The sequence below is a fragment of the Seohaeicola saemankumensis genome (genome assembly GCF_021021435.1).
Classification (GTDB): Bacteria; Pseudomonadota; Alphaproteobacteria; order Rhodobacterales; family Rhodobacteraceae; genus Seohaeicola.
Window position 1 is genome coordinate 112,317 of the sequence record NZ_JAINWI010000009.1, and the last position, 57,671, is coordinate 169,987.

At 61.2% G+C, this 57,671-nt stretch carries 53 protein-coding genes and 1 other RNA gene (2 of these 54 cut by a window edge); 18 read left to right on the top strand and 36 right to left on the bottom strand.

The window, feature by feature from the left end:
* From rpmG to gatC, 7 genes are all read right to left on the bottom strand, one after another.
* Positions 1–2, bottom strand: partial view of a 50S ribosomal protein L33 gene (gene rpmG / locus K7H22_RS05860; protein WP_008233681.1) — a 2-nt sliver only. 166 nt of this gene lie to the left of the window's left edge; a 2-nt sliver of its 168-nt coding sequence is all that appears in the window; the start codon is cut by the window's left edge — 2 of its three bases fall inside, at positions 1–2; the stop codon falls past the left edge of the window.
* Between the two features lie 136 nt (positions 3–138).
* Entirely contained in the window at positions 139–849 is a 711-nt protein-coding gene (locus K7H22_RS05865; RefSeq protein WP_230799803.1) for a DUF533 domain-containing protein, read from the bottom strand.
* A gap of 124 nt (positions 850–973) precedes the next feature.
* Positions 974–1,371: RNase P RNA component class A (rnpB, locus tag K7H22_RS05870), an RNA gene on the bottom strand.
* 11 nt (positions 1,372–1,382) lie between these two features.
* Positions 1,383–2,078 (bottom strand): N-acetylmuramoyl-L-alanine amidase, encoded by a 696-nt coding sequence (locus K7H22_RS05875; RefSeq protein ID WP_419248157.1) that lies wholly within the window; start codon positions 2,076–2,078, stop codon positions 1,383–1,385.
* 21 nt (positions 2,079–2,099) lie between these two features.
* Positions 2,100–2,801 carry a hypothetical protein gene (locus K7H22_RS05880; protein WP_230799804.1) on the bottom strand — a complete coding sequence of 234 codons (702 nt, stop codon included), beginning with the start codon at positions 2,799–2,801 and terminating at the stop codon, positions 2,100–2,102.
* A gap of 58 nt (positions 2,802–2,859) precedes the next feature.
* Positions 2,860–4,347, bottom strand: coding sequence for an Asp-tRNA(Asn)/Glu-tRNA(Gln) amidotransferase subunit GatA (gene gatA / locus K7H22_RS05885; RefSeq protein WP_230799805.1), 1,488 nt, complete (start codon positions 4,345–4,347; stop codon positions 2,860–2,862).
* Complete coding sequence (gene gatC / locus K7H22_RS05890; RefSeq protein WP_230799806.1) at positions 4,347–4,634, bottom strand: Asp-tRNA(Asn)/Glu-tRNA(Gln) amidotransferase subunit GatC; 288 nt, start codon at positions 4,632–4,634, stop codon at positions 4,347–4,349. Before gatC ends, gatA begins: the two co-directional genes overlap by 1 nt.
* Positions 4,635–4,845: 211 nt before the next feature.
* On the opposite strand from gatC, the gene K7H22_RS05895 reads away from it, so the two are divergent.
* A complete protein-coding gene (locus K7H22_RS05895) occupies positions 4,846–5,538 on the top strand; it encodes a metal-dependent hydrolase (RefSeq protein ID WP_230799807.1) in 693 nt (230 codons plus the stop codon).
* 62 nt (positions 5,539–5,600) lie between these two features.
* Here the strand turns inward: K7H22_RS05895 and K7H22_RS05900 are convergent, their stop codons facing one another.
* Complete coding sequence (locus K7H22_RS05900) at positions 5,601–6,056, bottom strand: DsrE family protein (protein ID WP_230799808.1); 456 nt, start codon at positions 6,054–6,056, stop codon at positions 5,601–5,603.
* Between the two features lie 93 nt (positions 6,057–6,149).
* Positions 6,150–6,599 (bottom strand): nucleoside deaminase, encoded by a 450-nt coding sequence (locus K7H22_RS05905; protein WP_230799809.1) that lies wholly within the window; start codon positions 6,597–6,599, stop codon positions 6,150–6,152.
* Positions 6,600–6,660: 61 nt separating this feature from the next.
* On the opposite strand from K7H22_RS05905, the gene K7H22_RS05910 reads away from it, so the two are divergent.
* The 9 genes from K7H22_RS05910 (at position 6,661) to dtd (ending at position 15,103) form a co-directional block, all read left to right on the top strand.
* Positions 6,661–7,770, top strand: a complete 1,110-nt coding sequence (locus K7H22_RS05910; RefSeq protein WP_230799810.1) for a pseudouridine synthase — start codon at positions 6,661–6,663, stop codon at positions 7,768–7,770.
* A gap of 210 nt (positions 7,771–7,980) precedes the next feature.
* Positions 7,981–8,874 carry a 5-bromo-4-chloroindolyl phosphate hydrolysis family protein gene (locus K7H22_RS05915; RefSeq protein WP_230799811.1) on the top strand — a complete coding sequence of 298 codons (894 nt, stop codon included), beginning with the start codon at positions 7,981–7,983 and terminating at the stop codon, positions 8,872–8,874.
* Positions 8,875–8,961: 87 nt separating this feature from the next.
* The gene (locus tag K7H22_RS05920) at positions 8,962–10,161 is read left to right on the top strand and encodes a toxic anion resistance protein (RefSeq protein ID WP_230799812.1); all 1,200 of its coding nucleotides are present in this window, start codon (positions 8,962–8,964) and stop codon (positions 10,159–10,161) included.
* Positions 10,162–10,167: 6 nt separating this feature from the next.
* Complete coding sequence (locus tag K7H22_RS05925) at positions 10,168–11,127, top strand: DUF2927 domain-containing protein (RefSeq protein WP_230799813.1); 960 nt, start codon at positions 10,168–10,170, stop codon at positions 11,125–11,127.
* Positions 11,128–11,172: 45 nt separating this feature from the next.
* Positions 11,173–12,291 (top strand): SPFH domain-containing protein, encoded by a 1,119-nt coding sequence (locus tag K7H22_RS05930; RefSeq protein WP_230799814.1) that lies wholly within the window; start codon positions 11,173–11,175, stop codon positions 12,289–12,291.
* 4 nt (positions 12,292–12,295) lie between these two features.
* Positions 12,296–12,739, top strand: coding sequence for a hypothetical protein (locus K7H22_RS05935; RefSeq protein ID WP_230799815.1), 444 nt, complete (start codon positions 12,296–12,298; stop codon positions 12,737–12,739).
* A 3-nt stretch (positions 12,740–12,742) separates the two neighbouring features.
* Positions 12,743–13,858, top strand: a complete 1,116-nt coding sequence (locus K7H22_RS05940; protein ID WP_230799816.1) for a TFIIB-type zinc finger domain-containing protein — start codon at positions 12,743–12,745, stop codon at positions 13,856–13,858.
* The gene (locus K7H22_RS05945) at positions 13,858–14,535 is read left to right on the top strand and encodes a nitroreductase (RefSeq protein ID WP_230799817.1); all 678 of its coding nucleotides are present in this window, start codon (positions 13,858–13,860) and stop codon (positions 14,533–14,535) included. The genes K7H22_RS05940 and K7H22_RS05945 overlap by 1 nt, the downstream gene beginning before the upstream one ends.
* A 130-nt stretch (positions 14,536–14,665) precedes the next feature.
* Positions 14,666–15,103, top strand: coding sequence for a D-aminoacyl-tRNA deacylase (gene dtd, locus K7H22_RS05950; RefSeq protein ID WP_230799818.1), 438 nt, complete (start codon positions 14,666–14,668; stop codon positions 15,101–15,103).
* Between the two features lie 13 nt (positions 15,104–15,116).
* On the opposite strand, the gene K7H22_RS05955 is transcribed toward dtd, so the two are convergent.
* The 13 genes from K7H22_RS05955 to glpD all read right to left on the bottom strand — a co-directional run bounded on the left by K7H22_RS05955 (position 15,117) and on the right by glpD (position 34,133).
* Complete coding sequence (locus K7H22_RS05955; protein WP_419248153.1) at positions 15,117–15,656, bottom strand: alkylphosphonate utilization protein; 540 nt, start codon at positions 15,654–15,656, stop codon at positions 15,117–15,119.
* Positions 15,657–15,717: 61 nt separating this feature from the next.
* A complete protein-coding gene (locus K7H22_RS05960) occupies positions 15,718–16,905 on the bottom strand; it encodes an HlyD family efflux transporter periplasmic adaptor subunit (protein ID WP_230799819.1) in 1,188 nt (395 codons plus the stop codon).
* A gap of 2 nt (positions 16,906–16,907) precedes the next feature.
* A complete protein-coding gene (locus tag K7H22_RS05965; RefSeq protein ID WP_419248158.1) occupies positions 16,908–19,070 on the bottom strand; it encodes an ATP-binding cassette domain-containing protein in 2,163 nt (720 codons plus the stop codon).
* 113 nt (positions 19,071–19,183) lie between these two features.
* Positions 19,184–20,524: a TolC family protein gene (locus tag K7H22_RS05970; protein WP_230799820.1), complete on the bottom strand. Its 1,341-nt coding sequence runs from the start codon at positions 20,522–20,524 to the stop codon at positions 19,184–19,186.
* 84 nt (positions 20,525–20,608) lie between these two features.
* On the bottom strand, positions 20,609–23,851 hold the full coding sequence (locus tag K7H22_RS05975; protein WP_230799821.1) for a hypothetical protein: 3,243 nt from the start codon (positions 23,849–23,851) through the stop codon (positions 20,609–20,611).
* Between the two features lie 177 nt (positions 23,852–24,028).
* Complete coding sequence (locus tag K7H22_RS05980) at positions 24,029–24,868, bottom strand: alkaline phosphatase family protein (protein ID WP_230799822.1); 840 nt, start codon at positions 24,866–24,868, stop codon at positions 24,029–24,031.
* A 131-nt stretch (positions 24,869–24,999) separates the two neighbouring features.
* Positions 25,000–26,637: an ABC transporter ATP-binding protein gene (locus K7H22_RS05985; protein ID WP_230799823.1), complete on the bottom strand. Its 1,638-nt coding sequence runs from the start codon at positions 26,635–26,637 to the stop codon at positions 25,000–25,002.
* Positions 26,630–27,448, bottom strand: coding sequence for an ABC transporter permease (locus K7H22_RS05990; RefSeq protein WP_230799824.1), 819 nt, complete (start codon positions 27,446–27,448; stop codon positions 26,630–26,632). The genes K7H22_RS05985 and K7H22_RS05990 overlap by 8 nt, the downstream gene beginning before the upstream one ends.
* A complete protein-coding gene (locus K7H22_RS05995; RefSeq protein WP_230799825.1) occupies positions 27,445–28,401 on the bottom strand; it encodes an ABC transporter permease in 957 nt (318 codons plus the stop codon). The genes K7H22_RS05990 and K7H22_RS05995 overlap by 4 nt, the downstream gene beginning before the upstream one ends.
* Positions 28,402–28,415: 14 nt before the next feature.
* A complete protein-coding gene (locus K7H22_RS06000; RefSeq protein WP_230799826.1) occupies positions 28,416–30,020 on the bottom strand; it encodes an ABC transporter substrate-binding protein in 1,605 nt (534 codons plus the stop codon).
* Between the two features lie 414 nt (positions 30,021–30,434).
* Positions 30,435–30,749, bottom strand: coding sequence for a CocE/NonD family hydrolase (locus tag K7H22_RS20225; protein WP_419248154.1), 315 nt, complete (start codon positions 30,747–30,749; stop codon positions 30,435–30,437).
* 247 nt (positions 30,750–30,996) lie between these two features.
* Entirely contained in the window at positions 30,997–32,493 is a 1,497-nt protein-coding gene (gene glpK / locus K7H22_RS06010; protein ID WP_230799827.1) for a glycerol kinase GlpK, read from the bottom strand.
* 56 nt (positions 32,494–32,549) lie between these two features.
* Complete coding sequence (gene glpD / locus K7H22_RS06015; protein WP_230799828.1) at positions 32,550–34,133, bottom strand: glycerol-3-phosphate dehydrogenase; 1,584 nt, start codon at positions 34,131–34,133, stop codon at positions 32,550–32,552.
* A gap of 188 nt (positions 34,134–34,321) precedes the next feature.
* On the opposite strand from glpD, the gene K7H22_RS06020 reads away from it, so the two are divergent.
* From K7H22_RS06020 to K7H22_RS06040, 5 genes are all read left to right on the top strand, one after another.
* A complete protein-coding gene (locus K7H22_RS06020; RefSeq protein ID WP_230799829.1) occupies positions 34,322–35,095 on the top strand; it encodes a DeoR/GlpR family DNA-binding transcription regulator in 774 nt (257 codons plus the stop codon).
* Positions 35,096–35,226: 131 nt separating this feature from the next.
* Complete coding sequence (locus tag K7H22_RS06025) at positions 35,227–36,657, top strand: circularly permuted type 2 ATP-grasp protein (protein ID WP_230799830.1); 1,431 nt, start codon at positions 35,227–35,229, stop codon at positions 36,655–36,657.
* Between the two features lie 4 nt (positions 36,658–36,661).
* Positions 36,662–37,600: an alpha-E domain-containing protein gene (locus K7H22_RS06030; protein ID WP_230799831.1), complete on the top strand. Its 939-nt coding sequence runs from the start codon at positions 36,662–36,664 to the stop codon at positions 37,598–37,600.
* A gap of 6 nt (positions 37,601–37,606) precedes the next feature.
* Positions 37,607–38,467, top strand: a complete 861-nt coding sequence (locus K7H22_RS06035; protein WP_230799832.1) for a transglutaminase family protein — start codon at positions 37,607–37,609, stop codon at positions 38,465–38,467.
* A gap of 30 nt (positions 38,468–38,497) precedes the next feature.
* Entirely contained in the window at positions 38,498–39,238 is a 741-nt protein-coding gene (locus K7H22_RS06040) for a peptidase (protein WP_230799833.1), read from the top strand.
* A 119-nt stretch (positions 39,239–39,357) separates the two neighbouring features.
* Here the strand turns inward: K7H22_RS06040 and K7H22_RS06045 are convergent, their stop codons facing one another.
* From K7H22_RS06045 to K7H22_RS06110, 14 genes are all read right to left on the bottom strand, one after another.
* Positions 39,358–39,762 carry a RidA family protein gene (locus K7H22_RS06045; RefSeq protein WP_230799834.1) on the bottom strand — a complete coding sequence of 135 codons (405 nt, stop codon included), beginning with the start codon at positions 39,760–39,762 and terminating at the stop codon, positions 39,358–39,360.
* Entirely contained in the window at positions 39,762–40,169 is a 408-nt protein-coding gene (locus K7H22_RS06050) for an acyl-CoA thioesterase (protein WP_230799835.1), read from the bottom strand. Before K7H22_RS06050 ends, K7H22_RS06045 begins: the two co-directional genes overlap by 1 nt.
* Positions 40,170–40,172: 3 nt before the next feature.
* Positions 40,173–40,862, bottom strand: a complete 690-nt coding sequence (locus tag K7H22_RS06055; RefSeq protein WP_230799836.1) for an ABC transporter ATP-binding protein — start codon at positions 40,860–40,862, stop codon at positions 40,173–40,175.
* Complete coding sequence (locus tag K7H22_RS06060; RefSeq protein ID WP_230799837.1) at positions 40,859–41,614, bottom strand: ABC transporter ATP-binding protein; 756 nt, start codon at positions 41,612–41,614, stop codon at positions 40,859–40,861. The genes K7H22_RS06055 and K7H22_RS06060 overlap by 4 nt, the downstream gene beginning before the upstream one ends.
* Entirely contained in the window at positions 41,607–42,590 is a 984-nt protein-coding gene (locus tag K7H22_RS06065; RefSeq protein WP_230799838.1) for a branched-chain amino acid ABC transporter permease, read from the bottom strand. Before K7H22_RS06065 ends, K7H22_RS06060 begins: the two co-directional genes overlap by 8 nt.
* Before the next feature lies 1 nt (position 42,591).
* Positions 42,592–43,509 (bottom strand): branched-chain amino acid ABC transporter permease, encoded by a 918-nt coding sequence (locus tag K7H22_RS06070; protein ID WP_230799839.1) that lies wholly within the window; start codon positions 43,507–43,509, stop codon positions 42,592–42,594.
* Positions 43,510–43,615: 106 nt separating this feature from the next.
* Entirely contained in the window at positions 43,616–44,758 is a 1,143-nt protein-coding gene (locus K7H22_RS06075; protein WP_419248155.1) for an ABC transporter substrate-binding protein, read from the bottom strand.
* 60 nt (positions 44,759–44,818) lie between these two features.
* Positions 44,819–45,055, bottom strand: coding sequence for an Lrp/AsnC ligand binding domain-containing protein (locus K7H22_RS06080; RefSeq protein WP_230799840.1), 237 nt, complete (start codon positions 45,053–45,055; stop codon positions 44,819–44,821).
* Complete coding sequence (locus K7H22_RS06085) at positions 45,052–46,674, bottom strand: AMP-binding protein (protein ID WP_230799841.1); 1,623 nt, start codon at positions 46,672–46,674, stop codon at positions 45,052–45,054. Before K7H22_RS06085 ends, K7H22_RS06080 begins: the two co-directional genes overlap by 4 nt.
* Positions 46,675–46,679: 5 nt before the next feature.
* Positions 46,680–47,834, bottom strand: coding sequence for an acyl-CoA dehydrogenase family protein (locus K7H22_RS06090; protein WP_230799842.1), 1,155 nt, complete (start codon positions 47,832–47,834; stop codon positions 46,680–46,682).
* Between the two features lie 49 nt (positions 47,835–47,883).
* The gene (locus K7H22_RS06095) at positions 47,884–48,684 is read right to left on the bottom strand and encodes an enoyl-CoA hydratase family protein (RefSeq protein WP_230799973.1); all 801 of its coding nucleotides are present in this window, start codon (positions 48,682–48,684) and stop codon (positions 47,884–47,886) included.
* Between the two features lie 5 nt (positions 48,685–48,689).
* The gene (locus K7H22_RS06100; protein ID WP_230799843.1) at positions 48,690–49,172 is read right to left on the bottom strand and encodes a MarR family winged helix-turn-helix transcriptional regulator; all 483 of its coding nucleotides are present in this window, start codon (positions 49,170–49,172) and stop codon (positions 48,690–48,692) included.
* Complete coding sequence (locus K7H22_RS06105) at positions 49,169–49,891, bottom strand: SDR family NAD(P)-dependent oxidoreductase (protein WP_230799844.1); 723 nt, start codon at positions 49,889–49,891, stop codon at positions 49,169–49,171. Before K7H22_RS06105 ends, K7H22_RS06100 begins: the two co-directional genes overlap by 4 nt.
* Positions 49,888–52,185, bottom strand: a complete 2,298-nt coding sequence (locus tag K7H22_RS06110; RefSeq protein WP_230799845.1) for a bifunctional salicylyl-CoA 5-hydroxylase/oxidoreductase — start codon at positions 52,183–52,185, stop codon at positions 49,888–49,890. Before K7H22_RS06110 ends, K7H22_RS06105 begins: the two co-directional genes overlap by 4 nt.
* Before the next feature lie 203 nt (positions 52,186–52,388).
* Here K7H22_RS06110 and K7H22_RS06115 point away from each other — a divergent pair, with 203 nt between their 5' ends.
* From K7H22_RS06115 to K7H22_RS06125, 3 genes are all read left to right on the top strand, one after another.
* Positions 52,389–53,714 (top strand): aspartate aminotransferase family protein, encoded by a 1,326-nt coding sequence (locus K7H22_RS06115; RefSeq protein WP_230799846.1) that lies wholly within the window; start codon positions 52,389–52,391, stop codon positions 53,712–53,714.
* A 210-nt stretch (positions 53,715–53,924) separates the two neighbouring features.
* A complete protein-coding gene (locus K7H22_RS06120; protein ID WP_230799847.1) occupies positions 53,925–54,887 on the top strand; it encodes a TAXI family TRAP transporter solute-binding subunit in 963 nt (320 codons plus the stop codon).
* 106 nt (positions 54,888–54,993) lie between these two features.
* Positions 54,994–57,671: the 5' portion of a TRAP transporter permease gene (locus K7H22_RS06125; RefSeq protein WP_230799848.1), read on the top strand. It continues 70 nt past the right edge of the window; 2,678 of the gene's 2,748 nt are visible here — the first part of the coding sequence; the start codon lies at positions 54,994–54,996; the stop codon falls past the right edge of the window.

Below are 57,671 nucleotides of genomic sequence, written 5' to 3' on the forward strand. Positions count from 1 at the left end.
ATTGGTGTTCTCCTACGCCGGACGACAAGGTCGCCCGTAAATTCCTAGAACACGGCTTTTACCCGCGCACACACCAGAGTCAACAGACAAAGGCGGACAGCGGCGCTGTTTTTCGCGCGACCGCCCGTTGCAACCAGATCAGACCGTCGGACGCCCCATCGTTTCATGCAGCGCATCGCGTTCCGCGTCGCTCATGCCCAGCGCCTGCGCCAGATTGCGAAGATAGCTGCGCTCGGCCTCGGTATCGACCTGCACCGCCATCAGGGCCGCGGAATAGACCTGCCCGCGCATCTGTGTGCCGGTATCGCGCGCAAGACCCGCCACATCCACGGGTGCAGCCAATTCCGCCTCGACAAAGGCGATTTCCTCGTCAGTGGCGTCGCCCAGATGATCAAGGATTGCCGCCCGCTCCTCGGCATCAATCGCACCGTCCGCCTTGGCGGACTGGATCATGGCGCGGATCATCAGCTTTGCATTCTCCTCGGACACCTGCCCCATGGCGGTGCCTTCCGTCATGGACGACATCAGGCCACCAAGCCCTGCCGCGCCTGCGCCGGCCATGCCGGTCATCGCGCTCATCAGGCTGCCAAGACCCGTTTCCGTTGCGGTCGTCATCTCGGCCGCACCTTTGCCGAAACGGTCGAACATGCCGCGCAACTGTTCTTGCTGGACAGGCAGACCCATTTTTTGCGCCATCGCGCCGATATCATCGGCCATGCCGCCGGGCTGCCCGGCTTTGCGCAACGCATCCTTGACACCAGCTGTGCCCCCCATATCCCTGACCTTTTGCATCCCTTTGGCGGCTGCAAAGCCGACAGCCAACGTGGCCAATGTCTTGACGAAACTCATGTGCAATTCCTTTCCGCGACAGAATGGATGCACCATAACGCAGAGTTTGCGACAGGCGCGCAAAATTTTTGTGTCCAACGCCTTTGTGGCAACATCGCGCTACGGGTATTTCTGGCCAGATGAAACGCGCGGAAGGCCTGTAAGCCGGATTCTGTCCAAGGGGTTGCCCCCTCTGGATGACCATTCATCTTGAGACCGCGTTACCGCGACCCCTCTAGCTGCCAACCCGGACCTCTGGGTCAAAGCCTGCCCTGCGGTGATATCGGCGAACCGATCAACCCGCGCGAGGTCCCTATTCGGCATTGCTCCTGGTGGGGCTTGCCGTGCCGGTCCTGTTGCCAGTCCCGCGGTGGGCTCTTACCCCACCGTTTCACCCTGACCGCGCCGAAGCACGGCGGTTTGTTTTCTGTGGCGCTTTCCCTTGGGTTACCCCAGCCGGGCGTTACCCGGCACCATTGCCTTGTGGAGTCCGGACTTTCCTCGGGCCGATAGACCCCGACCCGCGATCATCCAGCCTTCCGCGCAAGCCCCACTTAGGCGCTGTGCCGCGCGCGGTCAACGGGGAAGCGATGCGCCAGATCGGCGACGATCTGGCGGTCGGTGTCGTCGGGGGCCATCGCGCCGCGCAGATGCGGGCGAAACCGCAGGCGCAAGGCAGTCAGCACAGCGCCTTGCGGGTCGGCACAACCGGCGGGCGGGTGCCAGCCAGCGCGTGCCGCATCCGCCATGAAATCCCCGGCCGGCCGGCTGCCAGCCAGATCAGGCCAGACCGACAGGCCCCGCCGCGCCAGACGACGCCAGTCAAAGCGCGGTCCGGGATCGGATTTTCGCAATGGCGCCATATCGGAATGGCCGATCACCCGTTCGGGCGGGATATCCCAGCGCGCCATAATCCCTGCCAGCAGCTCTTCCAGAGCCGCCATTTGCGGATCGGCAAAAGGGTGATCGCCCGTATTGGCCAGTTCAATCCCGATCGAGCGGGAATTGACGTCGCAAACATCGCCCCAGCGCCCTGCACCGGCATGCCATGCGCGCAGCACTTCTTCGACCATCTGCCAGATCTGGCCTTGTCCGCCGATCAGGTAATGCGCTGATACCTCGGCCAGCGGGTCGCACAAGCGCGCCAGCGCATCCTCGGCGGTCTGCATCGCTGTATAGTGTATCACGATCATATCAGGCCGCGCGCCCTCACGGCGGGCGCCGTGATTGGGCGAGGGGCAGGACAGCACCGTCACAACGCTGTATCCGGCTTAGTTGCGGACAGCAGCACGGAAAGGACGCGGATCCCAGTCGCAGGCAAAACCGTCCCCGTCCGGGTCCAGCCCGCGCCGGTCACGCTGCGGCCCGCCACGCGCCAGAAAGTCGATCTGCGCCTGATCCGCCGAGGCATATTCAGCGCAGTTGCGTTCATAGTTCTGGAAACCGATCGAACTGCGACGATAAAGCGAGGTGCCTTTGGGGTTTGTCGTCCTGAGGGCGTATTCCACGATATTGGGCCCGCCATCCCCCGACCGGCTAGGCAGCTCGGTGGGCTGAATCACCTGATATTGCGCGCGGTTGCGGGCAATCTGGGCGGCATCGGACTCAATCGAGCGCAGGTCGGCCACGCGGTCGAAATTGTTCTCCTGCGAAATCCCTGCCGCATTCACAGCCACAGGGGCCGGATTGGACGGGCTGGCTTCCAGCGGTGTACGACCCAACGCGGCGGCGGTCTCGGCTGCAAGACGTTCCGGCGAATCGGCATCACCCGTTGCATCAAGCGGTGCGCTGGACACCGACGAGGGCGGCGGCAGGGATGCACCGCCCTGCAACTGCTGCTCGCGCTGCGCCTGATAATCACTGTAATTCCCGAATCCGACACCGGCGGCACTGTCCGGCACTTGCGGCGCACAGGCCGCCAGCGTTCCCAATGCCAGCAAGGAAAGAACCGAAATGCGATAACTCACGTTCATCTACTCTGCCTCATACTCGATCAGGCCAGTTCTTATGTCCGGCAAGATGCGAAGGGGATTACCACCATTTTCCGGGCTTTGCCACAAAACCTGCAGCCTGTTCGAGCGCATAGGCGGTGTTCAGCAAATCGCCCTCTTCCCACGGACGCCCGATCAGTTGCAGCCCCAGAGGCAGCCCCTGCCCGTCCAGTCCGGTCGGGACCGCGACCCCAGGCAATCCAGCCAGATTGACCGTCACAGTGAACACATCGTTGAGATACATCTGCACCGGATCGGCATCTTTCATCTCGCCCAGACCAAAGGCCGCTGACGGGGTGGCCGGTGTCAGGATCGCGTCGATCCCTGCGGCGAAGACGTCATCGAAGTCGCGCTTGATTAGGGCGCGGACTTTGCGGGCGCGGTTGTAATAGGCGTCATAGAAACCCGCCGACAAGACATAGGTGCCAACCATGACACGGCGCTGCACCTCGTGGCCGAAGCCCTCGGCGCGCGTCTTTTCATACATTTCGGTGATACCATCGCCCTGCCCCAAAGCCGCGCGGTGGCCGTAGCGCACACCGTCATAGCGGGCGAGGTTCGATGACGCCTCGGCGGGGGCAATCACGTAATAAGCGGGCAGCGCGTATTTGGTATGCGGCAGGCTGATCTCGCGGACCTCGGCCCCTGCGGATTTCAGCATGTCAGTGCCGTCAGCCCAAAGCTTCTCGATCTCGGCGGGCATACCATCCATGCGGTATTCCTTGGGAATGCCGATAACTTTGCCTCTGATATCGCCAGTCAGCATCGCCTCGAAATCCGGCACGGCCAGATCGGCGCTGGTGCTGTCCTTTGGGTCATGCCCCGCCATGGCACCTAGCATGATCGCGGCATCGCGCACCGTCTTGGTCATCGGTCCAGCCTGATCCAGCGAAGAGGCAAAGGCCACAACGCCCCAGCGCGAGCAGCGCCCGTAGGTCGGCTTGATCCCCACGATACCTGTAAAGGCCGCAGGCTGGCGGATCGAGCCGCCGGTATCGGTGCCGGTCGCGGCCAGACACAGATCAGCGGCCACAGCGGCAGCAGAACCGCCAGACGAGCCGCCCGGCGTCAAGCCGGTATCATCATTGCCGCGCCGCCAGGGGTTGATCACATTGCCGTAGGTGCTGGTCTCGTTCGAACTGCCCATGGCGAACTCGTCCATGTTCAGCTTGCCCAGCATGACGCTGCCTGCATCGAAAAGCTGCTGCGTCACGGTAGATTCGTATTCGGGCAGAAAGCCTTGCAGGATGCGGCTGGCGGCCTGTGACGGCACACCCTTGGTGCAGAACAGATCCTTGACGCCGATCGGCAGGCCACACATCGCGGGTGCCTCGCCCTGTATCAGACGCGCATCAGCAGCGCGGGCCTGATCGCGCGCGATTTCCGGTGTGTGATGGACAAAGGCGTTCAGCGCCCCTGCGCCTTCGATCTCGGTCAGGCAAGCCTCGGTCAGCTCAAGGCTGCTGACCTCGCGCGCGCGCAGTTTGTCACGGGCTTCGGCCAGCGTCAGTTTGGTCAGATCACTCATTATTCCACCACCTTCGGAACCGCAAAAAAGCCCTCGCGCGCGTCGGGCGCATTCTTGAGGATCTGCGCCTGCCGGTCGCCATCGTTCACCAGATCCTCGCGCCGCTTCAGGCGCATGGGCGTCACGGATGTCATCGGCTCGATCCCGTCCACATTCACCTCGTTCAACTGTTCGATGAAACCGAGGATCGTGTTGAACTCGGCGGCCAGCGCCGGCAGCGCCTCGGGCTCGACCTTGATACGGGCCAGTTTCGCCACGCGGGCGGCGGTTTCGGGTTCGATCGACATGGCAGGTCTCCGGATGTCTGACAGCTTGCCCCTGCGTTTAGCGTCCACTGTCCGCGCCCGCAAGCATATGCCTGCCGGAAAGCGCGATCATCCGGCCTGCTCTGGCGTTGCTGGCTTCTTCTTGCCTCAAATATCCGTCTTCGCCTGCCTCTGGTCAAACCGGCCTGCCATGCTAGGCTTGCCCTGAAACAATGCCAAAGGGAGGTTTGACATGAAGATCATCTGGCTGGGCCACGGCTCTTTCCGGTTCGAGATTGCGGGAAAGGTGCTGCTGCTGGACCCGTGGCTGACGGGCAACCCGATGCTGTCCGAAGACCAGCACGATCCCGCTACCAAGGGGGCCACGCATATCCTGCTGACACACGGCCATTTTGACCATGTCGTGGATGTGCTGGACCTTGCGCGCAAGCTGGATGTGCCGGTGATCGGCCAATACGATCTGATGAGCCACTGGGCCGAGCACGAAAAGATCGAAACCGTCGGCTTCAACAAGGGCGGCACAGTCGATCTGGACGGGATCAAGGTCACGATGGTCAATGCGCTGCATTCCTCGACCTTCGCCAGTCCCGACGGGCCGCGCATCGCAGGCACAGAATGCGGCTTTATCATCGAGGCCGAGGGGCATTCGATCTATGCCTCGGGCGATACGGATGTCATGTCGGACATGAAGATTTTCCACGACCTGCACAAACCCGATATCGGCATCCTGTCGGCAGGGGGCCATTTCACGATGGATATGCGCCGCGCCGCCTATGCCGCCAAAACCTTCTTTGATTTCAAGACGGTCATCCCCTGCCACTACCGCACATTCCCCTTGCTGGAACAATCCGCCGAGGTGCTGGCCGATGCTCTTCCCGGTGTCGATGTGATCGAGCCGCAGGTGATGCAGGCGATCGAGATCTGATCTGTCTCGAAAAAACCCGGCAGAATGATCTGCCGGGTTTCCTTTACGCAATACCGCCGCCCTCAGGGACGCAGATAGGCGTATCCGTCTTTCTGCAACTCCATCAGCCGCACGGCACCTGATGGCACGACCGTTGCTTCGCTGATCAGCGGCACATCTTTCTGCGACTTCTGCTTCATCGCCTCGACCGTGTTCAGGCACGCGGAAAAGCTGATATTGTCCATCTCCAGCGACATGGTTGCGATACGGTCTTTTACCGGTGATGTATCGGCCCGCAGCATGTGCAGTCCAGGGCCATAGGTGACGATCTCGATGATCACCTCTTCCCCCAGATCGCCATAATGTTTGGCAATATTGGCGGCGTTGTTCAGCGCCATGTTCATGGTGCTGACGTTTTCCTCGTCGACATGGATCGCCACTTTGTGCTGCGCGTCGGCCAGCGCAAGCTGCGCGCCCAGCACGATTGCGGCCAGCGTCGCCATAAGGCGCGTGACGGTGCGGATCGGGTTCAGTGTCATCTGTCATCCTCCCTGAGACATTTGGAAGGGCAGAGTTGCAAAGCCTATCCCTCAAGGCAAGTCATATTCCCTGATTGGAATTGATCAGCCCTCTCAGCGCCGCGCGGCGAAGAAGTCGCGCAGCAGCGCCGCCGCGTCATCCGCGCCGATCCCGTCATAGACTTCTGGCGCATGATGGCATTGCGGATGGGTGAAGATACGCGGACCCTGCGCGACGCCGCCGCTTTTCGGATCCGCCGCCCCGTAATAGAGCCGTGCGATGCGGGCTGCCGAGATCGCCTGCGCGCACATCGGGCAAGGCTCCAGCGTCACATACAGGTCGCACCCCGTCAGCCGCTCTGACCCCAGAACGCGGCATCCTTCGCGGATCACCAGCATTTCGGCATGGGCGGTCGGATCGTTCCATTCGCGGGTCCGGTTACCTGCCTGCGCCAGAACCTGTCCGTCGGCACCGATCAGGACCGCACCAACAGGCACTTCACCGCGCAGGGCGGCGGCACGCGCTTCTTGCAGTGCTTTGGACATATGGCTTTTGAATTCCATGCTCTTCCCTGCCGCGCGATCTGCGCTTTCGCAAGTCCTGATTCTGGGCTAAAGCCCCTGCATGAGCAACAAGCCAGCATCCCAGACCCCCAAATCAGCCGATGGCGACCGTATCGCCAAGGTCATCGCCCGCGCAGGCATCGCCAGCCGCCGCGAGGCTGAAAAACTGATCGAGGCAGGACACGTTACCGTCAATGGCGAGGTGATCACCCGCGCCGCGCTGAACGTCACACCTGCGGACAAGATCGTGGTGAATGGCAAGCCGCTGGACGCGCCAGAACCAGCACGGCTCTGGCTCTATCACAAGCCCACAGGTCTGGTGACGACCACCCGCGACGAACAGGGCCGCGCCACGATCTATGACGACCTGCCCGAGGATATGCCACGCGTCATGTCGGTGGGCCGCCTTGACCTGAATTCCGAGGGCCTGTTGCTGCTGACCAATGACGGTGCGGTCAAGCGGCAGCTTGAATTGCCCTCGACCGGCTGGTTGCGGAAATACCGTGTGCGCGTGAATGGACGCGTAACCGAGCCGCAGCTTGAGCCGCTCCGCACCGGCATCACAGCGGATGGAGAGGATTTCCAACCGATGATCGTGACGCTGGACCGCCAGATCGGGGCCAATGCATGGCTGACCGTCGGTCTGCGCGAAGGCAAGAACCGCGAGATCCGCCGGGCGATGGAAGCCGTGGGTCTGGTGGTGAACCGCCTGATCCGCGTGTCTTATGGTCCGTTCCAACTGGGGCAGCTCAAACCCGGTGCGGTCGAAGAAATCCGCCGCCGCGTATTGCGTGACCAGCTGGGTCTGGACAATATATCAGATGACGATGCAGATATTGGCGCAACTAAACCGCAAAAAAAGATCGTCCGACACAACAAAGCCCGCACACCACAAAGCGAAGCTGATGTTTTCGGCGACAGACCTGCCCGCAGCGGCAAGGCACCGGCACGTCCAGCCAAGCCTTTTGGCGCGCCCAAGCCCTTCGCGGGCAAGTCGTTTGCGGGCAAGCCCGGCCCCAAAGCCGGTGCAGGTCACACCGCGACCAGCCCCCGCGATGCGGGCAAACCTTCGGGCCAGGACAAGGCGGCGCGTCCCGCCAAGTCAAAAGCCGATGCCGCACCACGTGTCGCCAGACCCGCAAAGCCGCGCCCCAAACAGACCCGCAACTAGGCCGGGTTGATGCCGGACGGGGACGCATTCCATCCTTCGCCACCCGATCTATACTTCCTGTTCCCTCTAGTATCCTGCCCCATGATCACCTAACTTTCGATGTGTGCATCTGGATCAGGGAAACGTCATGTCAGGGACAGGCTTGCAAAAACTGTCATTTGCCTTGCTGATCGTGCTCATTCTGTATGTCGCGATCGCGGGAGGGGTCTGATGGCCCAGCGCTTTGGCGGCAAGTACAGTCCTGACAAAAACAACACCGGCACGACACAACCCGCACCGAAAGGCGCTTTTCAGGGTGCACGACGGACACGCGCGGGCGGACGCGTCAACCTGTTGTTTCTGGCACCGCTTCCGCTGGCTTTCGCAGCTTTCGGTGATGGTCCCGCTGGCCTTGTGCTGAACCTGTCGGCGCTTGGTATCCTGCTGCTGGCCGCATGGCTGACGCGCGAGGGGCTGATCGCACATGAGGCCTATGACGCCCGCAAGGTCGCGCGCCGCCCCGCCTTTCCGCGCAAGATGGCGGGCAGCCTGCTGACTGGTATCGGGCTTGCCGTTGCGGGTTTTGCCGCCTCGGGTGACATTCTGGCCCCTGCTGTCTATGCAGGTGTGGGCACGTTGCTGCATGGCATGGCCTTTGGCCTTGATCCCCTGCGCGACAAGGGTGCCGAAGGCATCGACACGTTCCAGACCGACCGCGTCGCCCGCGCCGTGGACGAGGCTGAAAAACACCTGTCGGCGATGACCGATGCAATGCAGCGTGCGGGTGACCGGCAATTGATGGCGCGGCTGGAGCGATTTCAGGTCATCGCCCGCGATCTCTTCCGCACTGTCGAGAACGATCCCCGCGATCTGACGGCCGCGCGCAAATATCTGAGTGTCTATTTGCTGGGTGCGCGCGATGCGACGGTGAAATTCGCCGAAGTCTGGTCGCGCAGCCGCGATCCGCAGGCGCGTGCCGATTATGAAACCCTGCTGGCCGATCTTGAGCAGAATTTTGCCGCACGCACACAAAAACTGTTGTTAGATGACAGGACCGACCTGACCGTAGAAATCGAAGTTCTGCGCGAACGGTTGAACCGCGAGGGTGTGCGTCCGAAGGAATAAAACTGAAACCGGCGGCGGAACTTTTTGCCGGACCAACGCGTTAATCCCCGTCTGCCAGACGGGTCGAAAGATTGAAAGGGAGCCACGATGTCCGACACAACCCGCCGCAAGGCACAGGAAGCCCTTACCATGGTCGAGGAAGTCACCTCGGTAGTCCTGCCCGAACCCGGACCCGCCACAGCAATCGTCACGCTGGAACAGGCCGACCCCGCGCTTGGCGCCGAAATCACGCGCCGCATGGCTGAACTGGACATGGACGATACCAATTCCATCGTGTCATTCGGATCGCGCGCGCAGGCCGAATTGCAAACCATCAGTCAGGCTATGCTGACCGATGTTCGCAACAAGGATGTGGGACCTGCGGGGGACTCCTTGCGCGATATCGTCTCCACGATCCGCGGGTTTTCGGTCTCGGAACTGGATGTGCGCCGCGAACGCAGTTGGTGGGAACGTCTTCTGGGACGCGCCGCACCTTTCGCCCAATTCACCGCGCGTTTCGAAAAGGTGCAGGGGCAGATCGACAGGGTGACGGATGATCTGCTGCAACACGAGCACAAGCTGCTCAAGGACATCAAATCACTCGATATTCTCTATGACAAGACGCTGGCCTTCTATGACGAGCTGGCGCTTTATATCGCGGCGGGCGAGGCCAAGATCAAAGAGATCGAGGCGACCACTATCCCCGCCAAAGAGGCCGAAGTGAGTGCCGCTCCCACAGATGCACAGGTGATGAAAGCGCAGGAATTGCGCGACATCCGCGCCGCCCGTGACGATCTGGAGCGCCGCGTGCATGACCTCAAACTGACCCGTCAGGTGACGATGCAATCCCTGCCTTCGATCCGGCTGGTGCAAGAGAATGACAAGAGCCTTGTCACCAAGATCAACTCGACCCTCGTGAACACGGTGCCTTTGTGGGAAACCCAGTTGGCGCAGGCTGTCACCATCCAGCGCTCTGCCGAAGCCGCAGCCGCCGTGCGCGATGCCAACGACCTGACCAACGAACTTTTGACCGCGAATGCCAAGAACCTGCGCGACAGCAACAAAATCATCCGCGAGGAAATGGAACGCGGCGTGTTCGATATCGAGGCGGTCAAGCAGGCCAATGCCGATCTGATTGCCACGATCAATGAAAGCCTGCAGATCGCGGATGAGGGCAAGGCCCGTCGCGCCGCTGCAGAGGAGGATCTGAAGAAGATGGAAACGGAATTGCGCGACACGCTGGCCTCGGCCAAGGCGCGCAAGACAGGCCTTGGCGACACCGCCGGCATAGCCGTTCCCGGAGCCTGAGACCGTATGCGCCAGATCGCAGCCAGATTGGGCTTGCTGTCGGGCGCGTTGGTGCTGGCAGCCTGCACCCCCCCCGTGCCCAACGGCACGGGTCCGCAGCCCGGCATATCGCGCCCGCCCGAGAAACCCGAGATACAGGCAGATGCTACGCCCTCCGAGGCCAGCAGGAACCTGTCGATTTACTACAGCCGTCTACAGGCGGATCTGCTGTCTCAAGGGTTGCTCAGGACTGATCGCGGCGCACGCGACGCCCCTTTCGGCCCGCGTGAATTGGCGCGCAATTTCGAACTGATCGCGTTTTTTGACGAATACGAGCGCGGTGCGGGGCTGCGCGCCTCGTCCGGTCGCCCCGTTCCGCTGCGCCGCTGGACCCAACCGGTGCGGATCAATGTCGAATTCGGCCCCTCGATTCCCACGGCACAACAGGACACCGATCTGCAAAGCGTGACCGGCTTTGCGGGCCGCCTGTCGCGGGCCACAGGCCATCCGGTCGGGATGGATAGCGCCCGTCCGAATATGCATGTTCTGTTCTACAGCGAGGATGATCGCGCCCTGTTGCCCCAACGCGCACGCCAGCTTGTGCCCGGCATCAGCCCTGGCGCATTGGGCGTGTTCCGCAACTTGCCGCGCCAGATCCATTGTTTCGTGATGGCCTTCTCGGGCGGCGGGTCTGAAACGCATGTCTACCGTCAGGCGGTTCTCGTAATCCGCTCGGAACATCCCGACCTGCTGCGTGATTCCTGTATCCACGAGGAAATGGCGCAAGGACTGGGTCTGGCCAATGACACCCCGCGCGCGCGCCCGTCGATCTTCAACGATGACGATGAATTTGCTTTGCTGACCCGCCACGATGAATTGCTGCTGCAAATGCTTTACGATCCGCGCCTGACCCCCGGCATGACGCTGGATCAGGCCCGCCCGATCATTGCGCAGATGGCAGAAGAACTGATGGGCGGCTCGATATGACCACCCACCCCACCACCAGACTGTAGTCACCCCAGGAGACACCCTATGCCGATTTTCGATTTCCTCCGTGGACAGTTCATTGACGTCATCCACTGGACCGAAGACAGCCGCGACACGATGGTCTGGCGGTTCGAGCGCGAGGGCCACGAGATCAAATACGGTGCCAAACTCACCGTGCGCGAGGGGCAGGCTGCGGTATTCATCCACGAGGGCCAGTTGGCCGATGTATTCACCCCCGGCCTCTACATGCTGGAAACCAACAACATGCCGATCCTGACCAGCCTCAACCACTGGGATCACGGCTTTCGTTCGCCATTCAAATCCGAGATCTATTTCGTCAACACCACGCGATTCAACGATCTGAAATGGGGCACCAAGAACCCGATCATGGCGCGCGACCCCGAATTTGGGCCGGTGCGCCTGCGCGCCTTCGGCACCTATTCTGTGCGAGTCACTGATCCCGCCCGTTTCATGTCCGAAATCGTGGGCACGGATGGCGAATTCACCGCGGACGAGATCAGTTTCCAGATCCGCAACGTGATCGTGCAGGAAGCGAGCCGCGTTCTGGCCTCGTCGGGCATTCCGGTGCTGGACATGGCTGCAAACACAGCCGAACTGGGCAAACTGGTCGCCAGCCAGATCTCGGCCACGGTTACATCCTACGGCCTGACCATCCCCGAACTTTACATCGAGAATATATCGCTCCCCCCTGCGGTCGAGGCGGCGCTGGACAAGCGCACCTCGATGGGGATTGCCGGTGATCTGGGGCGTTTCACCCAATATTCCGCAGCCGAGGCGATGACAGCCGCCGCCGCCAACCCCTCGGGCGGGGGTGGCATGGGCGCCGGCCTTGGCATGGGGATGGGGATGGCGATGGCCAACCAGATCGCACAACCCGGTCCTTGGGGGGCAAGGCCCGAAAGCGCTGCCGCCGCCCCACCACCGCCGCCGCCAGTCGAACATGTCTGGCATATCGCCGAGAACGGCCAGACCAAAGGGCCGTTCTCCAAGGCGTCGATGGGCCGCATGGCAGCAGATGGCGCGCTGATGCGTGACACATTGGTCTGGACCCCCGGACAGGATGGCTGGATGCGGGCCGAGGATGTGACCGAACTGGCGCAACTCTTCACCATCCTGCCCCCGCCACCGCCGCCAGCGGTGTGATGGCATGAAGTCCGGCGTCCCATCGGTCAGGCATTTTTACAGGCCAGTGCTCAAGATCATGCACTGGACCGCCTTGGCCCTAATCGTGCTGATCCTGCTGAACGGCCTGAACGGATGGGTCCGCTGGGGTCTGATCCTCGTGGCGGTCCTTTGGGGGCTGGGCTATGCCGTTTTCGGGCATCTGTCCCGTCCGGGCCCCGCGCTGACCGGCCTTGCGCGCAGCGGGTTCAAGGCGATGCATGTGATCGTGCTGGCCGCGCTGGAAATGGCGGCTGTTGCCGCCCTTCTTGCACCCAATGGCCTTCTGGACGGTGCAACGCGGGTGATCTTTCTTCTGACGCTGGGGCTGGGGCTGCTGCATGGTATCTTTCATCTATGGCGTCACACAGCCCTGGGTGACGGCGCCCTGCGCAATATCACCCCGCGCCTGATGCACGGCATTTTGTGATCCATGACGTCCGAGACCACAGAAACCCTTGAGGAACACCGCTTTCCCTGCGCGCAATGCGGCGCCGACTACCGCTTTGCACCAGGACAAGGTGCGCTGGTCTGCGACCATTGCGGCCATACCCAGCAAATTGCCCCTCCCGGTCCGTGGTCGGGCGCGCTGAAGGAGCTGGATTTCAAGGCCGCCCTGTCACAGAACCTGCCCGCGTCAGAAACCGAGGTGACGCGCGTGTCAAACTGCACCAGTTGCGGCGCGCAAGTGGAGTTCGATCCGACCATCCACGCGCTGGAATGCCCGTTCTGCGCCTCGCCTCTGGTGGCCGATACCGGCACGCATCGCCATATCAAACCGCGCGCCGTACTGCCTTTCGTGCTGGATGAACGCGCTGGACGGCAGGCAATGACCGACTGGCTGGGCAAATTGTGGTTCGCCCCGAACGGCTTGCAGGACTATGCCCGCAAGGGCCGCGCGATGGCGGGCATCTATGTGCCCTACTGGACCTTCGACGCCGACACGCAAAGCCGCTATTCCGGCCAGCGCGGCACTGTCTATTATGAAACCGTAACGGTAATGCGCGACGGCAAGCCCGTCCGTACGCAGGTGCCGCGCATCCGCTGGATGCCTGTATCGGGTCGGGTGAAACGCTGGTTTGACGATGTGCTGGTGCTGGCCTCGGCCAGCCTGCCGCGCCGCTATACTGAAGGTCTGGAGCCATGGGATCTGTCCGCGCTACAACCCTACCGTCCCGAGTTTCTGGCAGGCTTTCGCGCCGAGGGCTATACCGTCGATCTGGAAACAGGCTTTGGCCTTGCGCGCGAAAAGATGGACCGCGTGATCGAACGCGATGTGCGGTTCGATATCGGCGGTGACCAGCAGCGCGTCGGTCATATCGACACTGCCATCAGCGATGTGACCTTCAAGCATATTCTGCTGCCGGTCTGGTTGGCGGCATATAAATACCGTGGGCAGACCTACCGTTTCGTGGTCAATGGCGCAACAGGCCGCGTGCAGGGCGAGCGGCCATGGTCGGCATGGAAGATTGCCTTTGCGGTGATCCTTGGTAGCTTGGTTGCGGGGGCTGTCGGCTACGGGATCGCCCTGAATGAAGGATTGATGTGATGACCAATACCGCCGCTGCAACGCTCGACACGCTGTTGCTGGACCGCCATAGCTGCCGTGCCTTTCTGCCGGACTCTCTGCCAGACACCCTGATCGAAGAGATCGTGACCAGCGCGGCCCGTGTGCCTTCATGGTGCAATGCGCAGCCATGGCAGGTGGTCGTCACCCGCGCACCCGAGACCGACCGCTTCCGCGACGCGCTCTATCAGGCGGCCACCAGCACACCGCCGAAACCCGATCTGGAATGGCCGCGCCAATATACTGGCGTCTACCGCGACCGCCGCCGCATCTGCGGCTTCCAGCTATATGACAGCCTTGGCATCCCCAAGGAGGACCGCGCCGCCACGCAGGCGCAAATGCTGGAAAACTTCCGCCTGTTCGGTGCGCCCCATGTGGCCATCGTGACGACCGAGGCCGATCTTGGCCCTTACGGTGCGATGGATACCGGCGGCTTTGTGGCGCTGTTCACGCTGGCGGCGCAAGCGCGCGGTGTCGCCTCGATCCCGCAGGCGGCTGTGGCGGCACAAGCACCCTTCCTGCGCGACTGGTTCGCCATCCCCGAACATCGCCATATTCTGTGTGCGATATCCTTCGGCTATGCGGACAAGGACCATCCCGCCAACGCCTTCCGCACCGCTCGCGCGCCCCTGTCCGAGTTGATCGACTGGCGCGGCTGACAGGCCCTCCACAACCGCCGCCCATTCATCTTGCCGGAATACTTTCGGGGGTGGCGTCGAATATAGTTCAACGAAGGGCAGACAGGCCCGCTTCCTTAGCCGTCCGCCAAACAAACACAAGGAACTCCGCATGCGCGCACTTATCCAGCGGGTCACCGGCGCCACTGTCAGCGTCGCGGGCCGGCAGATCGGACAATGTGGTGCAGGTCTGCTGATCCTGATCTGTGCCATGCAGGGCGATACGGATCAGCAGGCCGAACAGATGGCTGCGAAAATTTCCAAGCTGCGGATTTTCAAGGATGATGAAGGCCGGATGAACCGCTCGATCCTTGATATCGGCGGGGCGGCGCTTGTGGTCAGCCAGTTCACGCTCTCCGCGGATACGTCACGCGGCAACCGTCCGGGGTTTTCCGCAGCCGCCAGCCCGGATGAGGGACGGCGCCTGTACCAACAGTTTGCAGCCAGCCTGTCCGCATGGGGCATTCCCACTGAAACCGGCGAATTCGGGGCGGATATGGCCGTGGAACTGGTCAATGACGGACCGGTGACAATCTGGCTCGATGTCTAGACCCGTACTGATATCAGGACTTTTTCACAAATTCGGTCAGGATCACGATCCGCTGTCCGGCTACGCGCCCCTCGATCTGGCCCGCATTATCCGCAACAAGGGAAATACCCCGCACGGCCGTGCCCCGCTTGGCGGTAAAGCCCGCCCCCTTGACCGGCAAATCCTTGATAAGATGCACCGTATCGCCCTGTGCCAGAACCGTGCCGTTGCTGTCGCGGTGGATGATATCGGCGGGTTGTTCGCCTTCAGCCATCCCTGCCTCGGCCCAAGCCTGCACCTCGGGTTCCAGATAGACGATATCCAGCAGATCGCGCGCCCAACCGGCATCGACGCGGTGCAACATCCGCCATGCCAGAACCTGCACTGCCGGTTCCGCACTCCAGACCGCGTCGTTCAGGCAACGCCAATGCGGATCGTCCGTGATTGCGCCGCTTGTACCGGACCGGCAGATCGCGCAAAGCGGCACCGCGGCATCCATGGGTGGCACCGCAGTGGGCTGTGCGTCAGGCGTGCCGCAAAGGGCGCATTGGCTGGTCATGGATAGGCCTTTCATGTCTTTGGCCTGCTTATGGGCCGCTGACACGGTTTCGCCAAGGGAAAACCCCTGCCCTGCATCAAGGCTCGCGGAACGCCTCGCGCGACTTGTAGAGCGGCTTGAGCAGATATTGCAGCACCGTCTTGCTGCCTGTGTGCAATTCAACCGAAGCCTGCATCCCCGGCCTGATCTCGACCGAAGCCTGACGCGCTGTCAGATTGTCCAGATCCACCCGTAGCGTCACCTTGTAATGCGCCGCGGTATCGGGATCGCGGGCGCGGTCATCCTTGAACGTATCGGCGGAAATCACATCCACCTGCCCTGTCAAGGTGCCGTAGATTGTATAGTCATAGGCCGTCAGCTTGATCGTCGCGTCCTGTCCGGGGCGCACGCCTGCAATATTCTCGGGGCGCACCCGGGCTTCGACGAACAACTCTTCGTCCATCGGGATGATCTGCAATATCTCCTCGCCGGGGCGCACTACCCCTCCGATCGTGGTAACCGACACCGCCTTGACGATGCCGCGCATCGGGCTGACCAGAACCGTGCGGTTCAACTGGTCCACACTGGCCTTGAGATTCTGCCGCAAGGTCGCCAGTTCGCGCAGGGTCGTGGCGTAAGCCTCGGCGCGCTCAAGCTCGGCGCCGGTGATGATCTCGTCATACCGGATTCGGGCATCGGCATGGATTTTGCGGGCGCGCGTCACCTCGATCAGGGCGACGATCTTGCGCTCAAGCATGTTCTCCATCAGCTGCATTTCCTGGCGCGCCTGTTCCAGCACGCGCTGCGCGCCCTCGGTCCGGCTGCCCAAATCGGACTGGCGTGCCTGTAGCAGCACCCGCTCCGAGGCAATCATGCCCTGATCGCGCACCGCCAGACCGGCGGGAACTTCGAAATCGGACTGCCCTGCAAGTTCAGCCTCAAGCCGCAAGCGGCGGACTTCCAAAGCGGCGATCTGATCGGTCAGATCATCGACCGATGCGCGGAATTGCGTGTCCTGAAGCCGCGCCAGAAGATCTCCAGCTTGTACGATATCGCCTTCACGCACAGCCAGTTCAGCCAGAATGCCGCCTTCAAGGTTCTGGATGATCTGCGGGCGCGAGGCAGATATCATCTCGCCCTCGGCGCGCACGATCTCGTCCACCCAAGCCACGCTCGCCCAAAGCAGAAACAGCAAAACAGTGCCCGCACAAAGCCATATCGTCAGGCTGGGACCGCGCAACCGCCCGTTCATCTGTGCCGCAAGTCCAAACGACGTCTGCGCCATTCTCAGATCCCTCCGCCTGCCGGTGTCGCCAGATGCGCCAGCACCTGCTCGCACGGGCCATCCACCGCCAAGCGTCCGTTTTGCAGCACCATGACGCGGGTTGTCAGCGACAGGATCGGCATGCGATGCGTGGCGATCACCACGGTGCGTCCCTCAAGCCAGTGTTCCAGACGGCTGACCAGTGTTGCCTCAAGCCGTTGATCCAGTGCCGCGGTGGGTTCGTCCAGCAGGCAAACCGAGGGGTTTTGCAACCAGAGCCGCGCCCAACCCACCGACTGACGCTGCCCGATCGACAGCCCCATACCGCCATCACCCAGTTCCAGATCAAGCCCGCGCGGATGCGATTTGACGAAAGGGCCAAGCCCCGCGAAATCCAGCGCCTGCATCAGCCGGTCATCATCGCGTTCCAGCAGGTTCAGCGTCAGGTTCTCGCGCAGGCTGCCCGCAAAGAGCCGCACATCCTGTCCCAGATAACCGATGGCGCGGCGCAGGTCACGTGGCGCTATCTGGCCCATTTCCGTCCCGTCCGCCATCAGGCGGCCACGGCTTGGCGCATAGAGACCTGACAAAAGCCGCAGTAATGTCGATTTCCCCGACCCGTTGGCCCCCAGCACCGCGATACGCTGTCCCGGAAGGATGGCAAGGGCAGGAATATCCAGCACGGTTGCGGTCTCGTCGCTATAGCGGAACTGGATCTCGCGCATCTCGAAACTGCCCGCCAACTGGTCGCGGCGCAGATAGCTGCGCCCTTCTTCACGGTCCTGCTTGGCATGGGCGATCTTGTCCAGCGCGTCCAGCGCCGCGCGCACATTGCCCCAGCGCGCCATTGTGCCGGCCAGTTGTGACAGTGGTGCCAAAGTGCGCCCTGTCAGGATGCCCACCGCGATGATCGAGCCCACGGTGAATTGCCCCGCGAAAACCAGATAGGCGCCCAGCACCACAGCTGCCACATAAGTGGCCTGCTGCACCCCCTGCGCCCAGATCGTCAGGATTGAGGCCAGCTTGCGTTGTTCTGAGGATGTCAGCGCCGACAAAGTCGTCAGTTCGGCCCAGATCCGGCGCATCCGTTCCTCGCCGCGCAGCGTCTTGATGGTTTCCTGCTCGTAGATCACCTCTTGCAGCAGGCGCGCTGCGCGGGCTGATGCGCCCTGCCCCTCTTCGGTCAGCCGCATCATCCGGCGCTGCATCAAGAACCCGGGCAGCACCATCAGCACACCGCCCAGTACCAACACCCAGACGATATTGCCCCCAATCGAGGCGACAAGCAGCAGGAACACAAAAATAAAAGGAATATCAGCCAAAGTGCCCACGGTCGCGGTGGTGAAGAACTCGCGCACTGATCCGAAATCGCGCATCGCGCTGAAAATGTGCGAGGGGCTGCGGCCTTGCGTGTCGGACCTCGCGCCCAGAACCTTGTCCATCAGCACGCCCTGCACTGTGACCTCGATGTTGCGGCCTGCGCCGTCCATCAGTTGCGCGCGTGCGGCCTTGAGGACGGCTTCCATCACCAGCGCCAGCATAGCACCGCCGGCCAGCACCCAAAGCGTCGCCTGCGACTGGTGCGGGATCACGCGGTCGTAGACCTGAAGCGAGAAAAGCGCGACTGCGACAGCCAGAAGATTGGCCACGAAAGAGCCAAGCATTACATCCACAAAAGGACGCCGGAGCACCACGAACTCGCCCCAGAACCAATGAGCGGGCTTTGCCGCCGCAACATGGCTTTGTGCCAGTTGCACGAGTGGGGCTTCGGCGCGGATCAGGTGGCCTGTGAAATAGGCAGCAAACTCGGCATGGGGCACGGCCAGACGATTGTCGGCGCTGTGCCTGTCATAGATCGTCAGCGCGGCCCCACTCTCTGCGCTTGCCTGATCCAGTACCAGAACATATTGCCCGTTGGTCATCAGCGCCAACGCAGGCCAGAGATCGGGTGTCAGTGCCTTGGCCGTTGCAACACGCGCCAGCAGGCCGCAGTCTACGATCACACCGGCCAAGGCAGCGGGACCGGCTTGGTCCTCAGGCGACTGACGCGCCATCATCGCTTCGATCACGTCGCGACGCGGCAGGCTGCGCCCCAGAACACCGGCATAGACGACGACCAGTTCGGCCTGCTCCAGACTGTCTGCATCGACCGCGACCGGATCGACCGGCTCAGTGTCACGCTGCACCACAGGCACGGATTGCAACCTTGCCCTGATCGCGCCACCAGCGGCATCGGCTGTGGCACCAGCCTTGGCGCGCACCGCACCACCCAGCGCCCGCAGGGTTTGTGCAGGACCGTTCACAGCTTGTCACCATCGGCCAGCAGGCCCAGTGTCGCCGCGATCTGCAACTCGGCCAACGCCGCGCGGTAGCGTAGCGAAGCCACGGATTGCTGTTGTCGGGCGAATTGCTCGTAAAGCCCCACCACATCCATCACCTGCCGCTGGCCAGCGTCATATTGGCTTTGAAACAGGTCCAGATTGGCCTTGGCGCGATTGCTCAGCACCGTTGCTTCGGCGGCCTGACGCATCAGGGCGGTGCGTTCCTGTTCCAGCCGCCTCAGCTGGCGGTTGGATTCCTCACGGGCCTGATCCACCTTGCGGCTTTCACCTTCGGTTGCTGCGGCGATGGCGCGCAGGTCATCGGCAGTCCCGAAGCCCAAGGGGCGCGATGTCCGTATATCAAGCGAGGGATCGGGCGCGCCGCGCCCCAAGGCTGCATTGGCCGTGATCGCAGGTAGAAATCCGGCCCTGTCGATGCGGGCCCGCGCCTCGGCGCGGTTCTTCTCGGCTTCGGCCAGGCGCACCGGCAGGGGAACAGGCAATGTTTCGGGCAGATGCAGCGGCGCGATTGCATCATGATCCGCCAGATCATCAGGGCCAACGCCCATCGCGGACAGCTCGGCCAGTGCGGCGCGGGCCGCTTCGGTTTCCGTCTGCCCCGTGGCGCGGATTTCGGCCAGTTTCTGGTGCAAGACCTGCAAATCGGACCTGTCTGATATACCCCCCGCCACGCGTTCGGACATGACCCATTCAAAATGCGTCATATCGCGCTCTGCCGCTTGCGCCAGCAGCGCCTTGTCCTGCGCCTCGCGGGCGGCTAGATAGAGCGTCAGCGCTGTCAGCACGCGGTCATTGCTGTCCTGCACCAAGGCGACCGCCGCCACCTCGACATCCGCCTTGGCAAAGTCGCGTTCAGCCAGCTTGCGCCCGTTGTCGAAGAGAACCTGCTCCACCACCAGCATCGCCACGACCGAACCTAATGAGCTAAGGCTGACCTGCGGCCCGATACTGGGCAACCAGTTGCGCGACTGTGCCCGCGCCCGCAATCTGGCGCTGCGTAGCTCGGCCTGTGCGGCGCGTGTATCCGCCACAAGCACCGCGCCCGCGACCTTGTCCAGCGCTGTATCCGGCGGCAGCGCGCTGCGCCGCGCCATCAAATCTTGCAACACGACAGAGGTTTCAGCCTCTGTCGCATCCGCATCAAGACCTTCGGCAACAGGCGCAGGATCCGGCATCAGCAACCGCGCGACACCGCCCTGGCCCTGATCCAGACAGGCAGGCAGAAGCAAAAGCGACAGCAGGGCCAGCGCGGGGCGCGGGACTCGTCCGCCTGCGCGCTTTTTCTCTGCCTGCCCCATACCAGCCCCTTGTTGCGGTGCTTTGTGTTGTTGCCGAACCCGCCCGCGTGGAACGGGTCCGTTGCTTCGACGCATCAATCTGCCTCAGATGGTCGTCACAGTCTCGTCAATGATCACGCGCGCATCGCCCAGTTCATAAACCGCATAGCTCCGCCCATCGACCGTTTCGGAACCTGTCCGGTTTGCACCGGTCAGCGTCACGGTATCGTCGCTGCCACCATGGATCGTCAGGCTGTGGTCATCCGGTGACAGGGCCATAATTTGCGCTTCGGTCAGGGTCAGGCTGCGATCCTCGGCATAGTTCAGGTCGATCGCATCAATCTGCATGTCCGCATTGACCACAGGTGACAGATCGACAGCCTGCGTCGCAGGATTATCAAGCGCCAGGAAAGTGCCGCTGTGATTGCCCGCAACATCCGTTGCCATCACGATCAGGTTCGATCCATCCGGCACAGGCATGCCCATGAAACTGCCGCCGGGCTGGAGCGTTCCGAAATCATGCAGCGTATCCCCCCGCGAGAGGATATCGGTCTCGAGTGTCTGCACCTCGGCAATACTGCCATCGCTGCGGATTTCGGTAAAACTGACATCGTCGTCAGTGGCCTTGATTGTGACGCTGAAGGTCGAATCCGGACCTTCCTCGCGCCGCACAACGACAGGGCTGGTCGGATCAATCGTGTCAATCGTGACAGCTTGCGTTGTCCGGTCGACATTGCCCGCAGCGTCGCTGGCATGGACGATTATATCGGCGTCATAGAAACCCGTCCGCACATCCGCACCCGGAATGAACGCGCGCCAGTTGCCTGCGCCATCGACGCTTGCCGTGTAGAAATGGTTGTCGAATTCGACAACGACATCGGAACGATCACTTGCCGCCGGACCGTGTTCGACGCGCCCCCTTACCTCGAAACCCGATTGGGATTCATCAAGGTTGATCATGTTGTCGCCGGTCACCGGCCCCGTGATCGTCAACAGATTGAGCCGTGTGTCCACACGGACCGCATGGCTGATCTCTTCGACGTTGTCTGCACGGTCGGTTGCCACCGCTGTCAGCGTTGTGGGATATTCACCGCTGCGGATATCGGATGCCTCGAAGCGGGCGCTCCAAAGACCGTTGGTCTGAACATTTGCCTCAATCTGGGCGCCATCCAGCGTGACAATGACCCGCGATCCGGGTTCAACCCGACCGGCCACGACCAAACCTTCGGCGGCGTCATCGCCGTTGATGATCCCGTCTGCCGCCAAATCCGTCGAGGTATAGGCGAAATTCTGCACCTCTGTATCATAGCGGACGGTCGTGTCGTCGCTTGTGCTGTTGCGCGCCGCATCGGTCGCGGTTGCCACAACATCAAGATCACCCTGACCCACTGGCAGGTCAACCGCGTTGAACCGCACCTGCCAGTTGCCGGAACCATCGACATCCGCCTGCTTCGAGACTGTGCCGACCTGCACCCAGACATCGTTTGTGGCATCATCGGTGGTGCCAGTCAGCAGCACACCACGGTTGCGCGCAGCCCCGTTGATCAGACCGTTATTGCCAATCCCGCCATCCAGAGTGACATTGACCTCGGTATCGACCGACACCGTCCGCGAGGCCGTATTCTCATTGCCCGCCGCGTCCCGCGCGGTGACCGTGAAAGTCGCGTCATAGTCACCGCGGGCAAAATCGCTGCTTTGGAACGGAACAGCCCATGTGCCATCTGTCGACGTCACCTGTCGCACGATATTGCCGTAGCGCACTTCGACCACCGAATCCTGCTGCGTTGTGCCGCGCAGGGTCATACCATTATCGACGCTGACCGCGTTCAGCACGTTGTTTTCGCCCAAGGGAGCCGGATCAATCTGCAGGAAATGCGAAGTGTCGACACGGAATCCGCCGGATTGCCGCCCGATATTGCCCGCCCAATCTGTGGTGGTCGCCGACAACGTGACATCGTATTCCCCACGACGCAACTCGCCGGGCTGGTAATCCACCTGCCAGGTTCCGTTTTCCAAAACCGGCACGGTTTTGGTGATTGTCTGCACACCGTCCTGATAGACAAGCGTGAGCATGTTGCCGGGTGTCGAGGTTCCCGTGACACTGACCACACGACCGGCTTCGACTGCGTTGACTACACCATTGCTACCGATCAACGACGAGTTGATCATGATCGGATCGGGGATCGTATCTATCCGCAGCTTATCCGTGAATGTTGCCGAATTGTTGTAACCGTCCGTCGCCGTCACGGTGACATCGCGCGTATCATCGCCGCCAGGCACTTCGGTCGGCGCGTAACCGACCGACCAAAGTCCGTTCCCGTCCGCAACGTCGGTTTTGATCACGCCGTCAACAACCACTTCGATCCGCGCGCCAGCCTCGCTGGTGCCTGCGATCCTAATACCGTCCTTGTGGTCGTCACCATTCACGACATGTCCGACCGACTCGGTCCCTTCGATGAATGTCAGAACAGGCGGTGTGGTGTCGATGGTCACGGGAGGGCCGCTCAGATCAATCGTGCTGCCATCGGGCTGCGCGACAACAACCACGACAGGATACGTGCCATCCTCGGGGAAGTTATCCCCTGCGAACACGACTTCCCAATTGCCGTCCTCATCCGGCGTAACCTGCAGGGTGACGTCACCGATGGTCACCTCGACCCCTGCATCCGGATCAGCCGTACCGGTGATCTTGATCGAGGGGGTATCGCCCCCACCGACCACGATAGGGTCTTTCTCGTTGACGGTTGGCAGACGCACCCCGTTGCCATTTCCGCCAGGGGTTGGCGCGCCGCCTCTGGGAGTTCCATCTTCGCCACCGCCGCCACCGACGCCAGCGGCCAGAGCTGAACCGGCCGCCAGTGCGGCGATGCCACCGGCAGCGCCAAGCCCCCCGCCACCCAGCAACAGACCGGCGCCAAGCATGCTGACCGTATCATTGTCGGTCTCGGCCAGCGGGGTTGTAATTTCGTCGCTACCCAGAAAGATCAGGTCTTCATGCGGGCTCCATTTGCCCCACGCCTCGGTCGGACCATACTGGGCATAAAGGACACCTTCGCTGCCTTCGACCAGCGTTACCTCGCTCAGGTAACCGTCCGCGCTGATGAACAGCCGCGCAACCTGTGCACCGCCTTCATAGTAGCCTTTAAGGGTGATGACCCTCCCGTCCGCCAGCGTGATCTGCAAATCGGAATCGACCTTGGTATAGCCGGTCAGTTCGAATTGCCTGATATTGAGAGAGATCTCTTCGCCAGCGGCGACCTCGATCACGGATGCGGCAGCGCCACCTTCGACCACGCCACGCCTGGTTACGCCCATAACGGGACGCACGACAAAATCCATTGCCTTCATGATAACACCGCTCTACTCGTTAATCGCCGATTTATTCAGCGCTTTTATAATTGCCGTCCAAACTAGCCTGATTTTCATCCACTGACTAGAGTCTTTTTGCGATCCCACCACAATATAGCCACAAAACAGCCACATATAGCGTTGCCTTCAGGCGTTTTTCAGCCTGCAAAACCCGCGTCAGCCGGCCAGAAACGAAGAGCCTTTCATCGTATCCGGTATCGGCGCGCCCAAGCGTGACAGGATGGTCGGGGCCAGTTGCAACTGGTCCAGCACCGTGTCCGGATCGGGCCCGCGCGCTGAGCCGAAATAATACAGGGCCACCTCGCGTTGCAGATCGCTGTTGCCACCGTGATGACCGCGCGCATCCTGCCCGTGATCGGCAGTGACGATCACCTCGTATCCCATTGCCAGCCATTTGGGGATGAAGGGGGCCAACATCTCGTCCATGACGGCGCAGGCATGGTCCATTTCCTGACAATCGTGGAAAAAGCGGTGTCCCATGCTGTCCAGCGTGCAGGTATGCAGGATGCCGTAGTCCAGCCCGTGTCGTGCCGACAACATGGTCAGTGTTGCGAACAGATCCACATCCGACGGGGTCATCTGGTTGATCAGCCCGTAGCCTGTCATCGTGTGGAAGCGCCCGTGATTGATCGTGTCGCTATCGGGCTCGTCATATTCGATGTCGCGGACATAATCGAAAGGCGCGCGGTTGAAAAACTCGGACCAGAATGAATGAGTCACAGCGCCCGTGATCCCACCCGCTTTGCGGACTGCAGTGAACACGTCGGGATGCGATAGCCGGAAGACATTGCCATTGCCCGTGCAGCCATGTTCCTGCGGCGTCACGCCTGTGTGGATCGAGGCATAGCAACTGGCCGAGATCGAGGGCAGTACCGAGCGCATCACCCATGTCTGCGCCTGTCCGCTTTCGACCCAGCCTTCCAGATTGCCGAACAAACGCCGCCAGTTCCGAAGGGGCACACCGTCAAGAATGATCAGAAGAAGCTTGCTCTGCATGATTTTCTTTCCTGCAACCGCCCTGTCCGGCGGCAAGGGGTGGAGCCTCCGGCGGGGATATTTCAGGCAAGAAGAAGCAGCGGGCCGTGGTTTCTTCTTGCCGGAAATATCCCTGCACAGCAGGCGGATATCTAGTGTCCGGCGCTTTCCATCTTGCGATGGGCGATGACCTCTTCCAGCCAGCCCAGCCGCATCTCGGGTACCGAGGACAAAAGCAGATCGGTGTAATCGTCGAAGGGCGGGGCCAGAACCTCGCTCTTGGGACCGTAGCGCACGACCTTGCCCTGATACATCACGGCGATACTGTCCGCGATAGCGCGCACCGTGGCCAGATCATGCGTGATAAAAAGATAGGCCACATCCTCGCGTTTCTGCAAGGCCAGCAACAGCTTGAGGATGCCATCGGCGACCAGCGGGTCCAGCGCGGATGTCACCTCGTCACAGATGATCAGGCGCGGCTTTGCGGCCAATGCGCGGGCGATGCAGACGCGCTGTTTCTGCCCGCCCGACAGTTCGGCCGGATAGCGGTCGATAAAGCCGTTGCCCATTTCGATCGCGTCCAGCAATTCGGCGATACGGTCGCGCTTGGCTTTGCCTTTCAGGCCGAAATAGAACTCCAGCGGACGACCGATGATGGTGCCCACGGTCTGGCGCGGATTCATCGCCACATCCGCCATCTGGTAGATCATCTGCACCTCGCGCAGATCCTCTGGGGAACGCCCTGCAAGGGCGGTCGAGAGAGACCTGTCTGCAAAGGTGATTTGCCCTTCGGATGGTGGTAATAGTCCCGTGATGACACGTGCCAGCGTGGATTTCCCAGATCCGCTTTCACCGACCACGGCCAATGTCTGGCCGGTATGCACCTCGACATTCACATCATGCAAGACGTCGAAATTGGTGCCGCGGTAGCGCGCCGTGATATGTTCGACCCGCAGCACCGGATCGTCCGAGGGCGCTTTTTCCGTATGCTCGATAGACCGGACCGAGACCAGCGCGCGGGTATACTCCTCGCGCGGGGTGTTGATGATGTGGTCGGTCGAGCCATGCTCGACCATCTGGCCGCCTTTCAGCACCATGATCTCGTCGCTGACCTGCGCGACCACGGCCAGATCATGCGTGATGTAAAGTGCGGCCACCCCTGTTTCGCGGATCGCATCCTTGATCGCGGCCAGCACGTCGATCTGGGTTGTGACATCCAGCGCGGTTGTCGGCTCGTCGAAGATCACCAGATCGGGATGCGGGCACAGTGCCAGCGCGGTCATCGCGCGCTGCAACTGCCCGCCCGACACCTGATGCGGGTAGCGGTTGCCGAAGTTATCGGGATCGGGCAGGCCCAGCGTGGCGAAGAGCCTGCGCGCGCGCGCCTCGGCCTCGGATTTGCTGGCGCGGTCATGTTCCAGCGTCGCCTCGATTACCTGTTCCATGATCCGCTTGGCAGGATTGAAGGCGGCAGCTGCCGATTGCGCGACATATGTGACCTCTGCCCCGCGAAGCTTGCGCATCTCGCGCGTGCCCAGCTTGAGGATATCGCGCCCGTTCACGGTGACAGTGCCGCCGGTGATGCGGACCCCGCCACGCCCGTAAGCCATTGCCGACAGGCCGATCGTAGATTTGCCCGCACCGCTTTCCCCGATCAGCCCCATCACGCGCCCCTTGTCCAGCGCGAAACTGACGCCTTCGACAATGGTGATGTCTTGCGGAGGCTCGCCCGGAGGATAGGCCGTGGCCTCGATCTTCAGATTGCGTATCGTCAGCAGAGGATCAGCCACCGCGCCCTCCTTTCAGGCTTGTGGTGCGGTTCAAGACCCAATCCGCCACCAGATTGACCGAAATCGCCAGCGTCGCGATAGCAAAGGCTGGCACAAGTGCTGCGGCAATACCGTAAACGATGCCTTCCTTGTTTTCCTTCACGATCCCGCCCCAATCGGCATTGGGCGGTTGCACACCCAGCCCGAGGAACGACAGGGTCGAGACGAACAGCACCATAAAGATGAAACGCAGCCCCATTTCCGCCACCAGCGGCGACAACGCATTGGGCAGGATCTCGCGGAAGATGATCCAGCTCCGGCCCTCGCCACGCAGGCGGGCGGCCTCGACAAAATCCATCACATTGATATCGACCGCCACCGCGCGGGCCAGACGGTAGACGCGGGTGGAATCCAGCAGGCCCATTACCATGATCAGCACAGGGATCGTGACCGGCATCACCGACAGCACCACCAGCGCGAAGATCAGCGAGGGGATCGCCATGACAAGATCGACAAACCGCGACAGCGCCTGATCAATCCAGCCCCCGATCACCGCCGCAAGAAAGCCCAGCACGGCGCCTGTGGTGAAAGACAACAACGTGGCCATCGTGGCGATAAAGATCGTTGTGCGCCCACCATAGATCATGCGGGTCAGAAGGTCGCGCCCGATACTGTCTGTGCCCAGAAGATGGGTGCGCGACATCGGTTCCCACACATCGCCGACAATCTCGGACATGCCATAGGGGGTGATGAAGGGCGCAAAGATCGCCGCCAGAAAATAGGCCCCCGTGAACACAAGCCCGACCAGCGCGGAAAGCGGGATACGGCTCATTTCGGATGCCTCAGCCTTGGGTTGGACAGGATCGCTACGATATCGGCCACCATGTTCAACCCGATATAGACAGCGGCGAAGACCAGCCCGCAGGCCTGCACAACCGGCACATCCCGCTTGCTGACATGATCGACCAGAAATTGCCCCATGCCGGGATAGACAAAGACGACCTCGACCACGACAACGCCTACCACCAGATAGGCAAGGTTCAGCATCACCACATTGACGATGGGCGAGATGGCATTGGGAAAGGCATGGCGGAAGATCACGTTGAACCCCGACAGTCCTTTGAGTTCGGCAGTCTCGATATAGGCCGATTGCATCACGTTCAGGATCGCAGCACGGGTCATCCGCATCATATGGGCCAGCACGACCAGCACCAGAACCGCCACCGGCAGGGCGATGGCACTCAGCTTGTCGCCAAGGCTCATGCTGTCATTGATCATCGCCACGGACGAGAACCAGCCCAGTTTGACAGCCACGAAATAGACCAGCAGATAACCGATCAGGAATTCGGGGATCGAGATCGAGGCCAGCGTGACCCCTGAAATCAGCTTGTCGGGCCAGCGATTACGATAGCGCACGGCCAGCAGGCCCAGAAAAATCGCCAAAGGCACGGCAATGACCGCCGCCCAGAAAGCCAGAAAAAGCGTATTGCCCAAGCGCCGCCCCAGCGCGTCCGCAATATCCTGACCATTGGTCAGGGCCACGCCAAGATCGCCCTGCATCGCGCCGAAAAGCCAGTTGAAATAGCGGGTAACGGGCGGCTCGTTCAGGCCTAGTTCAGCGCGCAGGTTCGCCAGTGCTTCAGGCGTCGCGGATTGGCCCAGAATGGATTGCGCCACATCGCCCGGCAGGATCATCGTGCCTGCGAAGATCAGCACCGAGGCCGCAAAAAGCAGAAGGAGGCCCAGCGCAATGCGCTGGGACACCAGTATCAGGATCGGGTGCATTCAGCAGGCCCCCGTCAGGCCGTGAGCCAGCACCGGTGTGACGCCGTGCCGGACATCAGTTCGCCAGTCGGGTCAGCGACCCAGCCTTGCACCTTGTCGCTGACGCCTTCGACGAAATCGTTGAACATCGGGCAGATCAGGCCACCCTCGTCACGGATCATCGTGCCCATCTGGCTGTAAAGCGCCTTGCGCTTTTCCTCATCCAGTTCGCCACGTGCCTGCAACAGTAGCGCATCGAAATCGTCACGCTTGAAGCGGGTGTCGTTCCAGTCCGCCGTGGACAGGTAAGCTGTTGAATACATCTGGTCCTGCACCGGACGTCCGCCCCAATAGGATGCGCTGAAGGGCTGCACGTTCCAGACCTCGGACCAGTAACCGTCACCCGGTTCGCGCTTCAGTTCCAGCGGGATACCGGCTGCCTTGGCGGTCTGCTCGAACAACTGTGCCGCCTCGACCGCACCCGGGAAGGCGACATCCGAGACACGCAGGATGATCGGGCTGCCGTCGTGGCCCGATTTGGCGTAATGTTCGGCGGCTTTCTCGGGATCATAGGCGCGCTGCTCGATGCTTTCGTCAAACAGCGGATAAGCGGCGTTGACCGGCATGTCGTTGCCGACCGAGCCATAGCCGCGCAGGATCTTGTCCACCATATCCTCGCGGTCGATCGCATATTTCAGCGCCAGCCGCAGATCGTTGTTCAGGAACGGTTCGGTATCGCAATGCATGATGAAGACGTAGTGGCCGGGACCAGCCACGCTTTTGACCGACAGGCCAGGCGCACGGTCCAGCAGCGCCGCAACCTTGGGATCGACGCGGTTGACGATATGCACCTGCCCCGATTGCAGCGCGCCCATCCGCGCGGTGGTGTCGTTGATCGCAAGGATTTCGACCTCGTCCACATGGGCAAGGTTGCTGTCCCAGTAATTCGGGTTGCGCTTGAACAGGTGGCGCACGCCGGGCTCGTCCGCCTCGACCATGTAGGGGCCGGTGCCGATGCCTGCCGCCGGATTGTCGAAACCGCCATCCGGCTGAATCATCAGGTGATAGTCGCCCAGCAGGAACGGCAGGTCGGCATTGGCTGTATCCAGACCCACAATAAACATATCGCCCTCGACCTTCATCGAGGTGATGCCGCGCATGATACCCAAGGCACCCGACTTGCTGTCCTCGTTCGAGTGACGCTCCATCGTGCGCATCACATCCTCGGCGGTCAGCGGCTTGCCATTGTGGAATTCCACACCGGAACGGATTTTGAACATCCAAGTCTTGGCATCTGCCGACGCCTCGACCGATTCCGCCAGACGCATTTCCAGACCGCCGGTTTCATCCACGTTTACCAGTGTCTCGCCGAACTGGTTCAGCACGTTATAGGGCACCGGGCTTGCCGCGAGTGCCGGATCAAGCGAGTTGGTGCTTTCGCCGCCCGACACACCCATCCGCATTGTGCCCCCCTTGACGGGGCCCGCAGCATGCACGGCTTGTGCATAGAATGTGCCTGCCATCGCGGCGCTGACACCCAAGGCGCCCATGCGACCGATGAATTCACGCCGTGAAATGCGGCCCATACCGGCACGCACCTTCAAGTAATCTAGTTGGTTCTGGTCGATCTTTCCGGCCATCGTCATCTCCCTGTTGTCATTTGTTCGCTTTGCGCGATTCTGATTCAAGTCTACCAACCTTCTGTCAGGATGCCCTGCCAAGGATGTCTCATGGTCCTGCCGAGCGGCCTTACAGGGGGCCTGGCAGGGGACCGTGACCGTCACGGGTTGTTGACTGCTGAGTCAACTTTTGCCTATCGCGCCCCAGTGTTCAACCAAAAAAGCTCCTGACTGCGACAAGCCTGTGACAAATGCGACGTCCAGCGAAAAGAAACCCGCCAGCAGGCTACAAAAAAATCCCGCCGATCCTGTCTTCCTGTTCGCGCGCAGAGATCAGCCGCACCGCAGCGCCCTCGCTCTCTGATGCCTCGGGTCTGGCCCGCTGATGGAAATGTGCGGCATCCGCCGACATTTCGGCACATGTTTCGGTGCCGGTCACGATCCCGTCGCGCTCCACTTCCGTCGTCCAGTAGGTGCGTCGACGGGCCGATAGCAGATCATCCGGATGATCCGCATACCGTATCGCAGGGCGCACCCCCTCCTCAGATACTGGCGATAGGCTGGATCATTCTCGGCCCCGTTGGGGACCGCATTGAGCCAGCGACCCCACCAGCGCCGCGCGGCCGGCCCGAGGATCACCTCGACCGCATCCGATAATTCCTGTGCGCTGCATTCATCCCACATCAGCCCATCGCTATCGCCATTGCCGCGCAGATCCATGCGGATACAGGCATAGCCCCGCGCCGCCATTCACGGTTACGTCAGCGCATCCCGCACCGCCGTGCCGTCGCGCTTGCGATAGAGCAGAAATTCAAGGATCGCGCGCACAAGTAAAGGGCGCATCATCCGGCATCCAGACACGGGCGGAAAACCGGCACCCGTCAGACAGGATGATCCGCATATCAGGGGTCTCGACCAGAGGGCGCGAGGGATGTTCCATCGCCGCAACATCGGGCGGCGGGCGAACTGCTAACACGCGACAAGAAGCAGCGGCGGATCAGCCCGTCATGGCTAGAGTCGCGGCCACAGCCTTGCACCATATGTCATAGCGCGCCTCGCGGTCAGGGGCTGGCATCACAGGACTAAACCGCCGCTCCAACGCCCATGTCGCGGCAAATCCGGCCTGATCGGGATAAAGGCCAGCCCGCATCCCCGCCAGCCATGCCGCACCCAGCGCCGTGGTTTCCACACCTTCGGGCCGGTCCACCGGTGCGCCCAGAATGTCTGCCAGAAATTGCATCGTCCAGTCCGAGGCCGCCATACCGCCATCGACGCGCAGCACGGCGCGGGCACTGTCATAACGCGGCCAGTCGGCCTGCATTGCCTGCCACAGATCGCGCGTCTGGAACCCCACGCTTTCCAGTGCCGCACGCGCCATCTCGGCAGGGCCGGTATTGCGCGTCAGCCCGTAGACTGCCCCGCGGCATTCGGGATTCCACCAAGGCGCGCCAAGCCCTGTGAAGGCTGGCACCAACGTGACCCGTTGTGCGGGATCGGCTGCTTCGGCCAGCGGCTGGGTATCCCGCGCCGCGCGGATGATCTTCAACCCATCGCGCAACCACTGGACGACAGCGCCAGCGATGAAAATCGACCCTTCCAGCGCATAGCTGGGCCGCCCGTCGAACTGGTAGGCAATCGTGGTCAGCAACCGGTTGGACGAGACAACCGGCACGTCGCCGGTATTGAGCAAGGCAAAACAGCCGGTGCCATAGGTGGATTTCATCATGCCGGGTTCGAAACAGGCCTGCCCGATACCGGCGGCTTGCTGATCACCGGCCACGCCAAGGATCGGGACGGGTTGACCCAGCAGATCTGGCGTGGTCATGCCGAAATCGGCGGCGCAATCGCGCACTTCGGGCAGCATCTGCATCGGAATACCCAATATATCGCAGATCTCGGCACTCCAGCAGCCGCGCCGGATATCATAAAGAAGGGTGCGCGCTGCATTGGTGGCATCGGTCGCGTGCACCTTGCCGCCGGTCAGGTTCCAAATCAGCCAGCTATCCACCGTTCCGAAGGCCAGTTCGCCCCTGACAGCGCGCGCCCGCGCGCCTTCGACATGATCAAGCAGCCATTTCAGTTTGGTGCCCGAGAAATAAGGATCCAGCAAAAGCCCCGTCTGCGCCGCGATCAGCGGTTCGACGCCCTGCGCGCGCAACTCGGCGCACAGATCGGCCGTGCGGCGGTCTTGCCAGACAATCGCGCGGTGGATCGGCTGACCGGTTTTGCGGTCCCAGACCAGCGTCGTCTCGCGCTGGTTGGTCAGCCCGATGGCGGCGATATCGCTTGCCTGCAAACCTGCCTTTTGCATCACCTCGCGCGCAGTGGCTGCCGTGCTTTCCCAAAGATCGGTCGCATCATGCTCGACCCAGCCCGAGGCGGGAAAATGCTGCGTGAATTCCTGCCGTGCGGTCGCAACGGGTCGCATGGAGGCGTTGAAAAGGATCGCCCGGGACGAGGTTGTACCCTGATCGAGCGCCAGAATATGTTTCATCGAGACCTCCCCTTCCCGTTGCCTTGCCGATCAGACCGGCGCAGCCCTGCTTGCCACTATCGCAGCGGCGACACCATCCAGTCCTGCAGCGCCTTCACCTGATCCGGTGTAAATCGTAAGCCCAGCTTGCTGCGCCGCCACAGGATATCTTGCGCGTCGCGGGCAAATTCATGCTGCATCAGCCAGCGCACCTCGGCCCCAGTCAGACCGGCACCGAAATCCGGCCCCAGATCGGCCTTGCTGCTTGCCCCGTCAAGGATCAGTTCAGCATCTGTTCCATAGGCGCGCACAAGGCGGCGGGCCTGCGCTGCGTCCAGAAAGGCAAAGCGCTTGCAAAGATCGGCAATCATGGTCTCAACACCGTCTACCGGAAAATCGCCCCCCGGCAATGGCACGCCATCAGTCCATTTCGGTTGATCCACAGACAGTTGCACCGCGATCTGCGCCAACGCCGCCTCGGCCAGACGGCGATAGGTGGTGATCTTGCCGCCAAAGACATTCAGCATCGGCGCGCCCTGTCCTGTATCCAGCTTGAGCACATAATCCCGCGTTGCCGCGGTGGCCGAACTGGCCCCGTCATCGTAAAGCGGACGCACGCCCGAATAGGTCCATACGATATCATCCTGCGTCAGTTGCCGCTTGAAATAGGCATTGGCCAAGCCCAGCAGATAATCCGCCTCCGCAGGTGAGCAGACGGGCTTTTCCCCTGCATCGGGATGGTCGGCATCGGTCGTGCCGATCAGGGTGAAATCCCCCTCGTAGGGAATGGCGAAAATGATACGCCCGTCAGTGCCCTGCAGGAAATAGCATTTGTCGTGGTCAAACAGGCGCGGCACCACGATATGGCTGCCGCGCACCAGCCGGACATTGGCCGGACTGTTCAGACCCGCGACACCCTGGATCACGTCACGCACCCAGGGCCCCGCCGCGTTGACCAGCATCCTCGCCTGCACCACGCGCGTTGCACCTGTTATGCTGTCGGTCAGCGTCACCTGCCACAAAGCACCATCGCGCTGCGCCGCGCTGACCTTGGTGTGGGTCAGGATCGTCGCCCCGCGCGCGGCGGCATCGCGGGCATTCAGTGCCACAAGGCGGCTGTCCTCGACCCAGACATCGGAATACTCGAACGCTTTTTCGAACCTGTCCTGCAACGGCTTTCCTGCAGCATCGGCCCGCAAGTCCAGCGTGCGCGTGGCGGGCAGAACCTGCCGCCCCCCCATGGTGTCATAAAGAAAAAGGCCAAGCCGGATCAACCAGGCTGGGCGCCGTCCACGCATCCACGGCATCAACACCCCCAACAAACGCGAGGTCGGCGTTTCTCCTTCAAAGCGCATATCAGGATGATAGGGCAGCACGAACCGCATGGGCCAACTGATATGCGGCATCGCACGCAGGAGCACTTCACGCTCTTGCAGAGCTTCGCGCACAAGGCGAAACTCGAAATATTCCAGATAACGCAACCCGCCATGGAACAGCTTGGTCGAGGCTGACGATGTGGCCTGCGCCAGATCGCCCATCTCGGCCAACGTCACACGCAGACCCCTCCCCGCCGCATCGCGCGCGATACCGCAGCCGTTGATCCCGCCGCCGATGATCAGCAAGTCAACGGGGTCGGCGGCTGGGGGCACAAGATCGGTCACGGCAATGGCCTGATTGAAGGGGGCGGAAAGAGTGTCCTGACGCTCATCTCTATCCCACCAGCTCGTCGGGTCAAGTCGTTTGCTTTCGTTTATGTTCGTTATCACCCATGAAACGAAACAAACCCGTGAAAGCCCGCTTGCGCGGCTCCGGTTTTTCAAAAATAGTCGGTCCGACAAGGAGAGCCGCGTTGAGCCAGACATTTCGCCACCCCGATATCCTTGAAATCGCACGCACCGAAGGCAAGGTCACTGTCGACGGGCTGGCTGAACGGTTTGGCGTGACTGTGCAGACTATCCGCCGCGACCTGACCGAGTTGGCCGAGGCGGGAAAACTGGAACGCGTCCATGGCGGCGCGATCCTGCCTTCCGGCGTCACCAATATCGGCTATGATGAACGCCGCCGCCTGAATGCCGCCGCCAAGGCAGTTATCGCGCGGGTCTGCGCGCAGGACATTCCCGAAGGCGCGTCGGTTTTCCTGAACATCGGCACCACGACCGAAGCGGTGGCGCGTGAATTGCTGCATCACCGCAACCTGATGGTCGTGACCAACAATATGAATGTGGCCAATATTCTTGTCGCCAATCCCGAGGCCGAGATTATTCTGGCAGGCGGCATTCTGCGGCGCACCGATGGCGGGTTGGTCGGCCCCCTGACCGCTGGCGTGATAGAACAGTTCAAGGTGGATATCGCCGTGATCGGCTGTTCGGCGATGGATATTGACGGCGATCTTCTGGATTTCGATGCGCAGGAAGTCAGCGTCAGCCAGTCAATCATCCGGCAGGCGAGGCGCACATGTCTGGTGGCAGACCATTCCAAAATGCACCGCGCGGCGCCTGCGCGCATCGGATCGCTACGCCAGATAGATCAGGTCTATACAGATCAGGAATTTCCGCCCGCTCTGACACGCCATTGCGCCGATTGGGACACGCGGATTACGCTCTGCGGACAGGTGCAGCCATGATATGCACAATAAATAGGCGAAATGCCCATGGATTGCGCGCAAAAATTGGACCGCTCGTTGATTTTCGTTTTGCTGACAGGCCTTAATCAGGCCACCTTTGCAAAGACCAATCCCTCCTCTAACGTGAGCACATGGACAAACAAAGCCGTTTCTTTGACGAGATGTTCGACAGCGCCGGCGCGGCACGTCAGCCCTATGCGCGCTATAACGAGTGGTTCCAGACCGAGGATATCCGCCACCTGCGGCGGAAATCCGAAGAGGCTGAGGCATTTTTCCGGCGGATCGGTATCACCTTCAACGTCTATGGCCAGCAAGAGGCCGACGAACGGCTGATCCCTTTCGATGTGGTGCCCCGCATCATTTCGGCGCGCGAATGGTCGCGGCTGGAGGAAGGCATCGCGCAGCGGGTGCGCGCGATCAACGCATTCCTGCATGACATCTATCACCGTCAGGAAATCCTGCGCGCAGGCCGCGTTCCGGTCGAGTTGATCGCGCGGAACGAGGCATTCTTGCCCCAGATGATCGGCGTCAACCCGCCCGGCGGCGTCTATACACATATCGTCGGCACCGATCTGGTTCGCACCGGCGACAACGAATTCTACGTGCTGGAAGACAACGCCCGCACCCCGTCCGGTGTCAGTTACATGCTGGAAAACCGCGAGACGATGCTCCAGATGTTCCCCGAGTTGTTCACCCGCCTCAAGGTGCGCCCTGTCTCCAGCTACCCGCAAAACCTGCGCCGCTCGCTGTCGGATTGCGCCCCGCCTGCCTTTAACGGCGACAAGCCGGAAGTCGCCGTTCTGACGCCTGGCATCCACAACTCGGCCTATTTCGAACACGCTTTTCTCGCCGACCAGATGGGCGCGGAACTTGTAGAAAGCCACGACCTGAAGATCATGGATGGCCGCGTCTGCATGCGGACAACGCGCGGCTATACGCCAATCGACGTGCTTTACCGCCGCATCGACGATGATTACCTCGACCCGCTGAACTTCAACCCGAACTCGCTTCTGGGTGTGCCGGGCATCATGGATGTCTACCGCGCGGGTGGCATCACGCTGGCCAATGCGCCGGGAACAGGCATTGCCGATGACAAGGCGCTTTACAGCTATATGCCTGATATCGTGGAATTCTATACGGGCGAGAAATCTATTCTGCAGAACGTACCGACATGGCGTTGTTCGGAAGCCGACAGCCTGAAATATGTGTTGGACCATCTGTCGGAACTGGTGGTCAAGGAAGTGCACGGATCAGGCGGCTATGGGATGCTGGTTGGCCCCGCCGCCAGCAAGCGCGAACTGGCGCGGTTCGAAAAGAAGTTGCGCGCGCGGCCATCCAATTACATCGCGCAGCCCACGCTGGCGCTGTCGACGGTGCCGATCATGACCAAACGCGGCCTCGCGCCGCGCCATGTCGATCTACGGCCCTTCGTGCTGGTCTCGCCCAACAAGGTGCAGATCACGCCGGGCGGCCTGACGCGGGTCGCGCTCAAAGAAGGCTCGCTGGTGGTGAACTCGTCGCAGGGCGGCGGGACCAAAGACACATGGGTACTGGGGGACTGACGCGATGCTGGGAAAAACCGCAGGCGGACTGTTCTGGATGTTCCGCTATCTTGAACGCGCCGAAAACATCGCCCGTCTGGTCGAAGCAGGCTGGCGCATCGCCCTGACACGGTCGGGGGATGCCGAAAATGAATGGCAGTCTGTTGTCACAACAGCTGGCATGCGACCGGCCTATAGCCAGAAATACGACGATTTCGACTCGGCGCATGTGATCAATTTTCTGCTGCGCGATCCCGACAACGCCTCAAGCGTGATGTCGGCGATGAATGCGGCACGTTCCAATGCAAGGCTGGTGCGAACGGCGCTGTCCTCGGAAGTCTGGGAAGCCGTGAACGAATGCTGGATGGCGGTCAAGGCCGCGCTCGCCCGCCCTGTGACCGAACGCAATCTGGCCGAAGTGCTGTCGACCATCCGCACGCGCAGCGCCGTGGTGCGCGGTGCGCTGCATGGCACGATGCTGCGAAACGAGATCTACAACTTCTGCCGCATGGGGACATTTCTGGAACGTTCCGACAATACGGCGCGCATTCTGGACGTGAAATACTACGTCCTGCTGCCCTCGGCCTCTTTCGTGGGCACCAGCATGGACAACGCGCAATGGGAAAATATCCTGCGCTCGGTCTCGGCGGAACGCTCGTTCAGCTGGCTCAACGGTGGCGACACCACCCCGCAGGGCATCGCCCAATTCCTGATCCTCGACCGCCGCGTGCCGCGTTCGATGGCCTTCTGCTGCGCCAAAACGCGCGAGCAATTGTCCCATCTGGAAGGGGAATACGGCACGCGCCAGCCCTCACAGACAATGGCCGACGATATGTGCCGCTGCTATGATCAGCCGATTGCCGCAATCTTCGATCAGGGCCTGCACGAGTTTCTCAAGGCGTCGATCCGTGATACAGCAGCGCTGGCTCAACAGATCGAGCAGGATTTCCGGTTTTACGGGTAGGATGCCATGCGATTGAAAATCAGCCACGTGACGACCTACAGCTATGACTCTCCCGATCATTACGCGCTGTTGCAACTGCGCGTGACCCCGCGCGGCGGGCGCGGTCAGAAGGTGATCGACTGGACATCAACCATCACGGGCGGGACCAAGCAAGTATCGTTCAACGACCAGTTCAACAACCATGTCGATCTGGTTCTGGTCGACCGCGATGCCACGACCGTGGAAATCCGCAGCGAAGGCATCATCGAGACCGAAGACAATGCCGGCGTGATCGGCCCCAATAGCGGGCTGGCACCTGTCTGGATGTTCACCGCCTCGACGCCTGCCACGACACTCGGGCCAAACCTGCGTAAGCTGGTCACGCAGGCGCGCCGGATTGAGGCCGAGAACGATCTGGACCGGATGCACCGCCTCTCTGCCATGATTCTTGAACAGGTGCCGTGGCGCACGGGCAGCACCGACAGCATGACCACCGCAGAAACAGCCTTGGAAGCCGGTGAGGGTGTCTGTCAGGATCACGCGCATATCATGATCGCCGTGGCGCGCGCGCTTGGCTATGCCGCGCGCTATGTTTCGGGCTATCTGTTGATGGAAGACCGGACCGAACAGGATGCCAGCCACGCATGGTGCGAGGTCTGCCTTGATCCTCTGGGCTGGGTAGGTTTCGATGTCTCGAACGGGATTTCCCCGGATGACCGCTATGTCCGCGTTGCATTGGGGCTGGATTACGCGGATGCCTCGCCGATCAAAGGGCACAGGATGGGGAGCGGCAACGAAGCGATGAATGTCCACTTGCAAGTCGCGCAGGAGCCTGATCAAACGCAGGGCCAGTCGGGTCAGCAGGCCCAGCAGCAAACATCATCCTAAAGGCGCGCGCGCCATGTCCGGACCCAGATCATGACCTATTGTGTCGGTTTCACCCTGAACAAGGGTATCGTCTTCATCTCGGACACACGCACGAATTCGGGCGTGGATAACATCTCGGTCTTCCGCAAGATGACCATCTGGGAAGAGGCCGACGATCGGTGCATCACCTTGTTATCCGCAGGGAATCTGGCCACGACACAGGCTGTCGTCAGCCTGCTGGAAGAACGCTCGAAAAGCCCGCAGGACCGCGCCCCCAGCATCATGGCCGCCGACAGTATGTTTCAGGTGGCCACCCTGATCGGCAGCACCCTGCGCGAGGTGATTTCGACCCATGCCATGACAGGCCAGCGCGCCGATGCCACCTTCAACGCGACGCTTTTACTGGGCGGTCAGGTCAAAAACGGACAGCAACGCCTGTTCTTGATCTACCCTGAGGGGAATTTTATCGAAGCCAGCAGCGATACGCCCTTCTTCCAGATCGGCGAAACGAAATATGGACGCCCGATCCTGCTGCGTGCCTACGACGCCGATATGAGCTTTGAAGAAGCCGTCAAACTGCTGCTGGTGTCCTTCGACAGCACGATCAAGGCCAACCTGTCGGTCAGCCCGCCACTTGATATCCATATCTACGAGAAAGACAGCCTGAGTCAGGGCCGCACCCTGCGGATCGAAGGGGATGATCCCTATTTTCAAGAGATATCCAGCGGATGGGGCGTTGCCCTGCGCGAGGCATTTTCCCGCCTTCCGGCCTTCACCTTCAAGTCAGAGTAACATCAGGCGCGCGGCAAAGTAACATCAGGCGCGCGGCAAACTTTCCTTTTTTGGTTTTCAAGTACATTTGGTCCTGAAATAAACACGCCATAGTTGACAATTATCAACATTGCCGCATATCAGCCCTGTTTCGGGATAACAGCCGTAGCCTCGATCTCAAGCAGCGCCTCGTCTTCGACCAGACCGGCCACGACTACCATCGTCATCGCTGGAAAGTTGCGCCCCAAGACATGGCGATAGGCTTGGCCCACCTCGGATTGGCGGCGCAGATATTCGGCCTTGTCGGTCACATACCATGTGAGGCGCACAAGGTGCTCGGCTCCGCCGCCCGCCGCCTCGACCACGGCCATGATATTTTGCAGCGCTTGCTCCATCTGGCCGATGAAGTCATGCGTGCGAAAGACCTGATCAGCCTCCCAGCCGATCTGCCCGCCAACATAGAGCGTCCCGTCAGCCGTCAAAACGCCATTCGCATAGCCTTTGGCGGGTGCCCAACCTTCGGGCTGGATGATCTCATGCGTCATCAGTCTGTTCCTTCCACGTGTTCTTCCAATGCCTTACGCAATCCACCCGACCAAGGCACGGGTCGACCGTCCAGCCCCACATGCACAAGGGTTGACGCGGCTGTCAGGCGCAATTCGTCCCTGCAATGCGCCGCAAATTCCAGATCCAGCGCGCTGCGGCCCAGTCTTGTGCAGCGCAAGGTAATATCCAGCCAGTCACCCAAGCGACTGGGTGCCTTGAACTGTGTGTCGATCCGCGCCGTGGGCACTGCATGGCCGTGGTGCAAAGTCTCGAAGGGGCAGGCCAGCACCTCGTCAAAGAAGCATTCGACGGTATCGTTCAGCATCTCGAAATAGCGCGGATAAAAAACGATGCGCGCGGGATCGCAATCCTTGAACATGATCTTGCGACGATGGGTATAGGGCATGCTTCAGACCCCCAGATAACGGTCGGCCAGATCAGCCGTCAGATCGGCAGACTGGCCCGCCCAGACCGTTTGCCCGCGCTCGATAATGACTGCACGGTCGGCAATCTTGTTCAATTCTTTCAACGCCTTGTCGACCACAACTATCGCAAGTCCGCTGTCGCGTTTCAGCACCGCAATCGCGGCCCAGATTTCCTGCCGAACGACAGGGGCCAGACCTTCGGTCGCCTCGTCCAAGAGCAGCAGGCGAGGGTTTGTCATCAGCGCGCGCGCGATCGCCAGCATCTGTTGTTCACCCCCCGACAGCGATGCCGCTTTCTGGTCACGCCGCTCGCCCAGACGCGGGAACAGTGTGCAGATCCGGTCGAAATCCCAATGGCCGGGCCGCGCGCTGGCCATCAGGTTTTCATGCACTGTCAGCGGCGCAAAGCAGCGCCGCCCCTCTGGCACGAGTCCAAGCCCCAGCCTTGACGCACGGAAGGATGGCAGGGCCAGCAGATCATGTCCGTCAAAGACGATACGCCCGCCTATCGCGGGCACCATCCGGCAGATGGCATGGATCGTGGTTGTTTTACCCATGCCATTGCGCCCCATCAGGGCCACGACCTCGCCCTCGGCCACGTCGAAACCGACCCCGAACAGCGCTTGCGACGCACCATATTGGACTTGTAGATTGTCCACAGATAACAAGGTCATGCCGCGTCCTCCTCGCCAAGATAGGCGCGGCGCACCTCGGCATTGCTGCGGATTTCGGCAGCAGTGCCTGTGGCAATGACCTGCCCGTAGACCAGAACGGAAATCCTGTCGGCCAAGGCGAAAACAGCGTCCATGTCATGCTCCACCAAAAGGATCGGGGCCTCGGCGCGCAGCCCGTCCAGAAAGCCTGTCAGGCGTTTCGACCCGCCCGCGCCAAGCCCTGCCATCGGCTCGTCCATCAAAAACGCTTTCGGCTTGAGGGTCAGCGCGACAGCCACTTCCAACTGGCGGCGCTGGCCATGCGACAATTCGGCGGTCCGTGTCGCGGCATGATCCTGCAAACCCACCCGCTTCAGCGCCTCCCGCGCGCGTTCCAGCAGGGCGCGGTCTTTCATCACCGGACGGAAAAACCGGAACACGCCGCCGCGTTCACCCAAAGCCCCCAGAACCGCATTTTGCAGCACCGTAAACTCCATCGCCAGCGCCGAGATCTGGAACGTCCGCCCCAGCCCCAACCGCGCTCGCGCAACGGTATCCAGCGCGGTGACATCCCGCCCCAGAAACTGCACCGTGCCATTGTCAGGCTGCATATTGCCCGCGATCTGCTTGATCAGCGTGGACTTGCCCGCGCCGTTCGGCCCGATCAGGGCGTGGATCTCGCCCGCGCGCAAATCAAGGCTGATATTGTCCGAGGCTTTCAGCGCGCCGAAGGATTTACTGATGCCGTTTGTCTGCAACACAATCTCAGCCATGCGCCACCTCACGTCCGGCCAGCGTGCCGATCAGGCCACCCCGCGCGAACAGCACCACACCCAGAAGCAGCGCGCCCACATAGATCAGCCAATAGTCGCTGATTCCGCCCAGAAGATGCTCCAGCAGGATGAACAGCGCGGCCCCTGCTACAGGGCCATATAGCCGCCCGACCCCGCCCAGGATCACGAAAATCATGATCTCGCCGCTGGTATGCCAGCTGAACATCGTGGGGCTGATAAAGCGGTTGAGATCAGCGAAAAGGGCCCCCGCCAGCCCCGTGATCGCGCCCGAGATCACGAAAGCCACCAGCCGCAGCTTGAACGGCGTGATGCCCACAGTCTCGACCCGGTCCGCGTTCTGCCTTGCTGCGGTCAGGGCCAGCCCGAAAGGTGCGCGGGCAAGACGCGCCGAGAACAGCAGCGCCAGACCAAGGATCACATAGGCAAGGATCAAGAACTGCGCCGGCACCAGTGTATTCAGCCCCGGAAAGCTGTTGCGGACATAGATCGACAACCCGTCCTCGCCGCCATAGGCGGGCCAGCCGATGGTGAAATAGTAAAGCATCTGCCCGAAGGCCAGTGTGATCATAATGAAATAGACACCCGATGTCCGCAGGCTGAGCGCCCCGATCAGCAGCGCGGCAAAGGCCGAGGCAAGCATCGCCACCAGCCAGATCACCGGCATGGATTTTGTTCCCTCGATCAGGAAAGGCCATTCGGCAATCGGGTCCATGATCTGCGCGTGGCTGGCCAGAATGCCCATCGCATAGCCGCCGATGCCGAAAAACGCCGCATGGCCGAAGCTGACCAGCCCACCAAGGCCCAGCGCGATATTCAGGCCGACCCCCGCCAGCGCAAGGATCGCCACCTTGGTGCAAAGCGTCAGGATATAGGCCTGCCCCGTCGACCATGCCCAGAGCGGCACCAGCACCAGCGCAAGTGTCAGAGCCGCATTGATATATGTCTCGCGGGCCATGTCAGGCGCTCCCGTAAAGACCGGATGGCCGCACGATCAGTACCGCGGCCATCAGGATGTAGATCAGCATGGACGACAAGGATGCCCCGACGGTCGTCGCGGCAGAGGCATCCATGAACAGCCCAAACATGCGGGGCAGCAGGACGCCCCCCATCGTATCGGTCACACCCACCAGCAACGAGCCCACCAGCGCGCCCTTGATCGAGCCGATCCCGCCAATCACGATAACAACAAAGGCCAAGATCAGCACAGGCTCGCCCATGCCGACCTGCACCGACTGGATGGCGCCCACCATTGCCCCTGCCAGACCTGCCAGCGCGGCCCCCAACGCGAAAACCAGCGTGTAAAGCTTCGAGATATCAACGCCCAGCGCCGCGATCATCTCACGGTCCGCCTCGCCTGCGCGGATCTGGATGCCGATGCGGGTGCGCGCGATCAGGGCGAACAACCCCGCCGCCACGATCAGCCCCGCCACGATGATGGTCAGCCGGTAAAGCGGATATTGTATTCCCCCCGGCAGCGTGACCGGCCCTGACAGATAGGAGGGCACATCAAGATAGAGCGGGAAAGACCCAAAGACCCAGCGCGTGCCTTCGGACAGGATCAGGATCAGCGCGAAAGTCGCCAGCACCTGATCCAGATGGTCGCGTTTATAAAGCCGCCTGATCACCGTCATTTCGATCACCGCGCCTGCCACCGCCGCCGCCGCAAGACTGGCAGCCAGCGCCAGCAAGAAAGATCCGGTCAGTCCCGCCACGGTTGCCGCTGCGAAAGCGCCGATCATGTAAAGCGAGCCATGCGCCAGATTAATCAGGCCCATCACGCCAAAAACCAGTGTCAGGCCTGCCGCCATCAGGAACAGCATGATCCCGAATTGCAGCCCGTTCAGCAGTTGTTCGGCAAAAAGAAGAAAGGTCATCGCGCCCGTCCGTTCAGATTGACCCCGGCCTGCCCGCACGCTTTGCGCGCAGGGAACTGGCGGCCAGACTGGCCCCGGCGCAAGCGCGCCGGGACCGTTTTGCTACTTACATCTTGCAGTCGACGGCATAGGCGTCGACATGGTCTTCAAGCGCTGTGCCGATGATCTTGTTGGTGAAGACATCACCTTCCTGGATCACTTCACGGACATAGATGTCCTGAATCGGGTGGTTGTTATTCCCGAACTTGAAGTCACCCCGCGTGCTGGCGAAATCCGCCTCCTTCAGTGCGGCACGGAACGCATCTTTGTCCGAGATGTCGGCCTTGCCGATCGCCGACAAAAGCAGGTTTGCCGTGTCATAGCCCTGCGACGCGTAAAGCGATGGCAGACGCCCGTATTCCTGCTGGAACTCGGCCACGAAGGTCGTGTTCGCCGCATTGTCCAGATCCTTGCCCCATTGCGAGGTGTTCACTACACCCAGCGCCGCAGCACCGACAGCCTGAAGTATGCCCTGATCAAAGCTGAAAGCGGGGCCGACAACCGGCAGATTTACACCGCTATCGGCATATTGCTTCATAAAGGAAATTCCCATGCCGCCCGGCAGGAAGAAGAACACCGAATCCGCGCCAGAAGCACGGATTTGCGCGATCTCGGCCGCATAGTCGGTCTGGCCCAGCGTGGTATAGACCTCGCCCGCCAGTTCACCCTCGTAGAAGCGCTTGAAGCCGGTCAAGGCATCGGTGCCTGCAGGGTAATTCGGCGCAAGAATGAAGGTATTGCCATAGCCGGTCGTGGTCGCATAAGCGCCTGCAGCCTCGTGCAAGTTATCATTCTGCCATGCGACGTTGAAGTAGTTGGGATGGCAATTCGCCCCCGCCAAGGCCGAAGGGCCCGCATTGACCGACAGATAGATCTTGTCCTGCGCCACAGCAGACGGCACCACGGCCATTGCGAGGTTGGACCAGATGATGCCGGTCAGGACGTCCACATTCTCGGCCTGGATCATCTTGTCGGCCAGTTGCACGGCAACTTCCGGCTTTTGCTGGTCATCCTCGATCACCACCTCGACCTCGTCGCTGCCGGACAGTTTCAGCGCCAGCATGAAGCCGTCGCGCGCGTCGATGCCAAGGCCGGCACCGCCGCCGGACAGCGTGGTGATCATCCCGACCTTGACCTTGGTCTCGGCCATGGCCGTTCCTGCCATCAGCATCGCTGTTGTAGCCATCAGGCCCAGTTTCGTCAGTGTCATTTCATTACCTCCGCATTGGTTTTGTTGGTCTTTTCACGTCGTCTTTGTTGTCATTACCCTTCAGAACGCCTTGAAAGTCGGCGTCGTCAGGGTGCGTTCGATGCCGGAAATATCCAGCAGATTGTCATTGATATATTTGCCCACATCCGCACCCTCAGGAATATACAGCTTCATCAGAAGGTCAAACGCCCCGGATGTCGAGTAAAGCTCGGAGTGGATTTCCCGCAGCACGATCTGTTCCGCCACGCTATAGGTCGTGCCGGGTGTGCAGCGGATCTGGATGAACAGACAGGTCATTCATGCCCCTCCTTCAGGCGGAACCGCTGGATCTTGCCGCTTTCGGTTTTGGGCAAGCTGTCGCAAAACACGATGATCCGGGGATATTTGAAAGGCGCGATCTGCGCCTTGACGTGATCCTGCAGGGCCTTGACCATGTCATCCGACGCCGTTGCCCCTGCCCGTAAAACCACATGCGCCTGAACAATAGCGCCGCGCGCCTCGTCCGGCGCACCGATTACCGCGCATTCGGCGACATGGTCATGCGCCAGAAGTGCCGCCTCGACCTCGGGCCCCGCGATATTGTAACCCGACGAGATGATCATATCGTCATTGCGCGCCACAAAATGCAGATAGCCGTCATCGTCCATCACAAAGGCATCGCCGGTGACGTTCCAGCCATCCCGCACATATTCGGCCTGCCTGTCATCGGCCAGATACCGGCACCCCGTCGGCCCGCGCACGGCCAGCTTGCCCACGGTGCCGCGCGCCACCTCCTGCCCGTCTTCACCGATCACTTTCGCCTCATAGCCGGTCACCGTCTTGCCGGTGCAGGCGGGGCGATGGTCATCGAAGCGGTTCGAGATGAAAATATGGAGCAGTTCCGTCGCCCCGATCCCGTCCAGCATCGGCTTGCCGGTCTTTGCCATCCATTCGTCGTAAACCGGCGCGGGCAAAGTCTCACCCGCCGAGACCGCTGCGCGCAGGCTGGACAGATCGGCGCCGCGGTCCATCGCGGCCAGCATCGCGCGGTAAGCGGTGGGCGCAGTAAAGCACACCGTCGCGCGATATTTCTGGATAATCTCGATCATATTGGGCGGCGAGGCATTTTCGAGCAGCGTTGCCGCAGCACCAAAGCGCAGCGGAAACACCGCCAACCCACCTAGACCAAAGGTAAAGGCCAGGGGCGGCGATCCGACAAACACATCCTCGGGCACAACATCCAGTACTTCGCGCGCATAGCCATCGGCAATGATCATCAGATCACGGTGAAAATGCATCGTGGCCTTGGGCGCCCCCGTCGTGCCGGACGTGAAACCCAGTAACGCCACATCATTGCGTCCTGTCGGCACAGCATCAAACTGCACGGGTTTTTCAAGGGCCAGTCGGTCCAGTTCGGCGTCATGGTTGGATGTGCCGTCAAACCCGACAACCCGCGTCACGAAGCGCGATCCCGCCGCACAGGCCTCCATCTCGTCCATCAACCTTGTATCGCACAGAGCATGGGTGATCTCAGCCTTGTCCACGATCTTGGTCAACTCGCCTGCCCGCAGCATCGGCATGGTGTTCACCACCACCGCACCCGCCTTGGTCGCGGCCAGCCAGCACGCGACCATCGCGGGGTTGTTGGCCGAGCGGATCAGCACCCGGTTGCCGGGTTTGACGCCCAGATCCTCAACAAGCGCATGGGCCAGACGGTTGGTCCAGTCGGCCAGTTCCTTATAGGTGCGCCTGCGCCCGTTCCCGATCAGCGCGGTCCGGTCGCCAAATCCGCGCGCGACCATCGCATCGGTCAACTCGACGCCCGCATTCATCCGTTCGGGGTAATCAAACCCATCCAACAAGAAATCCGGCCATTGGTCCAAGGGCGGCAGGTTATCCCGCGTGAAGGTATCGACATGCGCGCTTGGTCCCAGCATCTGCATCATTCCCCTTGAAAGGCCCCTATGGTTTGCCGTGCAATCACGACCCGCTGCACGTCCGACGCGCCCTCATAGATCCGTAGCGCCCTGATCTCGCGGTAAAGCCGTTCCACAACAGCACCCGAGCGCACCCCATCGCCGCCATGCAGTTGCACGGCCATGTCGATGACCTTCTGCGCCTCGTCCGTGGCATAAAGCTTGGCCATCGCCGCCTCGCGCGTCACGCGCGCAGCACCGGCATCCTTGGTCCATGCTGCACGGTAGACCAGCAAGGCTCCCGCATCGACGCGGAGCGCCATATCCGCGATATGCCCCTGCACCATCTGCAAATCGAACAGCGGCGCGCCCTGCACCTGACGCGCCTGCACGCGCGCCAGAGCCTCGTCCAGCGCGCGACGCGCAAACCCCAAAGCCGCCGCCGCCACAGTCGAGCGGAATACGTCCAGCACCGACATTGCAATGCGGAACCCCTGACCGTTTTGCCCGATCAGTGCATCGCGCGGCACCCGCACGCCATCAAAACGCAGCAAGGCCAGCGGATGCGGTGCGATAGTCTCCAACCGCTCCACCACCTCAAACCCCGGCAGATCCGCCGGTACAACAAAGGCAGACAGCCCCCGCGCGCCCGGCGCCTCGCCCGTGCGGGCAAAGACGGTATAGACATCCGCGATCCCGCCATTGGAGATCCATGTCTTCTCGCCGTTCAGAATGAACCCGTCCTCATCCGCCTGCGCGGTCATGGTGGAGTTGGCGACATCCGACCCCGATTGCGGCTCGGTCAGTGCAAAGGCCGAAATCGCCCGCCCCTCCCGCGTTCGGCTTAGCCACTCGGCCTTGTGCTGATCGCTCCCGAAAAGTGACAGCGCCCCTGTCCCCAGCCCCTGCATGGCAAAGGCAAAATCCGCCAGCCCGTCATGGCGCGCCAATGTCTCACGGATCAGGCACAGGGACCGCACATCCAATACCCCGTCCATCGCGCCGGAATGGCGCAACCAGCCGCCCTGCCCCAGCATTGCGACCAAGGACCGGCAGGCCGCATCCGTATCACTATGATCCACCGTCCCCAGATTGGCCACGCACCACGCATCCAGCGCGCCGGACAGTTCCCGATGCCGGTTCTCGAAAAACGGCCAGTCCAGAAACGACCGATCAGCCATGGCGCGCCACCCCCCGTTTCATCGTGCTAAAAATACTCAATCCCATCGCTCAATCCCCTGCAAACACGGGTTTTTCTTTCACGACAAAGGCCTCATAGGCCCGCACGAAATCCTGCGTCTGCATGCAGATCGCCTGCGCCTGCGCCTCGGCCTCAATGGCTTGGTCAATCGACATGGACCATTCCTGCGCCAGCATGGTTTTAGTCATCATATGCCCGAAATTCGGCCCCGCCGCGATGCGCTCCGCCATGTCCTGCGCCGCCTGCGCCAGTTCATCCCCTGCCACCAGACGGTTGAAGAAGCCCCAGCGCTCGGCCTCATCCGCCGTCATCACGCGGCCGGTATATAGAAGTTCTGCCGCCCGCCCCTGCCCGATAATGCGCGGCAGGATCGCGCAAGCGCCCATATCGCAGCCCGCAAGCCCGACGCGCGTGAACAAAAACGCAGTCCTGGCCTCAGATGTGCCGATCCGCAAATCCGAGGCCATTGCGATAATCGCCCCCGCACCGACACAGATCCCGTCTACCGCCGCAATCACAGGCTTGCCGCAATTGACAATCGCCTTGACCAGATCGCCGGTCATGCGGGTGAAGGCCAGCAATTCCTTCATCGTCATCTTGGTCAGCGGTCCGATGATGTCATGCACATCCCCGCCCGAGCTGAAATTGCCACCATTCGAGGCAAACACCACCGCCTTCACATCATCGGCATAGACCAGATCACGGAACCAGTCGCGCAACTCGGCATAGCTCTGAAATGTCAGCGGATTCTTCCGCTCGGGCCGGTCCAGCGCGATAGTCGCGACCCCATTCTCGATCTTGCACAGAAAGTGCTCCACATCGCTCCGCATCTCGGTCATTCGGTTATCCCTTTTTCATCCAGTTTCTGCGCCAGCGTCTTAAGCCGAGACGCATAGTTGCGCGCCTCCTCGGGGCTGAGTTCCGCCAGCATCGTATCAAGCCACGCCTCGTGTTCCGCCGCCTGCCGCGCGAAAACCTCTTTGCCGCGCGCGGTCAGCCGTACCAGCATGGCGCGGCGATCGCCTGCCACCGGCACACGCACCACCAGCCCGTCATCGGCCAGACGGTCCACAATCCCCGTGACATTGCCGTTCGAGACCCGCAGCACGCTCGAAAGCGCTGACATTCGCAGCCCCTGTTCGTTGCGGCTGAGGGCGGCCAGCACGTCAAAGCGTGGCAAGGTGCTGTCAAATTCGGTCCGCATCCGTTCGCGCAGTTCCGCTTCGATCTTGCGGGTCACGGCCAACAGCCGCAGCCAGAGCCGCAGCCGCTCTTTCGAGCTTTGCTCGGCCAACATGAGTTCCGGTTTGCCAGTCATATCTCTCCCCCTGCGACAGACAGCGCATGCCCGTTCACCATCGACGCCGCAGGCGAGGCCAGAAACATCACCGCTGCTGAAACCTCGTCCGGCGCGATCAGGCGGCCCATCGGGTTGCCGCTGACGACCTCGGCAATGGCCGCGTCGCGGTCCAGATCGAACCGCTTGGAAACCGCGCTGATAGCGGCCTCGGCCAGAGACGTTTCCACGAAACCGGGGCAGACCGCATTGCAGGTGATGCCCTTTTTTGCCACCTCCTGCGCCACCGACCGCACCAGCCCCAGCACGCCATGCTTTGCCGCCGCATAGGCCGGAATCGTCGCCCCGCCCTTGAGGCTGGCGGTCGAGGCCATGGCGATCAGTCGCCCGCCGGATGGCATCTGGTGCAAAGCCTCACGAAAAACCAGAAACGTGCCGGTCATGTTCACCGCAAGCGTCGCGTTCCAGTCGTCCAGCGTGACAGACCGCAGCTTGCCCGCAACTCCGCCTCCCGCATTGGCGATGACCACATCGAAAGGCGCATCGAACAATGCCTGCACCTGCGCCTCGTCCGTGACATCGGCGGTGCGACAGTCCATGTCGAACCCCGCAGCGGTGTCCTGCAACGCCTTGATGCGTCGGCCTGTGATCGTCACGTGGTCGCCCTCCGCAGCAAAGGCCCGTGCCACGACACGTCCGATCCCCGATCCGCCACCTGTCACAAGAATACGCCTTGTCATACTTTGCCCACCTGTTCCGCGTCACGCTCGGCCAGCCGCCACGCCTGATCGCGCCCCGCGATGTAAGGCAGCGGCCAGCTTGCATGACGATCGCCAATCGCGGTGCCTGCGTGCAGCGTCCAATAAGGATCGGCCAAATGCGGCCGCGCCAGGCAGACCAGATCAGCCCGCCCTGCCATCAGGATCGAGTTGACGTGATCTGGCTCATAGATATTGCCCACCGCCATCGTCGCCAAACCCGCCTCGTTGCGGATTCGGTCGCTGAACGGCGTCTGGAACATGCGCCCATAGACGGGCCGCGCTTGGGTGGATGTCTGGCCAGCAGATACGTCGATGATATCCGCGCCTGCGCCGTGGAACATCCGCGCGATCTTGACCGCTTCTTCCGGCGTCACACCGTCGTCGCCTACCCAGTCATTGGCGGAGATCCGGACAGAGAAGGGCTGACCTGCAGGCCATACCGCCCGCATCGCCTTAAATACCTCAAGCGGCCAGCGCATCCGGTTCTCCAGACTGCCGCCAAAGTCATCCGTCCGCAGATTCGACAAGGGCGAGATGAAGGACGACACGAGATAGCCATGGGCGGCATGCAGTTCGACCATATCGAAACCTGCCCGTGCGGCCATTTCCGTCGCCGCGACGAATTCCGCCGTTACCTTGTCCATATCGGCGCGTGTCATCTCGCGCGGGGTGGCGTTAGTCTTGGACCACGGGATAGCCGAGGCTGACATGATATCCCAATTGCCCGCAGGCAAAGGCGCATCCATCACGTCCCAGCCAAGCTGCGTTGATCCCTTGCGCCCTGAATGTCCGATCTGACAGCAGATTTTCGCCTCTGTCTCGAGGTGCACGAACTCCACCAGACGCCGCCAAGCCGCCTCATGTTCGGGCGCATAGAGCCCGGGACAACCCGGCGTGATCCGTCCTTCGGGCGATACGCAGGTCATTTCCGTATAGACCAGCGCCGCGCCGCCTTTGGCGCGCTCGGCGTAGTGCACGAAGTGCCAGTCTGTCGGGCAACCATCCACAGCCTTGTATTGCGCCATGGGTGACACGACGATCCTGTTCGCCAGTTCCATATCTCGCAGCTTGAACGGCGCGAACATCGGCGCGCGCAACGGCGCATCCTGGGGCACGCCCGCCTGCGTCTGGAACCAGCGTTCGGCCGAGGCCAGCCATTCCGGATCGCGCAGGCGCAGGTTTTCGTGGCTGATCCGTTGGCTGCGGGTCAGCAGCGAGTAATTGAACTGCACCGGATCAAGGTCCAGATACCTCTCGACCTCCTCGAACCACTCAAGCGAGTTGCGCGCCGCCGATTGCAAGCGCAACACATCCAGCCGCCGTTCGTCCTGGTATTTGACAAAAGCCTGCTCCAGCGTGGGTTCGGTATCGAGATAGGTCGCCAAAGCAATCGCGCTATCCAATGCCAACCTTGAGCCTGACCCGATCGAAAAATGCGCCGTTGCCGCCGCATCGCCCATCAACACCACGTTCTGGTGATGCCAATGCGCGCAATTCACCCGCGGGAAGTTGATCCAGACAGCCGAGCCGCGCAGGTGGTGCGCGTTCGACATCAGATCATGCCCGCCAAGATGCCCCTCGAAAACCTTGCGGCAGGTCTCGACAGTGTCTTCCTTGGACAAATCGGCGAAACCCCATTTATTCCATGTGTCCTGCGTGCATTCCACAATGAAAGTCGCTGTCTTGTCGTCGAACTGATAGGCATGCGCCCAGACCCAGCCATGCTGCGTCTTTTCGAAAATAAAGGTAAAGGCATCGTCGAATTTTTGATGCGTGCCCAGCCAGATGAACTTGCATAACCTTGTGTCGACATCGGGCCTGAAATGTTCGGCCCATTGGCTGCGGACGCGGCTGTTCAGGCCATCGGCGGCCACTACCAGATCATAAGCTTTCGCATATTCCTCGACCGGCCCCACCTCGGTCTCGAACTGCAGATCAACACCCAAAGCCCGCGCGCGCTCTTGCATGATCGTCAGCAGCTTCATTCGCCCGATCCCCGCGAACCCGTGCCCGCCGGACACGGTGCGATGCCCGTCATGAACCACGGCGATATCATCCCAATAGGCAAAATTCTCGCGGATCGTAGCGGCACTGACCGGATCATTGGCTTCAAGGTTGCCCAGCGCATCATCCGACAGCACCACGCCCCAGCCGAAAGTGTCATTGGCGCGGTTCCGCTCGAACACCGTCACTTGCGTGTCAGGCTGGCGCAGCTTCATCGAGATGGCAAAGTAGAGACCAGCCGGCCCGCCCCCAAGACATGCGATCTTCATTCCGCGTCATCCTTCCGATAGCCACTAAAAAAGCCTATCCGCACCTGAATTTATTTCAAGTATAAATCTTTTAGGTTTGAAATACATCACCGACAAACATTCTAACTAACTGTTTTATTTTACTTTTTTGGGAAGCCCCGCAAGGCAATTGCACCATCAAGCGCCGAGGATTAGGCTGGCACAACCATCAGGAGAGCCTGCCAATGCCCCATATCTTTCCCCGCCATTCCCGCCAGAACCTGCCCACAGTTGCAGGTGGCGAAGGTTGCTACCTGATCGATTCGACCGGCAAGCGATATCTCGACGGCTCGGGCGGCGCGGCTGTCTCCTGCCTTGGTCACGGTGACAGGACCATCATCGACGCGATCAAGGCGCAACTGGATAAGGTAGCCTTTGCCCATACCGGATTTTTCACGTCCGAGCCTGCCGAAGCGCTGGCGGATCTGCTGATCGAACATGCGCCCGAAGGCCTTGACCGTGTCTATCTGGTCTCGGGCGGGTCCGAGGCGACCGAGGCCGCGATCAAACTGGCCCGCCAATACTGGGTCGAGAAAGGTCAACCAGAACGCGGCCGCCTGATTGCGCGGCAGCAAAGCTATCACGGCAACACCATCGGCGCGCTGTCAGCGGGCGGCAATGAATGGCGCCGCGCACAATTTGCGCCACTTCTGCTGGATGTCAGCCACATCCCGCCCTGCTACGACTACCGCTTGCGCCGCGACGGCGAAAGTGCAGAAGATTATGGCATCCGCGCGGCCAATGAACTCGAAAAGGAATTGCTGCGCGTCGGCCCCGAAACGGTCATGGCCTTTATGGCCGAACCTGTGGTGGGCGCCACGGCAGGCGCGTTGACACCCGCACCGGGCTATTTCAAACGCATCCGCGAGATTTGCGACCAATACGGCATTCTTCTGATCCTTGATGAGGTAATGTGTGGCATGGGGCGGACAGGCCATCTGTTCGCTTGCGACGCGGACGGGATCGCGCCTGATATCTTGTGCATCGCCAAGGGTTTGGGCGCGGGATACCAGCCAATTGGCGCAATGCTGTGCAGCGCAGAGATATACGACACGATCGCCACAGGCAGCGGTTTTTTTCAGCACGGTCACACCTATCTCGGCCATCCCACAGCGGCTGCGGCGGGTCTGGCCGTTGTGTCCTCGATCATCGAGAGGGACTTGGTCGCGCGGGTGCGCGTGCAAGGTGACAAGCTGGCCAAGCGGCTTGAGGCGCGTTTTGGCCAGCACCCCCATATCGGTGATATTCGCGGGCGCGGATTGTTCCGCGGCATCGAGCTGGTTGCCGACCGCGAGACCAAAGTCCCCTTCAATCCGGCGCGCGGAATCGCCGGCAAACTCAAGACCGCGGCATTCGAGGCTGGGCTGATCTGCTATCCCATGGCGGGTACGATTGACGGGCGCATTGGCGACCATATCCTGCTGGCCCCACCATTCATTATCGAGGACCGGCAACTGGACGAATTGACCGACAAACTCGCCTTGGCGCTGGATCACGTCCTGCCAAAGTGAATTGCGAAATAAAAGTCATGTAATTCACATGCTTGATAAACATATTTCCAAAGCTGACCTTTACGTAAAGCCTTTCCTGCGTTGCACTTTGCAAAAATGCCGCTAGGCTTGTGATCAAAATATAATCACGGGTTGTTAAAACCCCGAGGCAGAACAGAAAACAGGCTAGACGTCTCTCGGCACCCGAGCTTGAAACAAGGGAGACAAAAAATGAAAATCTTCAAAGTCGCCTCCATGACTGCGGCCATCGCCCTCTCGGCGCAGGTGGCCCATGCACAGGAGCGTTTCATCACGATCGGCACAGGTGGACAAACCGGCGTCTACTACGTCGTGGGACAGTCGATCTGCCGCCTGGTGAACCGCAATACCGCTGATCACAACCTGCGCTGCACAGCACCGTCGACCGGCGGCTCCATCGCCAATATCAACGCGATCAAGGCGGGCGACATGGATATGGGCGTGGCCCAGTCCGACTGGCAGTTCCATGCCTATAACGGGTCATCGCAGTTCGAGGGCGATGGCTATGACAAGCTGCGCGCAGTCTTTTCCGTGCATGGCGAACCCTTTACCGTCCTTGCGCGTGCAGATGCGGGCGTCAGCGAGTTTGCCGACCTCAAAGGCAAGCGCGTCAATGTCGGCAATCCGGGGTCAGGCCAGCGCGCGACGATGGATGTCGTGCTGAACGCCTTGGGCTGGACGATGGATGATTTCGGGCAGGCATCAGAATTGCAGCCCACCGAACAGGCCGCTGCTCTTGGCGACAATAAGGTCGATGCCATCGTCTACACCGTGGGTCACCCCAATGGTTCAATCCAGGAAGCGACATCGACCGTGGATTCCAAGCTGGTCAACCTGACCGGCCCTGAAATCGACAGCTTGATCGCGGACAATCCCTATTACGCCAAGGCCACGATCCCCGGCGGCATGTATGCCAATAACGACGACGACACGACAACCTTCGGCGTCAAGGCAACCTTCGTCACTTCGGCCGATGTGGACGAGGACATCGTCTATACCGTCGTCAAAGCCGTGTTCGACAATTTCGACCGCTTCAAGGGGCTGCACCCCGCTTTTGCGAACCTGACCGAGGAAGAGATGATCGCGGACGGCAACTCGGCTCCGCTGCATCCCGGTGCGGAAAAGTACTATCGCGAGCGTGGCTGGATCGAGTGATCCTGCTCTCTGCATGACTTTTTCCGGCCCGCTTTTCGCAGCGGGCCGGAAGCCGACACACGGGACAAAACCGTGGGCCTGAAAAACAACAGCAGGGACCCCGAAGATGAGCGATGACCCCCAACGCAACGCCTCTGCTCGATCCACAGCCGAAGGGCTGAGCCAGGAAGAGATCGACGCACTGGTTGCCGCGGCCGATACGGGCGGGCGCACGCCCTCGGCCCCTGTGGCCATGTTCATCACGGTCGTGGCGCTGGCATGGTCGCTGTTCCAGCTCTGGATCGCCTCACCAATCCCCTTCATGCTGGGTTTCGGCATTTTTAACGACACCGAGGCGCGGTCCTTCCATCTGGCTTTCGCGCTGTTTCTGGCCTTCGCCGCCTATCCTGCCGCCAAAGGCGCGTTCCAGACAGTTCTGGCGATCGGTGTACCGGTTGCTGTGTGCGCCGCCTTCATGCACGGGGCCAGTTCCGGCGATCCGGTTTGGTGGATTCCGCTTGTGGGCGCGATCCTGATCGGCGCTGTGCTGCTGGGTTCGCCGCGCCAGCGCGTGCCGTCTTGGGAATGGGCACTTGCCATCATTGGCGCGGCAACCGCTCTTTATGTCTTTGTGTTCTATGCGGAAATCAGCCGCCGCATCGGCGCGCCGATCCTTCAGGACCGGATCATTGCCGTGATCGGCATACTCGTGCTGCTTGAGGCGACACGCCGCGCGCTGGGACCGGCGCTGATGATCGTCGCCAGCATTTTCCTGATTTACACATTCTTCGGCCAGATGATGCCGTCCATCATCGCGCACAAAGGCAATTCGCTGAATGAAGTGGTCAACCACCAGTGGATCACAACCCAAGGCGTTTTCGGCATTGCCTTGGGGGTTTCGACCTCTTTCGTTTTCCTGTTCGTGCTGTTCGGCTCTCTGCTGGATAAGGCGGGTGCCGGCAATTACTTCATTCAGGTGGCTTTCAGCCTGATGGGGCATATGCGCGGCGGGCCTGCCAAGGCAGCGGTTGTATCTTCGGCCATGACCGGCCTCATCTCCGGCTCGTCCATCGCCAATGTAGTCACGACCGGCACCTTCACCATTCCGCTGATGAAACGCGTGGGCTTTTCATCGGAAAAGGCGGGCGCGGTCGAGGTCGCATCCTCGGTCAACGGCCAGATCATGCCCCCTGTCATGGGGGCTGCGGCCTTTCTGATGGTCGAATATGTCGGCATTTCCTATTTCGACGTAGTCAAGCACGCCTTCCTGCCCGCTGTGATCAGCTATATCGCGCTGGTCTATATCGTCCATCTCGAGGCGATGAAGGCGAATATGAAGGGCCTGCCTCGCGCCTATGAACCGCCCCCCATCATCCAGCGCCTGATCGGCATCGCCTTCACCATCGCGGTCATCTGCGCGCTTAGCTTCGGCGTCTATTATGGCATGGGCTGGATCCGCCCCACTTTCGGCGACTCCGCCGGCTTTGTGATCTTTGCCTTGCTGATCCTGGTCTATGTGGCCTTGCTGCGCGTCGCTGCACGCGAGGCACCGCTCAAGATGGAAGACCCCAACGCGCCGGTGACCAAACTGCCCCTACCCGGTCCGACCGTGCGCTCGGGACTGCATTTCATCCTGCCGGTGGTCGTGCTGGTCTGGGCTTTGATGGTCGACCGTTTGAGTCCCGGCCTGTCGGCGTTTTGGGCCGCGGCCTTCATGGTCTTCATCCTGATCACGCAGCGCCCCATCATGGCCGTGCTGCGCCGCGAGGGTGAGATCGGGCTGGCCATGCGTCAGGGCTTTGTTGACCTGATCGAGGGTCTTGTCGCCGGTGCGCGCAACATGATCGGTATCGGCATCGCTACGGCGACTGCAGGTATCATCGTGGGCGCGGTCAGCCAGACGGGGGTCGGCTCGTCACTTGCAGATGTAGTCGAGGTGCTGTCGGGTGGTTACATCCTTGCGATCCTGCTGCTGACGGCTGTGCTCTCGCTGATCCTTGGTATGGGTCTGCCCACAACGGCCAACTATATCGTGGTCTCGGCTCTGCTGGCCCCTGTCATCGTGACGCTGGGCCAGCAGAACGGTTTGATCGTGCCGCTGATCGCGGTGCATCTGTTCGTCTTCTACTTCGGCATCATGGCGGATGTGACCCCACCTGTCGGGCTGGCCAGTTTTGCCGCCGCTGCCGTATCGGGCGGTGATCCGATAAAAACAGGCGGCGTGGCGTTTTTCTATTCGCTCCGCACCGCTGCCTTGCCATTCCTGTTCATCTTCAACACCGAATTGTTGCTGATCAACGTAACCTGGGTGCAGGGCATTTTCGTTTTTGTTGTCGCCACAGTGGCAATGCTTCTTTTCGCCGCCGCGACGCAGGGCTGGTTCATCACGCGCAACCGCATCTACGAATCCGCGATCCTTCTGCTGGTCGCCTTCAGCCTGTTCCGGCCCGGTTTCTGGATGGACATGATCGCGCCGCCCTATGACATCCTGCCCCCTACGCAGATTGAGGAGGCGGCCATCAACACCCCGACCGGAGAGTTGCTACGCCTGCGGATCGACGGGCTGAACGATCTGGGCGATCCGATCAGCTTTGTCGCCCTGCTGCCGATTGGCGAGGGCGAGACAGGCGAGGAGCGTCTGCTGGCCTCGGGTCTCGAGGTGATCGTGCAGGGCGATCAGGTGATCGTGGATAATGCCGCCTTCGGCAGTCCCGCGCAGGAAGCCGGTTTCGATTGGGATCAGGAGATCACGCAGGTCTTGGCCCCCATTCCGCAGCCGTCGAAATATTGGATCTTCCTGCCGGC

Coding starts and splice junctions, on each gene's coding strand:
- K7H22_RS05865 (WP_230799803.1), bottom strand. CDS start 849: ATGAGTTTCGTCAAGACATTGGCCACGTTGGCTGTCGGCTTTGCAGCC.
- K7H22_RS05880 (WP_230799804.1), bottom strand. CDS start 2,801: ATGAACGTGAGTTATCGCATTTCGGTTCTTTCCTTGCTGGCATTGGGA.
- gatA (WP_230799805.1), bottom strand. CDS start 4,347: ATGAGTGATCTGACCAAACTGACGCTGGCCGAAGCCCGTGACAAACTG.
- gatC (WP_230799806.1), bottom strand. CDS start 4,634: ATGTCGATCGAACCCGAAACCGCCGCCCGCGTGGCGAAACTGGCCCGT.
- K7H22_RS05895 (WP_230799807.1), top strand. CDS start 4,846: ATGAAGATCATCTGGCTGGGCCACGGCTCTTTCCGGTTCGAGATTGCG.
- K7H22_RS05900 (WP_230799808.1), bottom strand. CDS start 6,056: ATGACACTGAACCCGATCCGCACCGTCACGCGCCTTATGGCGACGCTG.
- K7H22_RS05905 (WP_230799809.1), bottom strand. CDS start 6,599: ATGGAATTCAAAAGCCATATGTCCAAAGCACTGCAAGAAGCGCGTGCC.
- K7H22_RS05910 (WP_230799810.1), top strand. CDS start 6,661: ATGAGCAACAAGCCAGCATCCCAGACCCCCAAATCAGCCGATGGCGAC.
- K7H22_RS05915 (WP_230799811.1), top strand. CDS start 7,981: ATGGCCCAGCGCTTTGGCGGCAAGTACAGTCCTGACAAAAACAACACC.
- K7H22_RS05920 (WP_230799812.1), top strand. CDS start 8,962: ATGTCCGACACAACCCGCCGCAAGGCACAGGAAGCCCTTACCATGGTC.
- K7H22_RS05925 (WP_230799813.1), top strand. CDS start 10,168: ATGCGCCAGATCGCAGCCAGATTGGGCTTGCTGTCGGGCGCGTTGGTG.
- K7H22_RS05930 (WP_230799814.1), top strand. CDS start 11,173: ATGCCGATTTTCGATTTCCTCCGTGGACAGTTCATTGACGTCATCCAC.
- K7H22_RS05935 (WP_230799815.1), top strand. CDS start 12,296: ATGAAGTCCGGCGTCCCATCGGTCAGGCATTTTTACAGGCCAGTGCTC.
- K7H22_RS05940 (WP_230799816.1), top strand. CDS start 12,743: ATGACGTCCGAGACCACAGAAACCCTTGAGGAACACCGCTTTCCCTGC.
- K7H22_RS05945 (WP_230799817.1), top strand. CDS start 13,858: ATGACCAATACCGCCGCTGCAACGCTCGACACGCTGTTGCTGGACCGC.
- dtd (WP_230799818.1), top strand. CDS start 14,666: ATGCGCGCACTTATCCAGCGGGTCACCGGCGCCACTGTCAGCGTCGCG.
- K7H22_RS05955 (WP_419248153.1), bottom strand. CDS start 15,656: ATGAAAGGCCTATCCATGACCAGCCAATGCGCCCTTTGCGGCACGCCT.
- K7H22_RS05960 (WP_230799819.1), bottom strand. CDS start 16,905: ATGGCGCAGACGTCGTTTGGACTTGCGGCACAGATGAACGGGCGGTTG.
- K7H22_RS05970 (WP_230799820.1), bottom strand. CDS start 20,524: ATGGGGCAGGCAGAGAAAAAGCGCGCAGGCGGACGAGTCCCGCGCCCC.
- K7H22_RS05975 (WP_230799821.1), bottom strand. CDS start 23,851: ATGAAGGCAATGGATTTTGTCGTGCGTCCCGTTATGGGCGTAACCAGG.
- K7H22_RS05980 (WP_230799822.1), bottom strand. CDS start 24,868: ATGCAGAGCAAGCTTCTTCTGATCATTCTTGACGGTGTGCCCCTTCGG.
- K7H22_RS05990 (WP_230799824.1), bottom strand. CDS start 27,448: ATGAGCCGTATCCCGCTTTCCGCGCTGGTCGGGCTTGTGTTCACGGGG.
- K7H22_RS05995 (WP_230799825.1), bottom strand. CDS start 28,401: ATGCACCCGATCCTGATACTGGTGTCCCAGCGCATTGCGCTGGGCCTC.
- K7H22_RS06000 (WP_230799826.1), bottom strand. CDS start 30,020: ATGGCCGGAAAGATCGACCAGAACCAACTAGATTACTTGAAGGTGCGT.
- K7H22_RS20225 (WP_419248154.1), bottom strand. CDS start 30,749: ATGGCGGCGCGGGGCTATGCCTGTATCCGCATGGATCTGCGCGGCAAT.
- glpK (WP_230799827.1), bottom strand. CDS start 32,493: ATGAAACATATTCTGGCGCTCGATCAGGGTACAACCTCGTCCCGGGCG.
- K7H22_RS06025 (WP_230799830.1), top strand. CDS start 35,227: ATGGACAAACAAAGCCGTTTCTTTGACGAGATGTTCGACAGCGCCGGC.
- K7H22_RS06030 (WP_230799831.1), top strand. CDS start 36,662: ATGCTGGGAAAAACCGCAGGCGGACTGTTCTGGATGTTCCGCTATCTT.
- K7H22_RS06035 (WP_230799832.1), top strand. CDS start 37,607: ATGCGATTGAAAATCAGCCACGTGACGACCTACAGCTATGACTCTCCC.
- K7H22_RS06040 (WP_230799833.1), top strand. CDS start 38,498: ATGACCTATTGTGTCGGTTTCACCCTGAACAAGGGTATCGTCTTCATC.
- K7H22_RS06045 (WP_230799834.1), bottom strand. CDS start 39,762: ATGACGCATGAGATCATCCAGCCCGAAGGTTGGGCACCCGCCAAAGGC.
- K7H22_RS06050 (WP_230799835.1), bottom strand. CDS start 40,169: ATGCCCTATACCCATCGTCGCAAGATCATGTTCAAGGATTGCGATCCC.
- K7H22_RS06055 (WP_230799836.1), bottom strand. CDS start 40,862: ATGACCTTGTTATCTGTGGACAATCTACAAGTCCAATATGGTGCGTCG.
- K7H22_RS06060 (WP_230799837.1), bottom strand. CDS start 41,614: ATGGCTGAGATTGTGTTGCAGACAAACGGCATCAGTAAATCCTTCGGC.
- K7H22_RS06065 (WP_230799838.1), bottom strand. CDS start 42,590: ATGGCCCGCGAGACATATATCAATGCGGCTCTGACACTTGCGCTGGTG.
- K7H22_RS06070 (WP_230799839.1), bottom strand. CDS start 43,509: ATGACCTTTCTTCTTTTTGCCGAACAACTGCTGAACGGGCTGCAATTC.
- K7H22_RS06075 (WP_419248155.1), bottom strand. CDS start 44,758: ATGACACTGACGAAACTGGGCCTGATGGCTACAACAGCGATGCTGATG.
- K7H22_RS06080 (WP_230799840.1), bottom strand. CDS start 45,055: ATGACCTGTCTGTTCATCCAGATCCGCTGCACACCCGGCACGACCTAT.
- K7H22_RS06085 (WP_230799841.1), bottom strand. CDS start 46,674: ATGCTGGGACCAAGCGCGCATGTCGATACCTTCACGCGGGATAACCTG.
- K7H22_RS06090 (WP_230799842.1), bottom strand. CDS start 47,834: ATGGCTGATCGGTCGTTTCTGGACTGGCCGTTTTTCGAGAACCGGCAT.
- K7H22_RS06095 (WP_230799973.1), bottom strand. CDS start 48,684: ATGCGGAGCGATGTGGAGCACTTTCTGTGCAAGATCGAGAATGGGGTC.
- K7H22_RS06100 (WP_230799843.1), bottom strand. CDS start 49,172: ATGACTGGCAAACCGGAACTCATGTTGGCCGAGCAAAGCTCGAAAGAG.
- K7H22_RS06105 (WP_230799844.1), bottom strand. CDS start 49,891: ATGACAAGGCGTATTCTTGTGACAGGTGGCGGATCGGGGATCGGACGT.
- K7H22_RS06110 (WP_230799845.1), bottom strand. CDS start 52,185: ATGAAGATCGCATGTCTTGGGGGCGGGCCGGCTGGTCTCTACTTTGCC.
- K7H22_RS06115 (WP_230799846.1), top strand. CDS start 52,389: ATGCCCCATATCTTTCCCCGCCATTCCCGCCAGAACCTGCCCACAGTT.
- K7H22_RS06120 (WP_230799847.1), top strand. CDS start 53,925: ATGAAAATCTTCAAAGTCGCCTCCATGACTGCGGCCATCGCCCTCTCG.